The 45,481-nt window shown below is 33.0% G+C and carries 62 protein-coding genes; 50 read left to right on the top strand and 12 right to left on the bottom strand.

Annotation, left to right across the window (positions count from 1 at the left end):
* Nucleotides 1-59: 59 nt before the first annotated feature.
* The 6 genes from CQA57_RS05650 to CQA57_RS05625 all read right to left on the bottom strand — a co-directional run bounded on the left by CQA57_RS05650 (nt 60) and on the right by CQA57_RS05625 (nt 5,741).
* The gene (locus tag CQA57_RS05650; protein ID WP_115579259.1) at nt 60-1,337 is read right to left on the bottom strand and encodes an RNA polymerase factor sigma-54; all 1,278 of its coding nucleotides are present in this window, start codon (nt 1,335-1,337) and stop codon (nt 60-62) included.
* A gap of 1 nt (nt 1,338) precedes the next feature.
* On the bottom strand, nt 1,339-2,061 hold the full coding sequence (lptB, locus tag CQA57_RS05645; RefSeq protein WP_115579258.1) for an LPS export ABC transporter ATP-binding protein: 723 nt from the start codon (nt 2,059-2,061) through the stop codon (nt 1,339-1,341).
* Nucleotides 2,054-2,470 (bottom strand): tRNA (adenosine(37)-N6)-threonylcarbamoyltransferase complex ATPase subunit type 1 TsaE, encoded by a 417-nt coding sequence (tsaE, locus tag CQA57_RS05640; RefSeq protein WP_115579257.1) that lies wholly within the window; start codon nt 2,468-2,470, stop codon nt 2,054-2,056. Before tsaE ends, lptB begins: the two co-directional genes overlap by 8 nt.
* Nucleotides 2,463-4,022, bottom strand: coding sequence for a DNA polymerase III subunit gamma/tau (locus CQA57_RS05635; protein WP_115579256.1), 1,560 nt, complete (start codon nt 4,020-4,022; stop codon nt 2,463-2,465). The genes tsaE and CQA57_RS05635 overlap by 8 nt, the downstream gene beginning before the upstream one ends.
* A gap of 76 nt (nt 4,023-4,098) precedes the next feature.
* Complete coding sequence (locus tag CQA57_RS05630; RefSeq protein WP_115579255.1) at nt 4,099-4,695, bottom strand: ribonuclease HII; 597 nt, start codon at nt 4,693-4,695, stop codon at nt 4,099-4,101.
* A complete protein-coding gene (locus tag CQA57_RS05625) occupies nt 4,695-5,741 on the bottom strand; it encodes an ATP-binding protein (RefSeq protein ID WP_115579254.1) in 1,047 nt (348 codons plus the stop codon). The genes CQA57_RS05630 and CQA57_RS05625 overlap by 1 nt, the downstream gene beginning before the upstream one ends.
* Before the next feature lie 226 nt (nt 5,742-5,967).
* Between CQA57_RS05625 and rpsJ the strand changes: the two genes are divergently transcribed.
* The 29 genes from rpsJ (at nt 5,968) to rplQ (ending at nt 19,691) form a co-directional block, all read left to right on the top strand.
* Complete coding sequence (gene rpsJ / locus CQA57_RS05620) at nt 5,968-6,279, top strand: 30S ribosomal protein S10 (protein ID WP_104697919.1); 312 nt, start codon at nt 5,968-5,970, stop codon at nt 6,277-6,279.
* A 10-nt stretch (nt 6,280-6,289) separates the two neighbouring features.
* Complete coding sequence (gene rplC, locus CQA57_RS05615; protein ID WP_115579253.1) at nt 6,290-6,868, top strand: 50S ribosomal protein L3; 579 nt, start codon at nt 6,290-6,292, stop codon at nt 6,866-6,868.
* A gap of 11 nt (nt 6,869-6,879) precedes the next feature.
* Entirely contained in the window at nt 6,880-7,497 is a 618-nt protein-coding gene (rplD, locus tag CQA57_RS05610) for a 50S ribosomal protein L4 (protein WP_115579252.1), read from the top strand.
* A 12-nt stretch (nt 7,498-7,509) separates the two neighbouring features.
* Nucleotides 7,510-7,791 (top strand): 50S ribosomal protein L23, encoded by a 282-nt coding sequence (locus CQA57_RS05605; protein ID WP_115579251.1) that lies wholly within the window; start codon nt 7,510-7,512, stop codon nt 7,789-7,791.
* A 10-nt stretch (nt 7,792-7,801) separates the two neighbouring features.
* Nucleotides 7,802-8,629, top strand: a complete 828-nt coding sequence (rplB, locus tag CQA57_RS05600) for a 50S ribosomal protein L2 (protein ID WP_115579250.1) — start codon at nt 7,802-7,804, stop codon at nt 8,627-8,629.
* 10 nt (nt 8,630-8,639) lie between these two features.
* A complete protein-coding gene (gene rpsS, locus CQA57_RS05595) occupies nt 8,640-8,921 on the top strand; it encodes a 30S ribosomal protein S19 (RefSeq protein ID WP_115579249.1) in 282 nt (93 codons plus the stop codon).
* Between the two features lie 11 nt (nt 8,922-8,932).
* Nucleotides 8,933-9,343: a 50S ribosomal protein L22 gene (rplV, locus tag CQA57_RS05590; protein ID WP_115579248.1), complete on the top strand. Its 411-nt coding sequence runs from the start codon at nt 8,933-8,935 to the stop codon at nt 9,341-9,343.
* 2 nt (nt 9,344-9,345) lie between these two features.
* Nucleotides 9,346-10,044, top strand: coding sequence for a 30S ribosomal protein S3 (rpsC, locus tag CQA57_RS05585; RefSeq protein WP_115579247.1), 699 nt, complete (start codon nt 9,346-9,348; stop codon nt 10,042-10,044).
* Between the two features lie 2 nt (nt 10,045-10,046).
* Nucleotides 10,047-10,472, top strand: a complete 426-nt coding sequence (gene rplP / locus CQA57_RS05580; protein ID WP_115579246.1) for a 50S ribosomal protein L16 — start codon at nt 10,047-10,049, stop codon at nt 10,470-10,472.
* Nucleotides 10,459-10,650: a 50S ribosomal protein L29 gene (gene rpmC / locus CQA57_RS05575; RefSeq protein ID WP_211305557.1), complete on the top strand. Its 192-nt coding sequence runs from the start codon at nt 10,459-10,461 to the stop codon at nt 10,648-10,650. The genes rplP and rpmC overlap by 14 nt, the downstream gene beginning before the upstream one ends.
* Before the next feature lie 10 nt (nt 10,651-10,660).
* Nucleotides 10,661-10,921, top strand: a complete 261-nt coding sequence (gene rpsQ, locus CQA57_RS05570; protein ID WP_115579244.1) for a 30S ribosomal protein S17 — start codon at nt 10,661-10,663, stop codon at nt 10,919-10,921.
* A gap of 1 nt (nt 10,922) precedes the next feature.
* The gene (gene rplN, locus CQA57_RS05565) at nt 10,923-11,291 is read left to right on the top strand and encodes a 50S ribosomal protein L14 (RefSeq protein ID WP_115579243.1); all 369 of its coding nucleotides are present in this window, start codon (nt 10,923-10,925) and stop codon (nt 11,289-11,291) included.
* Nucleotides 11,291-11,521: a 50S ribosomal protein L24 gene (gene rplX / locus CQA57_RS05560; RefSeq protein WP_115579242.1), complete on the top strand. Its 231-nt coding sequence runs from the start codon at nt 11,291-11,293 to the stop codon at nt 11,519-11,521. The genes rplN and rplX overlap by 1 nt, the downstream gene beginning before the upstream one ends.
* Nucleotides 11,522-11,524: 3 nt before the next feature.
* Nucleotides 11,525-12,070 (top strand): 50S ribosomal protein L5, encoded by a 546-nt coding sequence (rplE, locus tag CQA57_RS05555; protein ID WP_115579241.1) that lies wholly within the window; start codon nt 11,525-11,527, stop codon nt 12,068-12,070.
* A 1-nt stretch (nt 12,071) separates the two neighbouring features.
* Nucleotides 12,072-12,257, top strand: coding sequence for a type Z 30S ribosomal protein S14 (locus CQA57_RS05550; protein WP_115579240.1), 186 nt, complete (start codon nt 12,072-12,074; stop codon nt 12,255-12,257).
* Nucleotides 12,258-12,268: 11 nt separating this feature from the next.
* Nucleotides 12,269-12,664 (top strand): 30S ribosomal protein S8, encoded by a 396-nt coding sequence (gene rpsH / locus CQA57_RS05545; RefSeq protein ID WP_115579239.1) that lies wholly within the window; start codon nt 12,269-12,271, stop codon nt 12,662-12,664.
* A 9-nt stretch (nt 12,665-12,673) separates the two neighbouring features.
* The gene (rplF, locus tag CQA57_RS05540; RefSeq protein WP_115579238.1) at nt 12,674-13,210 is read left to right on the top strand and encodes a 50S ribosomal protein L6; all 537 of its coding nucleotides are present in this window, start codon (nt 12,674-12,676) and stop codon (nt 13,208-13,210) included.
* Between the two features lie 15 nt (nt 13,211-13,225).
* Nucleotides 13,226-13,582: a 50S ribosomal protein L18 gene (gene rplR, locus CQA57_RS05535; RefSeq protein ID WP_115579237.1), complete on the top strand. Its 357-nt coding sequence runs from the start codon at nt 13,226-13,228 to the stop codon at nt 13,580-13,582.
* 11 nt (nt 13,583-13,593) lie between these two features.
* Nucleotides 13,594-14,034, top strand: a complete 441-nt coding sequence (rpsE, locus tag CQA57_RS05530) for a 30S ribosomal protein S5 (protein WP_115579236.1) — start codon at nt 13,594-13,596, stop codon at nt 14,032-14,034.
* A 15-nt stretch (nt 14,035-14,049) separates the two neighbouring features.
* Complete coding sequence (gene rplO / locus CQA57_RS05525) at nt 14,050-14,448, top strand: 50S ribosomal protein L15 (RefSeq protein WP_115579235.1); 399 nt, start codon at nt 14,050-14,052, stop codon at nt 14,446-14,448.
* On the top strand, nt 14,448-15,713 hold the full coding sequence (gene secY / locus CQA57_RS05520) for a preprotein translocase subunit SecY (RefSeq protein ID WP_115579234.1): 1,266 nt from the start codon (nt 14,448-14,450) through the stop codon (nt 15,711-15,713). Before rplO ends, secY begins: the two co-directional genes overlap by 1 nt.
* Nucleotides 15,713-16,471: a type I methionyl aminopeptidase gene (gene map, locus CQA57_RS05515; protein WP_115579233.1), complete on the top strand. Its 759-nt coding sequence runs from the start codon at nt 15,713-15,715 to the stop codon at nt 16,469-16,471. The genes secY and map overlap by 1 nt, the downstream gene beginning before the upstream one ends.
* Nucleotides 16,472-16,690 (top strand): translation initiation factor IF-1, encoded by a 219-nt coding sequence (gene infA, locus CQA57_RS05510; RefSeq protein ID WP_104697941.1) that lies wholly within the window; start codon nt 16,472-16,474, stop codon nt 16,688-16,690.
* A gap of 97 nt (nt 16,691-16,787) precedes the next feature.
* Nucleotides 16,788-16,901 carry a 50S ribosomal protein L36 gene (gene rpmJ, locus CQA57_RS05505; protein ID WP_002956266.1) on the top strand — a complete coding sequence of 38 codons (114 nt, stop codon included), beginning with the start codon at nt 16,788-16,790 and terminating at the stop codon, nt 16,899-16,901.
* A gap of 3 nt (nt 16,902-16,904) precedes the next feature.
* Complete coding sequence (gene rpsM, locus CQA57_RS05500) at nt 16,905-17,267, top strand: 30S ribosomal protein S13 (RefSeq protein ID WP_115579232.1); 363 nt, start codon at nt 16,905-16,907, stop codon at nt 17,265-17,267.
* Between the two features lie 11 nt (nt 17,268-17,278).
* Nucleotides 17,279-17,674 (top strand): 30S ribosomal protein S11, encoded by a 396-nt coding sequence (gene rpsK / locus CQA57_RS05495; protein WP_115579231.1) that lies wholly within the window; start codon nt 17,279-17,281, stop codon nt 17,672-17,674.
* Nucleotides 17,675-17,683: 9 nt separating this feature from the next.
* Nucleotides 17,684-18,310, top strand: coding sequence for a 30S ribosomal protein S4 (gene rpsD, locus CQA57_RS05490; protein ID WP_115579230.1), 627 nt, complete (start codon nt 17,684-17,686; stop codon nt 18,308-18,310).
* Nucleotides 18,311-18,322: 12 nt separating this feature from the next.
* Entirely contained in the window at nt 18,323-19,330 is a 1,008-nt protein-coding gene (locus CQA57_RS05485; RefSeq protein WP_115579229.1) for a DNA-directed RNA polymerase subunit alpha, read from the top strand.
* Nucleotides 19,331-19,340: 10 nt separating this feature from the next.
* Entirely contained in the window at nt 19,341-19,691 is a 351-nt protein-coding gene (gene rplQ / locus CQA57_RS05480) for a 50S ribosomal protein L17 (RefSeq protein ID WP_115579228.1), read from the top strand.
* 20 nt (nt 19,692-19,711) lie between these two features.
* Here rplQ and CQA57_RS05475 read toward each other — a convergent pair whose 3' ends face one another.
* Nucleotides 19,712-19,975, bottom strand: a complete 264-nt coding sequence (locus CQA57_RS05475) for an EscU/YscU/HrcU family type III secretion system export apparatus switch protein (RefSeq protein WP_115579227.1) — start codon at nt 19,973-19,975, stop codon at nt 19,712-19,714.
* Complete coding sequence (gene ribE / locus CQA57_RS05470; protein ID WP_115579226.1) at nt 19,975-20,586, bottom strand: riboflavin synthase; 612 nt, start codon at nt 20,584-20,586, stop codon at nt 19,975-19,977. Before ribE ends, CQA57_RS05475 begins: the two co-directional genes overlap by 1 nt.
* 63 nt (nt 20,587-20,649) lie before the next feature.
* Between ribE and CQA57_RS05465 the strand changes: the two genes are divergently transcribed.
* The 11 genes from CQA57_RS05465 to mrdA are packed head-to-tail and all read left to right on the top strand — an operon-like array spanning nt 20,650 to nt 28,871.
* Entirely contained in the window at nt 20,650-21,408 is a 759-nt protein-coding gene (locus CQA57_RS05465; protein ID WP_115579225.1) for a TatD family hydrolase, read from the top strand.
* Nucleotides 21,409-21,463: 55 nt separating this feature from the next.
* Complete coding sequence (locus CQA57_RS05460; RefSeq protein ID WP_115579224.1) at nt 21,464-22,573, top strand: lytic transglycosylase domain-containing protein; 1,110 nt, start codon at nt 21,464-21,466, stop codon at nt 22,571-22,573.
* Entirely contained in the window at nt 22,570-23,529 is a 960-nt protein-coding gene (locus CQA57_RS08305; RefSeq protein ID WP_281270395.1) for a septal ring lytic transglycosylase RlpA family protein, read from the top strand. The genes CQA57_RS05460 and CQA57_RS08305 overlap by 4 nt, the downstream gene beginning before the upstream one ends.
* A gap of 2 nt (nt 23,530-23,531) precedes the next feature.
* Nucleotides 23,532-24,128, top strand: a complete 597-nt coding sequence (gene hisB, locus CQA57_RS05450) for an imidazoleglycerol-phosphate dehydratase HisB (RefSeq protein WP_115579223.1) — start codon at nt 23,532-23,534, stop codon at nt 24,126-24,128.
* Nucleotides 24,125-24,622 carry a KdsC family phosphatase gene (locus CQA57_RS05445; protein ID WP_115579222.1) on the top strand — a complete coding sequence of 166 codons (498 nt, stop codon included), beginning with the start codon at nt 24,125-24,127 and terminating at the stop codon, nt 24,620-24,622. Before hisB ends, CQA57_RS05445 begins: the two co-directional genes overlap by 4 nt.
* Nucleotides 24,603-25,148, top strand: a complete 546-nt coding sequence (locus CQA57_RS05440) for a hypothetical protein (protein ID WP_115579221.1) — start codon at nt 24,603-24,605, stop codon at nt 25,146-25,148. Before CQA57_RS05445 ends, CQA57_RS05440 begins: the two co-directional genes overlap by 20 nt.
* Nucleotides 25,148-25,615, top strand: a complete 468-nt coding sequence (gene lptA / locus CQA57_RS05435; protein ID WP_115579220.1) for a lipopolysaccharide transport periplasmic protein LptA — start codon at nt 25,148-25,150, stop codon at nt 25,613-25,615. Before CQA57_RS05440 ends, lptA begins: the two co-directional genes overlap by 1 nt.
* Complete coding sequence (gene yihA, locus CQA57_RS05430) at nt 25,612-26,229, top strand: ribosome biogenesis GTP-binding protein YihA/YsxC (protein WP_115579219.1); 618 nt, start codon at nt 25,612-25,614, stop codon at nt 26,227-26,229. The genes lptA and yihA overlap by 4 nt, the downstream gene beginning before the upstream one ends.
* Nucleotides 26,216-26,674 carry an N-acetyltransferase gene (locus CQA57_RS05425; protein ID WP_115579218.1) on the top strand — a complete coding sequence of 153 codons (459 nt, stop codon included), beginning with the start codon at nt 26,216-26,218 and terminating at the stop codon, nt 26,672-26,674. The genes yihA and CQA57_RS05425 overlap by 14 nt, the downstream gene beginning before the upstream one ends.
* On the top strand, nt 26,623-27,096 hold the full coding sequence (locus tag CQA57_RS05420) for a hypothetical protein (RefSeq protein ID WP_170126834.1): 474 nt from the start codon (nt 26,623-26,625) through the stop codon (nt 27,094-27,096). The genes CQA57_RS05425 and CQA57_RS05420 overlap by 52 nt, the downstream gene beginning before the upstream one ends.
* Nucleotides 27,063-28,871, top strand: a complete 1,809-nt coding sequence (gene mrdA / locus CQA57_RS05415) for a penicillin-binding protein 2 (RefSeq protein WP_456237293.1) — start codon at nt 27,063-27,065, stop codon at nt 28,869-28,871. The genes CQA57_RS05420 and mrdA overlap by 34 nt, the downstream gene beginning before the upstream one ends.
* Before the next feature lies 1 nt (nt 28,872).
* On the opposite strand, the gene purH is transcribed toward mrdA, so the two are convergent.
* The gene (gene purH / locus CQA57_RS05410) at nt 28,873-30,405 is read right to left on the bottom strand and encodes a bifunctional phosphoribosylaminoimidazolecarboxamide formyltransferase/IMP cyclohydrolase (RefSeq protein WP_115579215.1); all 1,533 of its coding nucleotides are present in this window, start codon (nt 30,403-30,405) and stop codon (nt 28,873-28,875) included.
* 39 nt (nt 30,406-30,444) lie between these two features.
* Nucleotides 30,445-31,326, bottom strand: coding sequence for a tRNA (adenosine(37)-N6)-dimethylallyltransferase MiaA (gene miaA / locus CQA57_RS05405; protein ID WP_115579260.1), 882 nt, complete (start codon nt 31,324-31,326; stop codon nt 30,445-30,447).
* Between the two features lie 68 nt (nt 31,327-31,394).
* Between miaA and CQA57_RS05400 the strand changes: the two genes are divergently transcribed.
* From CQA57_RS05400 to CQA57_RS05390, 3 genes are all read left to right on the top strand, one after another.
* On the top strand, nt 31,395-35,258 hold the full coding sequence (locus tag CQA57_RS05400; protein WP_115579214.1) for an Eco57I restriction-modification methylase domain-containing protein: 3,864 nt from the start codon (nt 31,395-31,397) through the stop codon (nt 35,256-35,258).
* A 67-nt stretch (nt 35,259-35,325) separates the two neighbouring features.
* Nucleotides 35,326-36,624, top strand: coding sequence for an AAA family ATPase (locus CQA57_RS05395; protein ID WP_115579213.1), 1,299 nt, complete (start codon nt 35,326-35,328; stop codon nt 36,622-36,624).
* The gene (locus tag CQA57_RS05390; RefSeq protein ID WP_115579212.1) at nt 36,611-37,162 is read left to right on the top strand and encodes a hypothetical protein; all 552 of its coding nucleotides are present in this window, start codon (nt 36,611-36,613) and stop codon (nt 37,160-37,162) included. The genes CQA57_RS05395 and CQA57_RS05390 overlap by 14 nt, the downstream gene beginning before the upstream one ends.
* Here CQA57_RS05390 and CQA57_RS05385 read toward each other — a convergent pair.
* On the bottom strand, nt 37,151-38,473 hold the full coding sequence (locus CQA57_RS05385; protein ID WP_115579211.1) for an NCS2 family permease: 1,323 nt from the start codon (nt 38,471-38,473) through the stop codon (nt 37,151-37,153). The two genes, CQA57_RS05390 and CQA57_RS05385, sit on opposite strands and share 12 nt — an antisense overlap.
* A 183-nt stretch (nt 38,474-38,656) precedes the next feature.
* On the opposite strand from CQA57_RS05385, the gene CQA57_RS05380 reads away from it, so the two are divergent.
* Genes CQA57_RS05380 through lgt form a run of 7 tightly spaced genes read left to right on the top strand, consistent with a single transcriptional unit; the run spans nt 38,657 to nt 44,644 of the window.
* Nucleotides 38,657-40,120 carry a SulP family inorganic anion transporter gene (locus tag CQA57_RS05380; RefSeq protein ID WP_245941864.1) on the top strand — a complete coding sequence of 488 codons (1,464 nt, stop codon included), beginning with the start codon at nt 38,657-38,659 and terminating at the stop codon, nt 40,118-40,120.
* Between the two features lie 24 nt (nt 40,121-40,144).
* Nucleotides 40,145-40,879, top strand: a complete 735-nt coding sequence (locus CQA57_RS05375) for a Nif3-like dinuclear metal center hexameric protein (protein WP_115579209.1) — start codon at nt 40,145-40,147, stop codon at nt 40,877-40,879.
* 9 nt (nt 40,880-40,888) lie between these two features.
* On the top strand, nt 40,889-41,593 hold the full coding sequence (locus CQA57_RS05370) for a zinc ribbon domain-containing protein (RefSeq protein ID WP_115579208.1): 705 nt from the start codon (nt 40,889-40,891) through the stop codon (nt 41,591-41,593).
* A gap of 2 nt (nt 41,594-41,595) precedes the next feature.
* Nucleotides 41,596-42,780: a lipid IV(A) 3-deoxy-D-manno-octulosonic acid transferase gene (waaA, locus tag CQA57_RS05365; protein ID WP_170126833.1), complete on the top strand. Its 1,185-nt coding sequence runs from the start codon at nt 41,596-41,598 to the stop codon at nt 42,778-42,780.
* The gene (locus CQA57_RS05360; RefSeq protein ID WP_115579206.1) at nt 42,773-43,498 is read left to right on the top strand and encodes an RluA family pseudouridine synthase; all 726 of its coding nucleotides are present in this window, start codon (nt 42,773-42,775) and stop codon (nt 43,496-43,498) included. The genes waaA and CQA57_RS05360 overlap by 8 nt, the downstream gene beginning before the upstream one ends.
* Complete coding sequence (locus CQA57_RS05355) at nt 43,495-43,806, top strand: hypothetical protein (protein WP_115579205.1); 312 nt, start codon at nt 43,495-43,497, stop codon at nt 43,804-43,806. The genes CQA57_RS05360 and CQA57_RS05355 overlap by 4 nt, the downstream gene beginning before the upstream one ends.
* 1 nt (nt 43,807) lies before the next feature.
* A complete protein-coding gene (gene lgt / locus CQA57_RS05350; RefSeq protein WP_115579204.1) occupies nt 43,808-44,644 on the top strand; it encodes a prolipoprotein diacylglyceryl transferase in 837 nt (278 codons plus the stop codon).
* Between the two features lie 406 nt (nt 44,645-45,050).
* On the opposite strand, the gene CQA57_RS05345 is transcribed toward lgt, so the two are convergent.
* The coding region (locus CQA57_RS05345) for an SPOR domain-containing protein (protein ID WP_115579203.1) at nt 45,051-45,481 on the bottom strand (431 nt) is incomplete at its 5' end.

The raw sequence follows: 45,481 nt of genomic DNA, 5'->3' as shown, positions 1-45,481 counted from the left end.
TTATAGTGTTATTTTCATTATCTAAGTAATTAAGTTATTAGAGTGATGTTTGAGCTTATTTATTGCGCACTAATGGCATAGTTCTTTTTACGTTCGCTGGAGCTTGGGATATTGAGCTGTTTACGGTATTTTGTGATGGTTCTTCTTACTATTTTTAGAGAGAATTTTTCCTCAATTAGATCTAGAATTTTTAAATCACTAAGAGGTTTGAGTTTATTTTCATTTTTAATCAAATCGTTAATGAAATCTTTGATTGACGCATTGCTTGTATCTCCATCAATTGCAGTGGTAAAAAAGTTTTTAATAGGGAATATTCCTCTATTGCATTCTAAATATTTATTTGATATGGCTCTTGATATGGTGCTTGGTGCATGTCCAAACTCTTCTGCTAAATCTTTAAGTTTCATTGGTTTAATATCTTTTCCCATAAAAAAGTCATATTGATATTCCACAATCATAAGACCAATTTTTCTGAGTGTTTGTTTTCTCATATCAAGTGCATCTATTAAATCTTTTGCTTCTTTAAGCTTTGTTTTTAGGTATTGGTCATTTTGTTTGACTTTAAGTATATCAATAGTAATTTGAGGATAATAATCATCGTTTAGCATTACAGATATTTCTCCATCTTCTTCTATCACAAGAATGTCTGGAATAATGCAAGAATCTGCTTCCATATAAGATATTGCAGGAGGCGTTTGGAATGTTTTTATAAGATCTAATGCTTGATAATAAAGGGGGTGTTTTTTATATTGAGTATGATTGTCAAGATGGTTGATAATTTGTGAGGATAGATCATAGAGATCATCACTAATATTTTCAGCATCTTGTAGATGGAATAATAAACATTCTTTAATATCTTTAGAACCTATGCCTTTTGGTTCTAAAAAACAAAATCTTTGTCTAATGCGTTCGTATTGTTCAGCATCAATGTCAAGATGAGATGCTCGTTCTTTTGTGTCTGCATCAAAATAACCTTCTTGATTTATATTATCAATAATATCTAGTGCAATTTTTTGAGAAATTTCTGTTGGGAATAGAGGTGGAGTGATCTGTTCTTCTAAAATTTGATATAAGCCTTTTTCTTGAATACTCAGGGATTCTATTTTATCACTTATGGCATTTTTTACCGGGGAATTTGGATGGGGTTTTTTGAGTTTGGAACTAAAATCTTGAGTAATAGAGCTTTGAATAGAAATATAAGGATTTTCTATTGCAAAGTCATTGATGGTTTCTTCAATCTCTAAAATATTGCTTTGTAAAATAGGAAGCCAATTTTTTAGTGTATTGGATAATTTTCCCTTAACTTGTATATTTTGGCGTATTTTTGGTGCTGCCATTTTATACCTTAAAGTTTTCACCTAAATAATATTTACGCACCAATGGATTTTCATAGATTTCATCACTTAAACCACTAGCTAGTAAAGTTCCGCTTTTAATTACATAGGCTCGATGGCATACTGATAATGTTTCTCTAACATTATGATCAGTAATTAAAACACCTATATTTAAAGTTACTAATTTTTGAATAATTTTTTGAATATCAATAACAGCTATAGGATCGACACCAGCAAACGGCTCATCTAATAAAATAAATTTTGGATTTTTTACAAGAGCTCTAGCAATTTCTACTCTACGTCTCTCTCCCCCACTTAGGCTTACGCCTTTGCGATGTCTGATGGGCTCTATGTTAAATGCTTGAAGCATTTCTTCGATACGATCTTGAGCTTCTTTTTTGTTTTTAAAAGTTGTTTCTGCAGAGATATTGAGATTATCCTCAACGCTCAAATCTTTAAAAATGCTAGATTCTTGAGGTAGGTAACCAATACCCATATTAGATCTTTGATGTAATGGGGCATCTGATAAATCTTTGTCATTTAGGAGTACTTTGCCACCAGTAGGCTTGAGTAGCCCACATATCATATAAAATGTCGTTGTTTTTCCAGCACCATTTGGACCAAGTAGGCCTACAACTTCTCCACTTTTTACCTCTATGGAAACATCTCGCACAATAAGATTTTTTTTAATTTGTTTGCTGAGATTTTGTGCGACAAGTTTATCCATTTTGTATAACCTTATAGATTCTATAGTTTTGTGCTTTTGTAATCTTTATTGTGAGGTAATTATACCCACTATTTTTTAGAATATTGGCTAAACCATCTTCGCCCCACTCGATAAAGTGAATGTTTTGATCTTCTAGCTGTTCTAATAAACCAAGATTGATAAATTTTTCCAAGCTATGGTGATAAAGATCGTAGTGATAGAAATTGTCATATTGTTGCACGAGATTGAATGTTGGCGATGTTGCTTGGAGATTTATATTTTTGCTTTTTATATATTGTTGTACTAATGTTGTTTTGCCACTTGCTAAATCACCTTGTAATAAGATAATGCGCGTGTTATTTTCAATGGCTTTATCTAGAATCTTAAAGATTTCTCCTATTTCATTTTCCTTTAATTTTTTCTCAAACATTTTTAACTCTTTTTACTTCTTTGATTGGAAGATATTGTTGCATATTCTGGATGGTATTTTGGTTTCTTGTATAAAAATCTAGCGTTTTGTGATCGGTTTGTTGTTGGTTATTATGATTGTTTGATTCTAAATCTTGAGGCAAAGAGGTTTGTTGTATTTGTGGTGTGGTATTTGTAGCATTTTGGGATAGGATTTTAGTCTCTATTCCAAAAATTTCTTGCGCAAAATTTTTAATCGTGGCATAGTTTTCTTTAAGTAGATCCTTTGCCTCAGAAGATGCTTTGCTTTCCCAGGTTAAAGTTTGATTCTCAAAACTTATAAAAGTAATATTTTTTTCAAAAATTTCCCCTAAAGTAATATTGCGATCATAAATTTTCTTAATAAGTTGATTGAATAAAGACAGAGAAGTGTTTTGACTTTGTTGCGATGCTTGAATATTGCTTGTATTTAGGGGTGCTGTATTTATTGTTTTTTGTTGTAAATTGGTCTCTAGTTGTTTGATTTCTTGATTGATAAGAGTATATTTTTGAGCTTCTTGCATTTTAAGGCTTGTTAGAAGCAAAACAAAACCACCATCACAATTGAGATTTAAAAGATTCTTTGCTTGAGCTATGATTTGAAGGTATCTATCAAGAGTTAGCATAGGAATTGCAAGGAGTGTATTTTTTTCGTTGATCCCTTTGAATAATTCTTTTAGAAAAAGCATCATCTCATCTAGAATCATTTCTGCTTCATATTCCTCAAAAACTTCAAGAATGTGTTGCAATTCTTCTTGATTGTTTGAGGCAATTGCTTGAAAAAAATTATTTAAGACCGCAGGATCTATTGCTCCTAGCATTTCTGCTACTTTATTTCTTGTAAGGTTTTGATTGCAGTAACTGATGGCTTGATCTGTTAAAGTGAGTGTATCTCTTAAACTTCCATTACCACTTCTTGCAATGATTTCAATAGCTTCATTTTCGTATGTAATATTTTCTTTTTCTAATATTTGGCAAAGGTGCCGTATTACATGCTTTTGAGGTATTTTTCTAAATCTAAAATGCTGTGTTCTACTTAAAATTGTAGCTGGGAGTTTAAGGGGATCTGTTGTAGCAAGGATAAATTTTACATAACTTGGAGGCTCTTCTAATGTTTTTAATAAAGCATTAAAAGCTTCTTTTGTAAGCATATGTACTTCATCGATAATAAAGATTTTATATTTTCCATAACTTGGAGCATATCGTGTTTGTTCAATCAATCCTCTGATGTCGTCTATCTTTCTACTAGAAGCTGCATCCATTTCAATAATATCAAGGTGCCTGCCTTCAAGAGATTGAAGACAATTTTCGCAAGTATTACAAGGGTCTCCTATAGGGGCTTTTTCACATTGTAATGCACGAGCTAATATTCTAGCAGATGTTGTTTTACCGCTACCTCTAAGACCACTAAAAAGATAGGCATGTGCTATGCGATTATTTTGTAGAGCAAGAGAGAGGGTTTTGGTAACGCTCTCTTGAGCAACAAGGTCGTGAAAGGTAATAGGGCGATATTTTAAAGCTAAAGCTAGAGCCATTTTATTCCTTGATTTTATAATTGATATTTAAGGAGAATATTGTATTGATTTTTATTTTAAAAAAACATTACAAAGTCTAAAATAATTTTAAATTTTTTTGCTGAGATTTTATAACAAAGCTTTTTCTATGATGAGGAGTTTGTCCTAATATAGCAATTTTCTCTAAATGTTCCTTTGTCCCATATCCAGCATTGTTGATAAGATTGTATGCAGGGTATATTTGATTGAGTTTTTCCATTTCTTTATCTTTTGCATATTTTGCGAGAATAGAAGCTGCTGATATTTGTGGAATTTTACTATCTCCTTGAATAATACTTTTGAGATTTATTGATGCTTCTGGCTGAATATTAAAGATAGTGTTGCCATCAATATAAAAATCCTTAACAAGGTGTTGAAGTTTTTGAATAATTTCTAGTATAGATTCCTTGAGGCATATACTAAGACCTTTTGTGTCGATTTCTTGAGCATTTTTTTCTATTACAATAAAAAAAATATTGGGAGAATTTTGAATAATAGAACTCAACTGAGCTCTTGTGTTTTTTGAGAGCATTTTGCTATCTTTGACACCAGAATCTTTTAAAAAATCTGCCATATGATTATCACAGGCTACACCACAAACAAATAGACTTCCACACAGGCTTCCACGACCTGCTTCATCAATGCCGCAAATCATCAATCTACATACTCCTTTAGGGCAAAACTTACAAAATCAATCACTTGACATTGTGATTTTTGAATCTTGTTGATTGCTATGATTATAATCTTTTTATAGGGATTGTTTTTTAGAATAGTGTCAATATTTTGTTGATTTGGGAAGGGAATTGCAAAAAAAATAGTCTCATTGATGCAAAAATGTGCATTTTGACTATAAAATATTTGTTCTTGGTATTGGCTATAAAGTTCTAAAAAAACCATATTTTCAAAAATAGCCTGAAAGTTGGGATTTGGGGAATGTGCATAAGGAAGTGAAAAGTCATAAAAATATAATTTTTTTGTTTTATTTATGGAATCTGCGCAAGGTATTAGGAAAATAAAATGATTATTCTGTAATCTCGTTAATAGGGCATAGACTTTATCTTTTGAAACTTTCAAGAATCTTTTGGAGTATGTGTAAAATTGATTAACCGTAATTTTTTGAGATTGGAATTGTAAGAGTAGAGCAAATAAATCATAATCTTCTTGAAAGAATAATTTCATATTATTTTGTTTTTTGGAAATTTTTTGAAATTCTAGACTATGGAGCATTTCTGGAGAATTGCCATCTTTTATGAAACGATTAAAAAGTTGATTGATATCTTCAGAGGAGTTAGAAAACCCGATGTATTCCTCAAAAGTCAATGGCATGATACTCTTGAGAGAAAAATTTTGTAGTTGTAGGTCATCTGAGGGAATTTGCTTGCTATTAAGAATAATAAGAATATTTTCAATATTTGGCAAAATAAATATTGGTTTGTAGTTGTCTAGTATAAGTAAATCTATCTTTTTTTCTAAAAAAGACTTAAGAATTTGATTTTTTAAATTATCTATATCATTTCTTGGATCTATACAATCAATATATATGGTGTTTTTAAGGGTTTTTGATATAAAGAGAGATAAAGATGTTTTGCCACTTTTTGGAGGACCAAATAGGATATTTTTCCCTTTTTTGATTCCAAATCTTCTTGGTAGTAAATGTAGATGCTGTATTTTTTCTTCAAGAATATGCTTTATTTCTCTCATTTATATACCCTCTTTTTTGCTTAATATATGATGCTATATGCAAGTAATACTAAAAAGATTATTTTATAATTATTTCCTTATAAAAAGGAAATAATTTTTTAGATAAAGCTCCGAAATAGAGGAAAATAATTGATTTTGTACTCTTTTTTTAGTAGAATTTTACTTCCATTTTATTTGGTAATTACATCGTTTTGCGATGAGTTCTTTTTTGAATAAGGATATTTTCATGGAAAAAATTAGACTTAAGTTAAAGGCTTATGATCATAGAGTGTTAGACAGATCTGTTGCTTCTATTGTTGAGGCTGTAAAGCGAACAGGTTCAGATATTAAGGGACCTATTCCTTTGCCAACTAAAAATAGAAGATATACAGTTTTGCGTTCTCCACATATCAACAAGGATTCTAGAGAACAATTTGAAATCAGAGTGCATAGTAGAATTATTGATATTATGTCTGCTACACCAGATACGGTGGATAGTTTAATGAAATTAGATTTAGCTCCAGAAGTTGATGTTGAAGTTACACAGATGGGCAAGTAAGGATTAGGTGATGGAATTTTTGGTAGAAAAAATTGGAATGAGTAGAACAATTGAAACACAAAGTATAGCAGTAACTTTACTTAGAGTTTTAAATGCTAAAGTGTGTGAAGTATATGAGAATAAAAAAGCTTTGGTTGCTTATTCTAAGGGAAAAGTTATGAATAAAGCAATTGCTGGTCAGCAGAAAAAATTTAATCTCAGCAAAGAATTCAATCGTTTTGCAACTCTTCAAGTAAATAATACTGAAGCTGGCGATTTGGATATGAGCGCTTTAGAAACTGCAAAAAGATTAAAGGTTACCTTTAAAACAAAAGGTAGAGGTTTTAGTGGTGCGATGAAAAGATGGAATTTTCAAGGTGGTCCAGCTGCTCATGGTAGTAGATTTCATAGAAGATTGGGTTCTATTGGTAATAGAGAATGGCCAGGTAGAGTGCAACCAGGTAAAAAGATGGCAGGACATTATGGAAATGAGACAGTAACTGCTCAAAATGAGATTGTTTCATTTGATAAAGAAAGTAATATTTTGGTATTAAAAGGTTCTGTAGCTGGTTTTTCTGGAGCTTATGGCAAGATTCAAATTATAAAATAAGGTGAATGATAATGAGCAAAGCAATAGTATTGGATAAACAACTTAAAAAGAGTAGTGAAATAGATTTGCCACAAAGTTATAATGAGATTAAAGAACATAATCTTTATCTCTATATTAAATCTTATCTAGCTTCTTTGCGTAGTAATACTGCAAAAGCAAAAAATCGTGGTGAAGTCAGTGGAGGAGGAAAAAAGCCTTGGAGTCAAAAAGGTGGTGGTAGAGCTAGAGCTGGTAGTATAACATCTCCTGTATTTGTTGGAGGTGGTGTTTCTCATGGACCTAGTAACAATAGAAACTATAATTTAAAGGTTAATAAAAAACAAAAGAGATTGGCATTAGAGTTTGCATTGAAACAAAAAGCAGAAGCTGGCAAGCTTTATCTTGTAGATTCTGTAGAGGTTGCAAGCGGAAAAACAAAAGATGCCTTTAGTATGTTTAAGACTTTAAATGAAAGAAGTGTTTTGTTTGTTGCTCAAATGAGTAATGAGAATACATTTTTGGCTTTTAGAAATTTAAAAGATTGCTATCTTGTGGATGCAAATGAATTAAATGCTTATTTGGTTGCTGCTTTTAGATCTGTTGTTATGGAGAAAGCAGTTTTTGATGAAATTATTCAGGCAAATAAGTAACAAGGAGATAATATGGCAGATATAACAGATATAAAATCAATTCTTTATACTGAAAAATCTTTATCTCTTCAAGAGAGCGGAGTTTTAGTGGTGCAAACTTCTAGTAAGGTGACTAAGAATCAATTAAAACAAGTTTTTAAGGATTATTTTGGTTTTACTCCTTTGAGAATCAACTCATTGAAGCAAGAAGGTAAGGTAAAGAGATTTAGAGGTAGGATTGGGCAAAGAAGTTCTTTTAAGAAATTTTATGTAAAAGTCCCAGAGGGTGCGAAGATAGATTCGCTAGCAGTTTAAGGAGTGACAGATGGCAATTAAAACATATAAACCTTATACACCTAGTAGAAGATTTATGTCCGGTCTTAATTCTAGTGACATTACTGCAAAACCTAGTGTGAGAAAGTTGTTGGTTAAACTTCCTGTAACAGCGGGTAGAAACAATAATGGTCGTATAACAAGCAGACATAAAGAAGGTGGTGCTAAAAAGCTTTATCGTATTATTGATTTTAAGCGTAATAAATACAATATTGAAGGCAGAGTTGCAGCAATTGAATATGATCCGTATAGAAATTGTAGAATTGCTCTTGTAAGTTATCCTGATGGAGATAAGAGATATATCATTCAGCCAAGTGGCCTAAAGGTTGGAGATATTGTGATTGCTGCAGAATCTGGCTTGGATATTAAAACAGGATATGCAATGAAATTAAAAAATATTCCTGTTGGAACAATTGTGCATAATATAGAAATGCATCCTGGCGCAGGAGGTCAGCTTGCTAGAAGTGCTGGAGCTAGTGCTCAAATAATGGGTAGAGAAGGTAAATATACTATTATTAGAATGCCTAGCGGTGAAATGAGATATATTTTAGGTGAATGTATGGCTACAATTGGTGTAGTTGGCAATGAAGATTTTATTAATATCAACATTGGTAAAGCAGGAAGAAATAGGCATAGAGGTATACGTCCTCAAACAAGAGGTAGTGCTATGAACCCTGTAGATCACCCACATGGTGGTGGTGAAGGTAAAACTGGTTCTAGTGGACATCCTGTTTCTCCTTGGGGAACTCCTGCTAAAGGTTATAAGACAAGAAAGAAAAAAGCTAGTGATAAGCTCATTATTTCAAGAAAGAAAAAATAAGGAATAAAAAATGGCAAGATCAGTAAAAAAAGGTCCTTTCATTGATGATTATTTAGTAAAAAAAGTACTTAAGGCAAAGGAAACTAAGGATAATAAACCTATTAAAACTTGGTCAAGAAGAAGTACAATTTTGCCTGATATGATTGGATTGACATTCAATGTTCATAATGGTAGAGTTTTTGTTCCTGTGTATATCACAGAAAATCATGTAGGATACAAGTTGGGAGAGTTTGCACCAACAAGAACTTTTAAGGGACATAAAGGTAGTGTCCAGAAAAAGATAGGTAAATAAGGAGGTTGTTGATGAGTAAAGCATTATTAAGATATATTCGATTATCTCCTACAAAAGCAAGATTGATTGCTAGAGAAGTTCAAGGTATGAATGCTGAACTTGCGATTGCAAGCTTGGAATTCACTCCAAACAAAGCTGCTAAAGTAATTGCAAAGGTAATAGCTTCTGCTGTAGCTAATGGTGGTTTTGATGCACAGAATGTGATTATAAAATCTTGTCGAGTTGATGCTGGTCCTGTGCTTAGAAGATTTATGCCTAGAGCTAGAGGTAGGGCTACTCCGATAAGAAAACCAACTTCTCATGTATTTGTGGAAATTGCTCCAAAACCTTTAGAAAAAAAAGTGCAAAAAGCTGTTGAGGAGACAAAGGTGAAAGGTAATACTAAAGCAACAAAGAAAACTACAAAAGGTGAGGATAAGTAAGCATGGGACAAAAAGTTAATCCAATAGGTTTAAGATTAGGAATCAATAGAAATTGGACTTCTAGATGGTTTCCTGGAACACAAAATACTCCTGCAAATATTGCTGAAGATCACAAAATTAGAAAATTTCTTAAAAAAGAACTTTATTATGCTGGAATCAGTGAAATTGTGATTGAGCGTGCTGCAAAGAAAATACGTGTAACTGTTGTGGCTGCTAGGCCAGGATTGATTATTGGGAAGAAAGGCGCAGATATTGAGAAAGTTAAAGATTCTTTAAAATCTGTTATCAAGAAGGAAGTTGCTATAAACATTAAAGAAGTTAAGAGACCTCAGGCAAATGCACAGCTAGCTGCCGAGAATGTTGCAATTCAGCTTGAAAAAAGAGTTGCTTTTAGAAGAGCAATGAAAAAAGTTATGCAAGGTGCAATTAAGGCTGGAGCTAAGGGTATAAAAATTAAGGTTTCTGGAAGATTAGCAGGTGCTGAAATGGCAAGAACGGAATGGTATATGGAGGGAAGAGTTCCTTTGCATACCTTGCGTGCTAAAATTGATTATGGTTTTGCAGAAGCAATGACTACTTATGGAATTATTGGTGTGAAAGTTTGGATTTTTAAAGGTGAAGTACTTCAAAAAGGAATACAACCAGAAAAAAGAGAGGAAACAGCAGAGCCAAAAACAAAAACTAGAAGAGGGAGACAATAACTATGTTGATGCCTAAGAAAACAAAATATAGAAAGCAGATGAAAGGCAGAAATAGAGGCAAGTCTTTCAGAGGTGCCCAATTGGCTTTTGGTGATATTGGTATTAAGGCACTTGAGCATGGAAGAATTGATTCTAGGCAAATAGAATCTGCTAGGGTTGCAATGACTCGTCATATAAAAAGAGCTGGTAAGGTTTGGATCAGGGTTTTTCCAGATAAGCCATTGACAGCAAAACCTTTGGCTACAAGGATGGGTAAAGGTAAAGGATCTGTAGAAAAGTGGGTTATGAATATTAAACCTGGCAGAATTATATATGAAATGATTGGTATTGATGAAGCTACTGCAAGAGAAGCATTGGCTTTGGCACAAAGCAAGTTGCCTTTTAAAACAAAAATTGTAACAAGCGAGAGTGAAAATGAAATTTATTGAATTAAAAGATAAAGATATTAATGAATTGAAGTCAATGTTAAAAGAAAAAAAGGCAGAGCTCTTTAAATTGAGATTAGAGCTTAAGACAATGCAATTGACAAATCCAAGTCAGATAGCAGTTGTGAGAAAAGATATTGCAAGAATCAATACGGCGATATCTGCAAAAGAAAATAGTTAAAGGATAAGCTATGGGTGAAAAACAAGCACATAAAAGAATTATCCAGGGTGAGGTAGTAAGTAAGGCTGGAGAAAAGAGTGTAACAATTTTGGTTGAAAGAAAAGTTGTGCATCCAAAATATAGAAAAATTGTTAAGAGATTTAAAAAATATACAATTCATGATGAAAACAATTCTGCGAAAGTGGGAGATGTAATTACTGCAATTGAATGTAGACCTATTTCTCGAAACAAAGCCTTTAGGCTCAAAGACATAGTTTTAGTAGGGGTATAAAATGATACAGAGTTTTACAAGATTAAATGTTGCTGATAACAGCGGTGCCAAGGAAATTATGTGTATCAAGGTTCTTGGCGGTAGTCATAAGCGTTATGCGAGTGTAGGTGATGTCATTGTTGCTTCTGTTAAAAAAGCTATTCCAAATGGTAAGGTAAAAAAAGGTCAGGTAATTAAAGCTGTTATAGTTAGAACAAAAAAAGAAGTTCATCGTGAAAATGGTTCTTTAGTAAGATTTGATGATAACGCAGCTGTTATTTTAGATGCAAAGAGAGAGCCTATTGGGACAAGGATTTTTGGACCTGTGAGTAGAGAAGTGCGATATGCTAATTTTATGAAGATTGTATCGTTAGCTCCGGAGGTATTGTAATGAAATTAAAAATTAAAAAAGGCGATATGGTTAAGGTTATTGCTGGAGATGATAAGGGCAAGGTTGCTAAAGTTTTGAGTGTTTTACCTAAAACATCACAAGTGATTGTTGAGGGTTGCAAGATTGCAAAAAAAGCTATAAAACCAAGTGATAATAATCCTAAGGGTGGTTTTATTTCGAAAGAAATGCCTATGGATATTTCTAATGTAAAGAAAGCCGAGGAGAAGTAAGAGATGTTTGATTTAAAAAGAAAATATAACGAAGAAATTAAACAAAAGCTTGCAGCAGAGTTAGATATTAAAAATCCTATGTTATTGCCTAAACTTGAAAAGATTGTTATTAGTGTAGGTGCTGGTGATTATGCCAAAGATGCAAAAATTATACAAAATATGGCAGATACCATTTCTTTAATTGCTGGACAAAGGGCTGTAGTAACACTAGCAAAAAAATCTGTTGCTGGTTTTAAGATGCGTGAGGGTATGCCAATGGGTGTAAAAGTTACTTTGCGTGGAAATCAGATGTATAACTTTTTGGAAAAACTGATTGTTATTTCTTTACCAAGAGTTAAAGATTTTAGAGGTGTTCCAAGAAATGGGTTTGATGGTAGAGGTAACTATAGTTTTGGTCTTAATGAGCAGCTTATGTTTCCTGAAGTTGTTTATGATGATATTATGGTGAGTCACGGAATGAATATTACGATGGTTACATCAACAAATAATGATAAAGAGGCATTTAAGCTTTTAGAAATGCTTGGTATGCCTTTTGCAAAAGGAAGATAATATGGCAAAAAAATCAATGATTGCAAAAAGCAAAAGAAGAGCAAAGTTTAGTTCAAGAGCTTATACTAGATGTCAAGTTTGCGGAAGACCACATTCTGTATATAGAGATTTTGGTTTATGTAGAGTGTGTTTAAGAAAAATGGGTAATGAAGGCTTGATACCAGGACTTCGTAAGGCTAGTTGGTAAGGAGTGGAATTATGGTAAATGATATTATTGCAGATTCTCTAACAAGAATTAGAAATGCTTCTATGAGAAGATTGGATACAACAAATCTTTATTATGCAAAGATTGTAGTTTCTATTTTAGAAGTGTTTAAGTCAAAAGGTTTTATTAAAGATTTTAATGTAAATGATAAAGATGGAAAGCAATCAATTTCGGTTCAATTGGCTTATGATGAGAGAGGATATTCTGTAATCAATGAGATTAAAAGAATTAGTAAGCCTGGTAGAAGGGTTTATAAGAGTCATACCGAATTAAAGAGATTTAAAAATGGATATGGAACCATTGTGGTTAGCACTAATAAGGGTGTTATAGGAAATGAGGAAGCCTATAAGGCTAATGTTGGCGGTGAAGCGCTTTGTAGTATTTGGTAGGAGAAGATAATGTCAAGAGTTGGAAAAAGACCTATTAGCATTCCAAGCACTGTAGAAGTGAGTGTTCAAGGGAGCAAAATTGTGTTTAAGAGCAGTAAAATGCAAAAAGAGTTAGAAACATATGGAAGAGTTCAGATTGATTACAGTAATAATGAACTTAGTTTTAAATCCATAGATCAAGAACCACAATCTCGGGCATATTGGGGAACATATAGAGCCTTAGCTAATAATATTGTTATAGGCATGACAACAGGTTTTACAAAAGTTTTAGAAGTAAATGGTGTGGGATATAAAGTTGCTGTTTCTGGAAAAACTTTAGAACTTGCACTAGGTTTTTCTCATCCTGTAAAATATCCTATTCCTGATGGTATTGAGATGAGTGTTGAAAAAAATCTTATTACAATCAAGGGAAGCGATAAGCAACAAGTTGGTCAAATTGCTGCTGAAATTAGAGAGTTTCGTCCACCAGAGCCTTATAAGGGTAAAGGTATTAAATATAGTGATGAAGTTATTATTAGAAAAGCTGGTAAGACTGCTAAAAAATAATGGAAGGTAGATAGTATGACAAATAAAATCTTAGCAAGAAAGAAAAAGTTACGAAATAAAAGAAAGTTAAGAATCAGAAGCTCTATTTTTGGGACAGCTATTAAGCCTAGAGTAACTATTTTTAGATCCAATAGATATCTTTATGCTCAAGCAATTGATGATCAAAATCATAATACCTTAGCGTGTGTTGATGGAAAAAAGATGCAATTGGGTAACAATAAAGAAAATGCCAAAGTAATTGCCAAATCTTTTGCTGAAATATTAAAAGCTAAAAATATAAATACGATTGTATTTGATAGAAATGGTTATTTATATCATGGTGTTGTTGCTGCTTTTGCAGATTCGCTTAGAGAAAATGGAATTACGCTATAAAAAGGATTAAAATGGAAATCAATAGAGAAGAATTTAGCGAAGTTGTTGTAAATATTGGTAGGGTTACAAAAGTTGTTAAAGGGGGAAGAAGATTCCGCTTTAATGCTTTGGTAGTTGTTGGCAATAAGAATGGTCTTGTTGGTTTTGGGCTAGGTAAAGCAAAAGAAGTGCCTGATGCAATTAAAAAAGCTGTAGATGATGCTTTTAAAAATATTATTAAGATTAATATTAAGGGTACTACTATTGCACATGATATTGAGCATAAGTATAATGCTAGTAGAATCTTATTAAAACCTGCTAGTGAGGGAACTGGAATTATTGCAGGAGGATCTGCAAGACCTGTTATTGAATTGGCTGGTATTAAGGATATTTTGACCAAATCCCTTGGTTCAAATAATCCTTATAATGTAGTGAGAGCTACTATTGATGCTCTAGCAAGAATTAAGGCATAAAAAGGAGTTTGCACAATGGCATTAGAAAATATTAAACCTGCACATGGTAGTGTGAAGGATATAAAAAGAGTAGGTAGAGGTCAAGGTAGTGGTATGGGAAAAACTTCTACAAGAGGTGGAAAAGGACAGACTGCAAGAACTGGATATAAAGCAAAGAGAGGTTTTGAGGGCGGTCAACAACCATTGCAAAGAAGATTACCAAAAATAGGTTTTAGGGTTAAAAATGATAAACCTTATGTAATCAATACAGATAGAATATCTCTAGGAGAGCTTGCAGAGCTTACATTTGAGAGTATTCAAGGAATACATAAATTTCCAAAAACAATAAAAAAGATAAAACTAATAGGAACAAATACGAAAAATCTGGTATCTAAAATTAAAGATAATCGTATTACTTTTAGTGGTAGTAAGTGATGACTAGAGCCATTGTTAATAAAATTCTTATCACATTGCTTTTTTTATTTGCCTATAGAGTGTTGGCTTATATACCAATTCCTGGAGTGGATATTGAGGTGATAAAAGAGTTTTTTAGAAGTGCTAATAATTCTCAAAATGCTCTAGGATTGTTCAATATGTTCAGTGGGCATGCAGTAGAGCGTTTAAGCATTATTTCTCTAGGTATAATGCCATATATTACAGCTTCAATTGTTATGGAGCTTTTAGCAGCAACATTTCCAAATCTCGCAAAAATGAAAAAAGAACGTGATGGTATGCAGAAGTATATGCAAATTGTGCGTTACTTAACCATAGTAGTAACTGTTGTTCAAGCGATTAGTGTTTCCTTTTTATTGCGCAATATGGGCAACTCTGGTAGCGGTGCTATTATGATAGATATGCAGAGTTTTATTATTATTTCTATTTTTTCAATGTTGACTGGAACCATGCTTTTAATGTGGATTGGCGAACAAATTACACAAAGAGGAATTGGTAATGGTATAAGCTTGATAATTTTTTCAGGTATTGTATCAAGCATTCCTTCTGCAATAGAGGGAACTTTTGGACTGGTGAATACGGGAGAAATTAATTATCTTGTTTTAATAGGTATTGTTTTAATCATTATTTTTACTGTTTTTGCAATTATCTATGTGGAACTTGGCGAAAGAAGAATACCGGTTTCTTATGCGCGTAAAGTTGTAATGCAAAATCAAAATAAGAGGATTATGAACTATATTCCTATTAAGATTAATTTAAGCGGAGTAATTCCTCCAATTTTTGCATCTGCCTTATTGGTTTTTCCTTCTACTATTTTGCATGCTTCTTCAAATGAGTTTTTAAAATCAATTGCAGATTTTTTGGGACCAGATAAATATGTTTACAATATTTTAATGTTTTTATTGGTTATATTTTTTGCATATTTTTATGCTTCTATTGCTTTTAATTCAAAAGATATTGCAGAAAATTTAAAAAGGCAGGGTGGATATATACCAGGTATGAGACCAGGTGAAGGAACTGTGCAATTTTTAAATAGTGTTGCAGGACGTTTAACTCTTTTTGGTTCTTTATATCTTGCTTTGATTTCTACATTACCTTGGATTTTAGTTAAAAGTATGGGTGTTCCTTTTTATTTTGGAGGAACAGCGGTGCTTATTGTTGTTCAAGTTGCAATTGATACCATGAGAAAAATAGAGGCGCAAATTTATATGAGTAAGTATAAGACATTGAGTGCTGTTGGTTTTTGATGGCTATTCCTATTAGAAATGCTCAAGAAATAGAAAAATTGTATCTTGCCAGTCAAGTTGTTGGCAAGACACTTTCTTATATTAGTGGTTTTATTAAACCAGGTATTTCCCTCTTGGAGATCGATAAGCTTGCAGAAGAATATATTTATGCATTAGGAGCAAAACCTGCATTCAAAGGTTTGTATGGTTTTCCAAATACTGCCTGTATTTCTGTTAATCAAGTAATAATCCATGGTATTCCAACATCCTACTGCTTAAAAGATGGAGACATTGTAGGTATTGATATAGGCGCTAATCTTGATGGTTGGTATGGTGATGGTGCTATCACTTTTGGTGTCGGTGAAATTGCTAAGCAAGATAAGAAGCTTATTGATTGTGCTAGGGATTCTTTAATGGTTGCTATTTCTAGTATAAAAGAAGGAATGTATTTTAAAGAATTAAGCAAGATTATAGAAGAGGTTATTACTTCTAGAGGATTTGTTCCCTTGAGGGATTATTGTGGTCATGGTATTGGAAGAAAGCCGCATGATGAGCCAAGCATTTTGAATTATGTGGATTCTGTAAATTTAAAACAGGGTTCAAAAATTAGAAATGGAATGGTGTTTTGTATAGAACCTATGGTATGTGTGAGCAGTGGCATTCCAAAAATTTTAAGTGATAAGTGGAGTGTAGTCTCTGAAGATGGGTTAAATGGAGCTCATTATGAGCATACTGTAGCTATTGTGGATGGCTTTGCTAGGATATTAACGGAGGTTTAAATGGCAAAAGATGATGTAATAGAAATTGATGGTAAAGTTGTAGAGGCATTGCCTAATGCAACATTTAGAGTAGAGTTGGATAATGGACATATTGTTTTGTGCCATATATCTGGAAAAATGCGTATGCATTATATTAAGATTTTACCAGGAGACAAGGTCAAGATCGAATTGACACCCTATAGTTTAGATAAAGGAAGAATTACTTTTAGATATAAATAAGAGTTTTTTAAACTTTTTTATACTATAATTAAGGCTTTTATTCTGAACTTTTGTAGGGATAATAAAAAAATGCCGTTGTGCATTAAAGGAGTAAAAGATGAAAGTTAGACCATCGGTCAAAAAGATGTGTGACAAATGTAAGGTCATTAAGAGAAAAGGAGTTGTACGCGTGATTTGTTCCACTCCTAAGCATAAACAAAGACAAGGATAAAATATGGCTAGAATTGCTGGTGTAGATTTGCCAAAAAAGAAACGAGTAGAGTATGCTCTAACATATATTTATGGTATTGGATTAAAAACTTCAAGAGATATTCTTAATGCTGTAAATATTTCTTTTGATAAGCGAGTTAATGATCTCAGCGAAGATGAAGTTTCGGCGATCGCAAAAAAAATACAAGAAAGTTATATGGTTGAAGGTGACTTAAGAAAAAAAGTTCAGATGGATATAAAAGCTCTAATGGATTTGGGTAATTATCGTGGTTTGAGACATAGAAAAGGTTTGCCTGTTCGTGGACAAACGACAAAAAATAATGCTCGTACTAGAAAGGGCAAGAAAAAGACAGTTGGTAGCAAATAAGGAGGTAGAAAATGGCAAAAAGAAATTCAGCAACAAAAAAACGTGTTGTTAAAAAGAATATAGCAAAAGGTATTGTTTGCATTTCTGCTTCTTTTAATAATACAAATGTAACCGTAACGGATGAAATGGGGAATGTTATTTGTTGGGCTACGGCTGGTGGTCTTGGTTTTAAAGGTTCTAAAAAATCTACCCCATATGCTGCGCAGCAGGCTGTTGAGAGTGCTATGATGAAAGCCAAAGAACATGGTATTAAAGAGGTTGGTATCAAGGTTCAAGGGCCTGGTAGTGGTAGAGAAACTGCCATCAAGAGCGTGGGTGTAATTGAAGGTATTAAAGTATTGTGGATTAAGGATGTAACTCCATTACCTCATAATGGTTGCAGACCTCCAAAAAGAAGAAGAGTATAAGGGGTAGAAATGGCTAGATATAGAGGACCAGTTGAAAAGTTAGAAAGAAGATTTGGAGTTTCTCTTGCATTAAAAGGCGAGAGAAGATTAGCAGGTAAAAGTGCTTTAGATAAAAGACCTTATGGACCAGGACAACATGGTCAGAAGAGAGGAAAGATTTCAGAATATGGTTTGCAGCTTAGAGAAAAACAAAAAGCTAAAGTAATGTATGGAGTTTCTGAGAAACAGTTTAGAGCTATTTTTTCTGAAGCAAATCGTTTGGAAGGAAATACGGGAGAGAATCTCATTCGTTTGATTGAAAGACGATTGGATAATGTAGTTTATCGAATGGGTTTTGCTACTACAAGGAGATTTGCTCGTCAATTAGTGACACATGGACATATTCTTGTGGATGGTAAAAAGGTAAATATTCCTTCATTCTTTGTAAAGCAAGGGCAAAAAATTGAGATAGTTGAACGCACTAAGTCAAATCCTCAAATTACTCGTGCAATTGAATTGACTTCACAGACAGGGATTTCTCCTTGGGTTGATGTTGATAAGGATAAAAGATTTGGTATTTTTACAAGATATCCTGAGAGAGAAGAGGTTGTTATTCCAATTGAGGAAAGACTAATTGTAGAGCTATATTCTAAATAATCGGAGTGAATAATGAAGACTATTAAAACTACACCTTATATTCCAACGACTGTAGAGGTAGAGGAATTGGGGCAAAATAAGGTAAGAGTGGTGGCCTATCCTTTTGAATCTGGTTATGCTATAACATTGGCTCATCCTTTAAGAAGGTTATTGCTATCAAGTTCTGTTGGTTTTGCTCCAATTGCGCTTAAAGTTGATGGAGTTTCTCATGAGTTTGATTCCATTAGAGGGATTGTTGAAGATGTTTCCCCATTCATTGTTAATTTAAAAAATATTCGTTTTTTAAGTAAGGTGGATACAGATTCTCAAGATCGTGTTGTGTTGAATTATTCTTTCAAAGGACCTATGAATCTAACAGGTTCGCATTTGGCTAATGAACAAATTGATGTGGTAAATCAAGATGTTGTATTAGCTACTATTAATGAAGATGCGACTTTAAATTTTTCTGTTATTGTGCAAAAGGGTATAGGATATGTTCCTAGTGAAGATATTAGAAATTTAATTCCAGAAGATTATATTCCATTAGATGCGTATTTTACTCCTGTAAGAAAGGCAGTATATGAAATAGAGAATGTTTTGGTAGAGGATGATCCTACATATGAAAAAATTATTTTTGATGTAGAGACTGATGGGCAAGTAAATCCATATGAGGCTTTTAAGCAAGCTATTGCTATTATGCATTCTCAAATGAGTATTTTTGGTGCCGATATTAGTTCTGTACCAATGGCTCAGAAAGCAAATGTAGAGGATAATTTTGATTTTAAAGAGTTGATGATTAAATTAGATAGTTTGAATTTAAGTGCAAGATGCTTTAATTGTCTTGATAGAATAGGAATACGCTATATTGGTGAACTTGTTTTAATGAGTGAAAATGATTTAAAAAATGTAAAAAATATGGGTAAAAAATCTTATGATGAAATTGCTGATAAGCTTCAAGAACTTGGTTATCCTGTGGGTACTGAATTGGAAGAAGATAAAAAAGCAGCGCTTAGTAAAAAAATTTTAAAATTAAAGGCTTAAGGGATAGAAAATGAGACACGGTCATGATTATAGAAAATTAGGAAGAACTTCATCTCATAGAAAGGCTCTTCTTAAGAATTTAGCTATTGCTTTAATTGAGCATGGCAAGATAGAAACAGGTATTTTTAAAGCTAAGGAATTACAGTCTTATATTGAAAGATTGGTTACTGTAGCAAGGGTAGCAGATTTTAATACACATAGAGCAGTTTTTGCTTTATTGCAGAATAAAAAAGCTACAAAAAAGTTAATTACAGAGATTGCGCCGAAGTATAAAGATAGAAATGGTGGTTATACAAGAATTCAAAGAACAAGAATAAGAAGAGGAGATGCTTCTACATTGGCAGTTATTGAATTTGTTTAATTTTTAGTGAGCGGGTCAGGTTACCTGCTCATTTGTGCTTTTTCTTCTAGTTTATTGAGCCATATAAATACTTCTACTACACCATCGTATAGTATCTGTGGAATTTCTTCATTAATTTGTATTTCTAAAAGGGAATCAACAAGATTTTTATTGCAAAATAGAGGTATGTTAAAATCTTTTGCCTTTGTAATGATATTTTGTGCCAACAATCCCTTTCCTGATGCAATTACTCTTGGTGCATTATCTTGATTTTTTTTATAAGCAAGTGCTACTGCTTTTTGCATTAAAATCCTAATGCTTGAGAATCAAAATCCAGCCATGACATTGATTTTTGCTGTCGTGTTAATAGGTGATAGATGCTACGCACAAACATGTCTGTTTCTATATTAACTCTTTGACGAATCTTATAGGTATGGAAAAGTGTATTTTTATAGGTGTGGGGAATAATAACAAGTTTAAAGCTATCTTTATAAATAGCAGTTAGAGTGAGACTTATCCCATCGATGCTGATTGAACCTTTGGGAACACAGAGGAGTAGTATATTTTGGGGGGCTTGTATAATAAATTCAATTTGATTTGCATTATTTTTGATAGAAGCAATCTCTCCAATGCCATCAATATGTCCCTGAACAATATGCCCATCAAGTCTGTCTTGAAGTGTTAGCGCAGGTTCAATGTGAACATATTTTTTATAATTTTCAATTGCAATGTTTTTTTGTGTTTCTTGACTTAATTCAAGAGAAAAATAATTATTACTAGTTGAAATGACTGTAAGGCAAACTCCATTTACAGCGATACTATCACCAATTTTTGGTTGATATTGTGCTTGCAGAGTTAGGATATTGTTTTGCAAATCTCTCACAGTAGCAATTTCTCTTACTAAGCCACTAAACATCATTTATCCTTAATTTTTATACGTTAAAATAGCTTCTAGATTCTAGCACAAATAAGGAAAAGAATGTTTATTGATACGCATTGTCATTTGAATGATAAGGCTTTTTGTGGAGATGTGGATGCTGTGCTTGAAAGAGCTGAAGCAGAAGGTATGGATAAGGTTATTATCCCTGGTGCAGATCCTATGGAGCTTGATTTGGCCATAAGATTGTCAGAGCAAAGAGAAAATGTATTTTTTGCAGTAGGAATACACCCTTATGATTTGCATAAGGGTGAAATAAAATATTTTTTAGATTCCATAAAACATCCAAAATGTGTGGCAATAGGGGAGTGTGGATTGGATTACTTTAGATTGCCAGAAGAAGATATTCAGGGTTATAAAAATCAACAAAAAGAGAAGTTTGAAGAGCAGATTCAAATTGCCTTGGATTTTGATAAACCACTTATCTTGCATGTAAGAGAATCGAGTAATGATGTATTTGAGATATTGCAAAAATATCCAACAGCAAGGGGTGTGTTGCATTGTTTTAATGCTGATGAAATTTTATTAAAACTTTCGGATCGTTTTTACTATGGAATCGGTGGCGTTTGTACTTTTAATAATGCAAGAAAGATTGTAGAAATTTTACCAAAGATACCTAGAGATAGATTGTTACTTGAGACAGATGCACCATATCTTACACCTGTTCCCTTTAGGGGGCAAAGAAACGAGCCAAGCTATATCCCAATAATAGCACAAAAAATAGCAGATATTTTGAATCTTTTGCCTGAGGATATTGAGCAATTAACAACACAAAATGCTAAAAATTTATTTAAGTTTTAGATTTTAGTTAAGTAAAAAAAAGTAAAATATCAGCTTTAGTGCAAAAAGGAGCAGAGTGATTAAAAATAAGATTTTTTACCTAGTTTTCATAACACTAGTGCCTGTATTTGCTGATTTTAATCATTTAAGCCATGATCGTTATAGTGAGAGTATTTTAAATTCTTTTGGTGTTAGCGGTAGTTTTTTAACAAAATTACAGGAAAAAAATGTTGCAAGTCCCAATCGTTTGTATGCTAGATGGGATTTTTTTCTAGAGCAATTTGACAATGGTTATGAGTTTATTCCTGTCTTAAGGTCTATTATGACGGAGGCTGGAATACCTCAAGAATTTTTATTTTTAGCGATGGCAGAATCTGGATTTTCAGTTCGAGCATATAGTGTTAAAAAAGCTGCTGGTATTTGGCAAATTATGCCTAAAACTGCAAAGAGTTTGGGATTGCAAATCAATGAGTATATTGATGAGAGAAGAGATCCTATTAAAAGCACTCAAGCAGCGGCTAGATACTTGCGATATCTTTATAAGAATACTGGGGAGTGGTATTTGGCTGCTATGGCTTATAATTGTGGGATTGGTAGATTGAAAAATGCGATAAAAAAAGCAGGAAGTAGTGATATTGAAGTTTTGCTAGATGAGGAAAAAAAATATCTCCCAAGAGAAACGCGAGAATATATTCGCATGATTCTAGAAATGTCTTTAGCCTTTAATAATTATGAGAGATTACAAGGCAGTAATAAAAATTATCTCTTAAATCGTGGTGCTAGCGATAGTATCGTAGGCGTGCAAATCAAATCAGGAACAATGTTGGAATATATTGCTCAACAACTAGACATGTCTTTAGTGGATTTAAAAAAATACAATAAGCAATTTAGGTATGATTTTCTACCACCAGGTGAAGGGGATTATACTGTTTATATACCTTATGAAAAGCTTTCATATTTTAGACAGGCTTATGTTCCTGATGCAAATCCAAATAGAATGTTCATATTGCATGAGATTAAAAAAGGCGATACGCTCTATGCTTTATCAAAGAAGTATAAAGTGAGTATTGAGCAAATCAAAAATGCTAATCAAATGAGCAAAATATCTTTAAAAGTAAAGCAAAAAATTGTTATACCCGTAATAAAGGAAGAAATGAAAAAGTTTGCCAATAAGGGAAGCTATTGAGAAGATTGAGCATTATTGGTTTGAGTCTATTTTTTTTTGGCTGTGCTCCTCAAAGTTCTTATAAGGGAGGTGTTGGAGCTTTTAAGGAATATGAGAACTTCAAAGAATGGAAAAATAAAGGAGGTTATACCTCCAATTTTTCTAATCAAGATTATGGTGATTATAAACAAAGTTTTTCTGGAGGTAATATCCCTTCAGATATTTTCAATCAAGATTCTTCAATGATGAATGGTATGAGAGAATCTGCAGCTATTCAAAGAGCCACAATGCGTCCTTATAAGATTGCAGGAAAATGGTATTATCCAAGTCGTGTGGATATTGGAGATATTTTTGATGGAATTGCGAGTTGGTATGGACCAAATTTTCATGATAAAAAGACTTCAAATGGTGAAGTCTATAATATGTATGCACATACAGCAGCTAGTAAAACATTACCTATGAATACAATTGTAAAAGTGTATAATAAAGAGAATGGCAAAATTACTATTGTAAGAATCAATGACAGGGGACCATTTGTAGATGGTCGTATTATTGATTTATCCAATGTTGCAGCCCATGATATTGGTATGGTTGATAAGGGAACAACACAGGTTAGAATCGAAGTGATTGGTTTTGGCGGTCTAGTTGCAAAAAATTATGAAAAAAAGTTTAAAAAAGATTTGCAGAAGTCTTCTAGCGAGCTTGCCAATGAATTTAAGGTAGGAGATTCTAAAGAAACCATTGAGGGTGGAAAATTTTCTTTGCAGGTTGGGACTTTTAAGAGAGAAGAAGGAGCCAAGGAAACAAAAATGAGATATGATACTTTGGTTGAAAAGAATACCAATGGTTATAGCGTAGAAATCCAAAAAGATGGTGAATATTATCGTGTTTTTGTTAAAGGGTTTCGTAGTGAAGATGAGGCAAATGATTTTGGCATAAGTAATGATTTAGAAAATCCTGTGATTGTGAGGGAATAAAAATGAATTTTCAAGAAAGAAAAACACAAGAAACAAATATTAGAGCCGGAATAAGAATCTATGGAACTGGAAGTTATAGCATTGATACAAAAATTGCCTTTTTTGATCATATGCTTGAGGCTTTTAGCAAGCACTCTTTGATTGATTTGGAGCTAAAGTGCCTAGGAGATATTGATGTGGATTATCATCATAGTGTCGAGGATTGTGGTATTGTTATTGGGCAGCTCTTAAGAGAAAGCATCTATCCTTTAAATGGTGTTGAGCGTTTTGGAAATGCAAGTGTGGTGATGGATGAGGCTTGTGTGGAATGTGATATTGATTTAAGCAATCGAGCTTTTTTGTTTTATGATTTAGCTAGGAAAGATCTTGATGAAAAAATATTGCAAGGTGCTATTTTGGATTTTAATGTTGAGCTTGTAGAGGAGTGGTTTAGAGCAGTTTGTATGCAATCTAATATAAGTGTTCATATCACTTTAAAAAGAGGTAGAAATTTGCATCACATCATAGAAGCATCTTTTAAAGCTTTTGCTGTGGCATTGCGTAGAGCCTTAATGCGAAATTCACAAATTTCAATACCAAGCACAAAAGGCTGTTTATGATAGAACTCTTATTGTTAGATGTAGATGGCACGCTTACAGATGGGAAGTTGCATTATCTTCCAACAGGAGAGGAGTTTAAGACTTTTGATGTGCAAGATGGTATGGGTTTGTCTTATTGGCTAAAACTTGGCAAAAAGGTAGCCATTATTTCAGGAAGATTTTCTCAAAGCACTTTGTCTAGAGCTAGGGATTTGGGGATTATGGATTGTTTTTTAGGAATAGAAGATAAAAGACAAAAGGCTTTAGAGATAATGCAAAAATACAACTTGCAACCACAACAAGTGGCTTGTGTTGGTGATGATATTAATGACATTGCTATGTTTGAGGTATGCGGGTTGAGGTTTGCTCCTTTGAATGCACAAGAGGTTTTAAAGCAGTATGCAGATATTTTTTTAAAAAGAAGTGGTGGCAATGGAGCTGTGAGAGAGGCGATTGATTATATTATTCATAAAGATGGCTTGGAGGGGAAGATTCTTGAGCTTTTTAAAAAATAATTCCATGCTATGTTTTTTTTTAGTGCTTTTTTTTATTACTATTTTTTCGTTATTTTTTTTCAAAAATCACAATGATGTATTTGTTGATGCTGATAATGTGGATATAGCAAAAATTGATGTGCGTTATTTTGTGATGCATCAAATGAAAAAAGACATTATAGATACATTGATTGAAGGAAAAGATGCTACGCAATATAAGGATTATGAAATTTTTAAAAATGTAACTCTAAGTAGAATGTTAGAAAATAATCTCTCTGAGAGTATCCATAGTAATTATGTGCATCGCAATAAGGATATTTATAGCTTTTATGATGGGGTAGATTACAAAAGAAATGATGGTTTTTCTTTTTATTCTCAAGCTGGGGTGTTGAATTTATCAAGAGAGATTTTTAAGGGTAAGGGTAATTTTTCTTTATATGGGCAACAAGGTAAGGTTTTGGGGGAAAATATTGTTTATGATAGGAAGAATTCCATGATTTTTGCACAAAAAATTCACTCAAAAATCCTTTTAGAGGATGGAAAATAATGAAAAAGATTTTTTTATTAGCTTTATGTGTATGTGTAGTTTTTGGCTCTGAGTTACTTGAGGTGAGTGCTGATAGATTTTCAGGCAATGAGAAAACTGGTGAGAGCATTGTTGAGGGAAATGTAAAAATTACAAAAGGAGCTGATAAGCTTGAGGCAAAAAAGGTAGTGATATACACTAATTCTAATAGAAAGCTTGCAAAAATGATTGCAGAGGGAGGAGTTGTTTTTGTGGTTACTACACAAGATGGCAGAAGAATGCATGGTAAAGCAAATGTTTTGAGTTATGATGCTATTACCGGAGAATATCATCTTAAAAAACAAGCAGAAGTAAAGGAAGAAGGTCGGGAGAATACCATCAAAGGTGAGGAAATTTTTTTGAATAATAAAACGGGTTATGTCAATGTGGTTGGCGGAGCTAATAAACCTGCAAAACTTATCTTTAATCTTGAAGAAACAAAAAAATGATAGAGGTTAAAAAATCTTGCTTTATTACCTCGGCAAAAGATTTGTCTTCTTGTCCATCAATAGGGGTTACTGAAATTGCATTGCTTGGAAGAAGTAATGTAGGAAAAAGTACTTTTATCAATCTTATTTTAAATCACTCAAAACTGGCAAAAAGTTCTTCTACACCAGGAAAAACACAGCTTATCAATTTTTTTGAAACAATATGGCATAAGGAAGGGCAAAATTTTAATCTTTGTTTTGTGGATCTCCCTGGTTTTGGTTATGCTAAAGTGTCAAAAACACTAAAAGAGGAGTGGGAGGCAAATCTATGGGATTTTTTACAATTTCGCACTTCAATAAAGCTATTTATTCATTTAATTGATTCTAGACATCAAAATTTAGATATTGATAAAAAAGTATTTGAGATCTTACAGGCAAATTGTCGTGCAGATCAGGATATCTTAAAAATTTATACCAAATGTGATAAAATCACATCAAATCAAAGGGGATTGCTTGAGCAAAAAAAAGCTCTTATGCTTAGCGTTGATGATAAAATTTTTAAAAAAAACTATAATGCAAAGGAGAGGATTAGACAAATGATTTTAAATAGAGTGTTGGGTAATGATAACCTATGAAAAACCGCTCCTAAGGGATATTGATCTAATGCTTGAGCTTGTTGCTCCTGAAGTAGAAAAAGGATTGATATTGCCAAGAAGCAAAGAAGAGATGAGTAAAAATATCCGTTCATATTATTTGGCAAAATTTCAAGATAAAATCATTGGTTTTTGTGCCTTAAATATTTATACCACAACTCTTGCAGAGATTAGAAGCTTGATAGTAACACAAGAGTATCGCAATAGGGGGATTGCTCAAGAGTTAGTGATGAAAAATATTCAAGAGGGGCTAGAGTTAGGAATTAGTAATTTTTTGGTTTTAACATATAGGCCAAATTTATTCAAGCATCTGGGTTTTGAAGAAATCCAAAAAGAAAAAATTCCTTATCAAAAAATATGGGCAGATTGTATTGCATGCAAACATTTTCCGACATGTCAAGAAATAGCACTACTAAAAACATACTAGTTAATATTGCTATTTTAGTGACTTTTGTTTGTTATTTGGCATTAAGCAATATCTATGTTTTTCTACCACCTTTGCTTGGATTATTATTTACTAAGTATATAAAAGATTTTAAGGATGCTAATTTTTTTGGTTCTTTTGTGGTTTTAATTTTGTGTATCTTTTTTGAATTGGAAAAATCTAACAATATAGGGTTTTTATTTTTACTTTTTATTTTTTTGTCTTTTGTGGTTTCAAAAATAGGGTTGATTTTGCAAGAAGAAAGCAGGTTTTTTGGGGTAATTTATGTTTTTTTGCCTTATATGTTTTATTTTTTTGTTTTGCAGAGTTTGACTATTTTTAATCATCAAATGCCTATTGTTTTTACCCCCATTATTCTATGGTATGTATTGTGCGAGAGTGTGTTGGTGATATGGAAAAGATAAGTTTTAGAATCCGTTTAATTGTAATTATCTTTGTCCTTGTGTGGATTGTATTATTATTGCGTATCTTTGCTATTAGTATACAGTCCAATCAGTATTATGTTCAATTAGCACAAAAGAATATCACAAGAAAAGATATTGATGTTCCTTTTAGGGGATTGATAAAAGATAGAAATGGAACCTTGATTGCGATTAATCAGTTAGGATTTTCTATTTCTTTTGATCCTCATTTAAAAAATCAGCAGTTAAAAGAACAAATTGAATTTGTTTTAAAATATTTTCCTGATTTAAATCCTGAAGATATTGTAAAAAATTATATGAGAGAGAGATCATCATATAATCATACTCCTATCAAAGTGGTCAAGTTTATTGAGTATGAAAAAATGCAAAAAGAATATGCCTACTTAATTCAAAATCCCCTCATTTTTGTAGAGCCAACATCAAGGCGTTATTATCCCTTTAACTCTAGTGCATCTCATGTGATAGGCTATGTTGGCGCTAGTGATGAGAGTGATATAGCAAAAAATATGGTGAGTAAATATACAGGCATTGTGGGAAAGACAGGTATTGAGAGAAAGTATAATGGCTTTTTACAAGGAGAGATTGGAGAAAAAGTTGTTACAGTAGATTCTCATAATCGTGTAGTTTCAGTAAGATATGAGAAGGATAGCATAAGCCAAAATGAATTAGTCATTACCCTTGATATGCGATTGCAAAAAGTTGCTGATGAGGCTTTTTTGGGCAAAAATGGTGCTGTAATTGTGATGGACATTGAGAGTGGAGAGATCTTAGCTGCAGGGAGTTATCCAGAATATAATTTAAATGATTTTGTTGGGGGTATTAGCCATGCAAAGTGGAGTGCCTTGCAGGAGGATTTATCCAACCCTTTGTTGAATAAACTTGTAAATGGGCTTTATGCACCAGGTTCTGTTATTAAAATGGGTATGGCTTTGGCTCTATTGGAATATGCTGGAATTAATGAGCGCACCTTAATTGACACTCCAGGGTATATTGAGCTTGGTGGAAGAAAATTTAGGGATTGGAAAGCTGGTGGTCATGGGAAAAGTGATGTGATTAAGGCTATTAGAGAATCTGTAGATGTGTATTTTTATAAGCTTTCTCAACAAGCGGGGATGACAAATATTGCAGGTGTGTTGAATGAGATGGGCTTTGGGCAAAAAACAGGAGTGGATTTGCCAAATGAATTTGTGGGTATTTTGCCGAGTCCAGAGTGGAAAATGTCAAAAGGTCAGCCGTGGTATTTAGGAGATACGGTTGTAACTTCAATAGGTCAGGGTTCATTTTTGGTAACGCCAATGCAAATTGTTAGATATACAGGATTGATGGCATCAGGTTTATTGCCTACTCCTCATTTTGCAAAATCTTTTGAAAATATCCCGAGTGATTTTGAAATCAAAGATGTACTTAATGAGTTTCAAAAATCAAAAATTAAATTTATTCAAGAAGGGATGTATCAGGCTTGTAATGCACAAGGTGGAACTGCTAGAAAATCCACCTTAGATTCTTTAGTGCCTATTGCATGTAAAACAGGAACTGCTCAGGTAGTGAGTATTCCTCAAAATATTAAGGTGCGTATTAAGGAAAGTGAATTGCCATATTACCATCGCTCTCACGCTTGGATGACAGGATATGCTCCTTATAAAAACCCAAAATACGCAATCACGGTTTTTATTGAGCATGGAGAAAGCGGGGGCAATGCAGGACCAATTCTTGCAAAGATGGTCAATGCTCTAAAGCAATATGGCTATATCAAGTAGTTTAATGTAAAAAATGTCGTATTCCACTGAAGTATAAGGCGATATTATTTTCATTTGCACAAGCAATCACCTCATCATCTCTGATACTTCCACCAGGCTCGATGATAGCTTTTACACCTATGCTTGCAGCCATCTCTATGCTATCTTTAAAAGGGAAGAATGCCTCTGAGGCCAAAACACAATCCTTAAGATCAATCCCCATTTCTTTTGCTTTTTTGATAGCTGCATAGGAGGCATCTACACGGCTAGTCATTCCCATACCAATAGCTACTAATGCTTGGTTTTTGACATATGCTACGCAATTGGATTTTGTAAGAGCACTAATGACATAGGCAATTTCCAAATCTTGAAGTGTTTTTTGGCAAGCAGGCATTTTGCTCATAAGTTGCGCATTTCTTACCTCTTCTAATAGCACCTTATCACTTTGTTGATAGACAAGACCACCCTCTATACGCTTAAAATCATAAGCATCTCTGCATTGATGCAAGATACCATCACCAAAGGTAAAAATTTTCATTCTTTTTTTATTTTCAAAAACTTTCAATGCTCCTTCTGTGATTCCAGCACTTACCAAGACTTCAATAAAAGTTTTAGAAATTTCTAAGGCAAGATTCTCATCAACAACCCCATTGATAGCTACCACACCACCATAAGCACTAACACTATCACATCTAAGAGCCTCTTTATAACTCTCTAATAAGTTATCTTTGATTGCAAACCCGCAAGGATTACCATGTTTGATGATGCTTATTGCCTTAGCACTTCCAAAACTAGAAGCAAGTTTTATTGCCGCATTGATATCAGTGAGATTGTTAAAACTTGCTTCCCCTTTGAGAATCTTTAGATGTTTCTTATAGGTTTCATTAAATTCATAAAATGCACCTTGTTGGTGTGGATTTTCCCCATATCTTGTTTGAAAAACCTTATTGGCACTTATAAAGATTTTTTGACCAAAACCATTATGGAATCTTTGATTCATATAATTGGCAATCATAGCGTCATATTCTGCTGTATGATTGAAAGCTTTTATCATCATTTCTCTTCTAAAATCCAAAGTATTTTCTTTATTTTTTATTTTTTCTAAAACAAGGGTATAGTCATTTTTATCTGTGATAACCAAAACGCTTTGGAAATTTTTTGCACCAGCTCTTATCATAGAAGGTCCGCCAATATCAATATTTTCAATAATAGTGTCAAAATCATCAGTTTTTTCTATGGTTTCTTTAAAAGGATAGAGATTTACACATACAATATCAATGGCTTGAATGCCTTTTTGTTTAGCTGTGGCGACATCAGCTTCTTTGGCTCTTTGGTATAAAATACCCCCATGTATTTTTGGGTGCAATGTTTTTACTCTACCATCAAACATTTCTTCACTTTGTGTATAGCTACTAACATCTATTGCATCAATTTGATTTTTATTTAATAAATCTAAAGTTCCCCCAGTGCTTAAGATTTCAAATCCAAGTGCTCTTAGTCCTCTAGCAAAATCTACAATTCCTTCTTTATCACTTACGCTCAATAGTGCATACATTTTTTTCTATCCTTTATTTTTTTAATTTTTTGATTATGCCTAATAAAGTCTTAGAATCTCATCAAATAAATCATCTTTTTGAAAAAAAGCAATATTTTTAAATTGTGTCTTATTGAAAGTTTTTTGACGCTTTGCAAGTTGCATTGTATGCGTGATGATTTGTGTTTCCAATGTCTCAAAACTTATTTTTTGCTCCAAGAATTCTATGCATTCTTTTGGGCCTATTGCCTTAAAGGGTTGAGAATCTTTTGGATAAATAGTTAAAAGATTTTGTATTTCTTCTATTCCACCATTTTTTAACATCATTTGTGTGCGTTTGATAATTCTCTCTCTTAAGATTTCTCTTTGTATCTCAATGCAAAATGTATCAATAGGATATTCAAAACCTACGGGAGGATTTTTTTTAAAATAGAGTGATGGGGGAGTGTGGGTGCTATAAAATATCTCCAATCCTTTTTGGATTCTATAAGTATCTTGAGGTTTGATATTTTTAGCAAAATCCAAATCCTTTTGCGATAAAACCTCATAGGGATTTTTGATAAGGGCAACTTTTTCTTTTATCTCTTTTGATATTTTTGGCATAGGACTTAATCCCTCTATGATGGCTTTGAGATAAAAACTGCTACCCCCAACAATAAGTAAGATTTTTTTATTTGTCTGCTTGATGGCCTCTAAAAGTAAGTTTTTAAAAATCAATGCATTATTTTCTTGATCTATCTCCAAAACATCAATGCCATAATGCTTGACAATAGCCATTTCTTCTTTACTAGGCTTTGCAGATAAGATATCTATTTTTTTATAAATACTCAGAGAATCTAATGAAAAAATTTCCGCATCAAGAGAGGTGGCAAGCTTTAATGCAAGCTCGCTTTTTCCACTTCCACTAGATCCTAAAATTGCTATAAGTTTGATTGGTTTCATAGTGTGTATTGTATAAAAATATCTAGGATTTGGGTTATAATTTGCCAATTCTATGAGCAAGGCTTTTTATGCAAGATTTTTACTTTCTTTCAAACAATCTTTTTACTACCTACACCCTAGAAGAGGAATTCCCAAAGCTTTATGATTTTTCTTTGGATTTATCTCCAATATTCTCTAAAATTAAAATTCTTTATGATATATCAAAGTTTACATCTCAAAATGAACATCAATTTGAAGATGATTTTATTAGTGAGGTTTTAAAAATCTTAAGTTGGCATACAATTCGCCAAGAAGAAAAAATGATTCAAGGCAAACTAGAAAAGCCTGATTTTTTACTTTTTGTTTCCAAAGAGGCTAAAGAATCTTATGAGAAAATTACCAAAACTTCCCGTCTTGCAAGTAATGAGCATATTAGTGTGATTTTAGAATCCAAAGCCTACAATGTCGCAATTGACAACAAAAAAGTCAAAGACAATCCACATTTTCAAATCCTGCGTTATCTTAGCAATCTTAAGCTTGATTTTGGATTTCTTACAAATGGGAGATTTTGGCGACTTTATGACAATTCTAAGCTCTCCAGCCAAAAGATTTTTTATGAAGTCAATCTAGAAATAATTCTCCAAAATGATGATTTAGAGGCTTTTAAATATTTTTATTTCATCTTCAATGCCAAAAATTTTATCCCCATCAAAACCAGCCCTCAACCTATCCAAACTCTCTTCACTCAAAACACCAATGCCAAAACAAAAATTGAAGATGATCTTAAATCTTTGATTTATGGCATTGATGGAAAGGATTCTATTTTTGAAATCATTGGCAAAACCATCTATGCAAAGCACCAAGATAAACCCTTAGAGGATATTTATCAAAACACGCTGTATTTTGTTTTTAGATTACTTTTCATTGCATATTTTGAAGACAAATTCGAATCTATTCTCAAAAAACACTCTTGCTATAACAACGAGTTTTCAATCTCAAATCTGCTTGAAAACCTTATCTCAGATTCTCAGAGTTATAGTGGCTTTGGAAGATTGAGTAATCTTTTTAGGGTTTTTGATAAAGGGGATCCAAATTTTGATATGCCAATCTTTAATGGAGGACTTTTTGATTCCAATAATGCCCCATTATTACAAACCCCCAAACTTTTTGATAATGCAACCTTGCATCATATTCTAAAGGCTTTTTTTGTTGTAAGGATTCAAAATAAAGATTTTAAAAGAGATTATAAAACTCTATCCATTACTCACTTAGGGACAATTTATGAAGGATTGCTCTCATATTTTTTTGAAGTTACTAAAGAGGATACCTACTATCTTATTTATTCTGATGGAAAAAGTAAGAGTATTGAGGGCTATTTTGATGCCTATGATTTTGAGCTCATTGCCAAAAAACACAAAATTACCAAAAATACTTTCTATCCTAAAGGAGAGCTTTATCTCAAAAATACAAGCAACTCTAGAAAAACCACAGCAAGCTTCTATACTCCTACATCGCTCACTTCCTATCTTGCTACCCACGCCTTACAAATCACAGATGATAATATTCTAGATTATAAAATCCTAGACAACGCCTGTGGAAGCGGACATTTCTTAGTGCAAGCACTCAACACTATCACAGAGCATATCATCACACATTTTGATGAGTTTGAAAGCTTTAAGGCATTTTATGAAAGAGAAAAAGCAAGCATTCAGGCCAACACTGCTCTTTATATCACAGATTATGAAGTAGATGAAAGTGATGTAATAAAGCGTCTTTTGCTTAAGCGTATGATTTATGGAGTAGATCTCAATCCTTTTAGCATTGAGCTTACCAAACTCTCTCTTTGGATTGATAGCTTTATCTTTGGCACACCTCTAAGCTTTATTGAGCACCACATCAAATGTGGAAATGCCCTTGTAGGATCAAACATAAAAGCATTTGAAACCTTTTACAAAGAAAAAACTGATGAAAATCTCTTTTATCAAGATTTTCTAGATCAATTCCAAGCCCTCACGCAAACTCTCCCCAAACTCAATGCCCTCAAAGATACCACAGAAGAAGAGATCAAAGAGAGCAAGACTATTTACACTCAAGAGATAGCCCCCAAGCTTCATATACTCTCTTTAGCTCTAGACTTTCTTACAGCACAAAGTTTTTTAGATGCAAATCAAAATTTTCAAATCAAAGGCAACCAGATGGATTATCTTGAGGGTATCATCTCTCCAAATCCCATTTTTGAATCTTTGCACCCCACTATCTCTGAGCTAAGTCAAAAATACAGATTTTTTCACTATGAAATCGCATTTCCTGAAGTCTTTAGCTCTCATAGAAAAGGCTTTGATTGTATCATCGGAAATCCGCCGTGGGATAAGACAAAGTTTAGTGATGATGACTTTTTCCCTCAGTTTGTCAGCGATTATCGCACAAAAAAAGCAAGTGAGAAAAAGACACTTAAACTTGACATTCTCTCCAAACCCTATATCAAATCCCTCTATGATAGCCAAAAGTCTTATATTGAGGCTCTAAACTCCTACTACAAAGCCCACTATCCCCTCAATCGTGGCAGTGGAGATGGCAATCTTTTTAGATTCTTTGTCGAGCGTAATCTCTCTTTGCTCTCCCCCAACGCCTCTCTCAACTATGTCTTGCCAAGTGCATTGATGTATGAGGAGGGAAGTCTAGCACTGAGGGCCTATATCCTCAAAGAAAAAACGCTCAAGTATTTTTATAGCTTTGAAAATCGTGAGGGAATCTTCCCTGATATTCATAGAAGCTACAAATTTGCTCTAATGCAAATACTCTCTTGTCCTTCTCCCAAAAACCATATAATCCAAACAATGTCCTATCTTACAGAGGCAGATTCTCTCTATACCCAAAAGCCTCTTTCTTTCACTCTTCAAGAGATTGTTAGTCTTTCTCCTACCCAACTCTCTTTGCCTGAAGTCAGAAGTGAGGACACTCTAAAAATCCTTCTCCGCCTCTACTCCTCTTTCTCTCCCCTCTCTTTGGAGTGGCTAGATTTTCGTAGAGAGCTAGATTCTTCTATTGATAAAGATTTGTTTATAGAATCAAGCCAAGAGGGGCTAATCCCGCTTTATGAGGGTAAGATGATTCATCAAAATGATTGTGAGTTTGCCCCTCCAAAGTATTTTCTTGATCCCTTAAGCTTTGATGAACGACTATCGAGCAAAGAGCTTTATCGCCTCAAGCAAGATATAGAGATGAGTGAGAAAGAGTTTGCAGATTTTTGCTCCAAATACTCTCTTACTCCCCTAGAGCTTATCGCTTATGATAGGGAGTTTATCCGCTTAGGATTTAGAAAAATTTCGTGTGATACTAACGAACGCACAGCGATTTTTACCCTTATTCCTCAAGGGTGTGGCTTCCAAGATAGTATGTATGCAAATATCCCAAAATATTATAAAAAGATAGAAGAGAAGATAGAGATTGAGAGTGTGGAGATAGAGAAGATTGCTTTTGCTCTAGGGGTGTTTAACTCTATGGTGGTGGATTTTGTGGTGCGAAGTATGGTGCAAATCAACTTTAATAAGATTTATTTAGAGCGTATCCCATTCCCTCAACCCACAGCAGAGGAGATCCGCAACTCTCCCCTCTACACCACTATCACACGCAATGCCCTAGCCCTTCAACTCTACAATGACAAAAAAGGACATTTTCAAGTCCTCTCTTCTCTCTTTGGCTCGGAGGATTGGGTGAAGATAGGAGAGTATCAAGGGTGCTATGGGCTAGGGGGAGAGAGCCTCTCAATCCCTCAAAGTGAGAAATCCTACCTCACCCTCAAAGCCACCAACGACATTCTCATCGCCAAACTCTATGGGATAGACAAAGAGGAGTTTTGCACTATCCTCTCTACATTCAAAGTCCTCTCCACCAAACAACCCCATTATATTGAGTTGCTTAAGGGGTTGTGGGAGAGTGTGGAGATAGGATAAAGGAGTAAATAAAGAATAAAAATTGCTATAATCACAAGGAAACAAATAAAATAGGTAATATTTAAAAATGGAAATCAGATTAAAAAATATTGGAAGATTTAGGGATGCTGAAGTAGAAATCAAAACAATTACTGTCATTGCAGGGGAAAATGGGTCAGGCAAAAGCACAGTTGGCAAGGCTTTGTTTGGAGTATTTAATGCATTAAGTAATATTAATAGACGGATTGAAGCAGAAAGAGTAAACAATTTAAAAAATGATATACGTGAACTAATTTTTACTTGGAGAAGTCAATTATGGGAGATTGGAGATAGTATATTAAACATGTTTGTTCACCATTCAATTGTAGGTAGAATTGCAACGGAAATTTTGAAAATCTATAGCCGTGAAGAGCAAATTACAGAAGAACAGATCAAGGCAATTTGTTTATCTGCACTCTCAAATAATTTTAGGGGTGGTAAGATTGATGTGCTAGAAAAAATCATTCAAGATTCTCAATTTGGAAGAATTGTAGAGAAACTTAAGATTTCTGATAATCAAGTTATTCTGAAATTGTTAACTAAGGGTTTAAAAACAGAATTTAATGATCAAATTTCTAATATTTATTTTGAAAATACCAGTGATGCAAGTATTGCCTTGACAATAAAAAATAAAATAACATCTATACATTTTCAGCAAAATACTGCTAAGTCAATTGAAAATTTTCAATTATTGCAACAAGTTTTTTATATTGATGATCCTTTTGTGATTGATGAGCTTGATATTTTTTTAGATGATGATTTGGAGTTAAATCATAGGAAACTGCTAAAACAAAGTCTAGTTGAAAAAAAAGGCTTATTAGATGAGATTATGGGCGAGGAAAAATTACAAGAGGTTGTAAAACTTCTTAATAAGGTTTGTGAAGGGGAAATGGAGGAGAATAATAATGATTTTTATTATTCTTCAAAAAAACATCCAGCAAAGCTTAATATTCGTAGTATTTCAACAGGAATGAAAACTTTTATGATTCTTAAGACACTTATTCAAAATGGGTTTATCCAAGAAAATGGGACGATTATTTTAGATGAACCAGAGATACATCTTCATCCAGAATGGCAGGTAAAGTTAGCAGAAATTATTGTAGTTTTGCAAAAAGCTTTAAAACTTCATATTTTGATCAATACCCATAGCCCATATTTTTTAAATGCGATTGAGGTTTTTTCAAGAGAGCATAAAGTTGAGAAGTGTAAATACTATCTTGCTCAAGAAATAGATGAGTTTACCTCAGTGGTAGAAGACGTTACGCATGATACAAGTGTTGTATATGCAAAATTAGCACGTCCTTTTAGACTTTTGGAAGAAAAAAGAGTAGAGCTTGAAGAACGATAAAGTGTTTTCTAAGTTTATTTATACCCTAAAGAAAACTTCGCAGTATGAAAAAGAGATTAATGGAAAAAAATATAAAAAGTATATGACAGATTCTCAATTAGAGGTTGTGAATTTCGATCGTTTTAAGGGATGGTATTTGAGCAATCTTCATAAAACTGGGTATCCAACAGGATATGACTTAAAATCAGTTGATGCACTCTATATACCAAATGCAGATGTCCTGATTTTTATAGAGTTCAAAAGTGGCAATGTTAATGAGAGTGATATTAGAAAAAAAGTTTCCGATTCTGTAATAATTTATTTAGATTATAAAGATGAAAAGCTTTCTAATTTTAGAAAAAATTCCAAGTTTATTTTAGTTGTAAGTGAAGATAGTAGAGAGCATCTTGCTAGTATATTTGATAATAAGGGAGGTGCTAATAAAAAACAGAATACAAAGTCAGATTATAGGAATTTTAAGGGTTTTTATTTTTCTGATGTAAAAATTATTTCTCCTAGTACTCTTGAAAAAGAGTTAAATATAAATTTACCCCTTTAAGAAAATTCCATGAACGATAATGGGTAAGATACTCAAAACCCCAAGGATAATAACTCCAAGATTGATGCGATGATATTGCTTTAGTGCTAAAGATGTAAGGATATATACCACAAATCCACCTGCTAGACCATTAGCAATAGAATAAGTAAGTGGCATAAGCACGATGGCAAAAAATGCTCCAAGCCCTATGGGTAAATCTGAAAAATCTATATTTTTGATTTCTAAAAACATCATTGCACCGACAACTACAAGGGCAGGGTAGATGGCAAAATCAGGAATTGCAGCAAATAGGGGAAATAAGAATAAGCTTAAAGTAAAAAATAATGCACAAAATACAGAAGTAAGTCCAGTTCTTCCTCCTTCGCTCACACCACTTGTACTCTCTAAAAAGCTTGTGGTAGTAGAGACACCAAGACTAGCACCAACCACAGTTGCGGCTGCATCTACTTGCAAGGTTTTCTCAAGCACTTTGTCTCCTTTGTTATCCTTATTTTGAAAAAGCCCTATTTTTGCGCCCACTCCAGCAAGAGTGCCTAAGGAATCAAATAAATCTAAGATTAAAAGAGAGATGATTGTAGGAATCAAAGCAAGGGTAAAAACCCCTATAAAATCCATTTTAAAAGCAATAGGTGCAATAGATGCAGGAGTAGATATGATTTGATGTGGCAAGGAAGCAAGTCCAAAGACACCGCCCAATAAAGAACAAATAATAATACCTATGAGAAATGAAGCATGAATTTTTCTGGCACTCAAAAACAAAATAATACCTACACCAAAAAGTCCTATCCAAATCTTTGTAGAGTTGAGGTTGCCAAGCTCAGGAAGTCCGTCGTTGGAGATTTGTATGATGTCTAAAGAGCGTAGTCCTATCGCACAGATAAAAGCCCCAAGCCCTGCTGCTAGAGCAAATCTTAAACCAGATGGGATACTTTTGATAAGCCAAGTGCGAAGCTTTGTTAATGAAACAATCAAAAAAATAACTCCAGAGAGGAAGACTACACCAAGTGCTTGTTCCCAAGAAAGCCCCATACCCTTTACCATACCATAGGAAAAATAAGCATTTAATCCCATTCCAACACTCATTGCTACAGGAACTTTAGCCCAAATACCACTTAATAGCGTTGCAATGATGGTTGCAAGAGTTACTGCTGTGATGAGCGCATCTTTTGGCATACCAGAATCAGAGAGGATAGAAGAAGCCACAGGGACAATATAAAGCATGGATAAAAATGTAGTAAAACCCGCGATAGCTTCTGTTTTTATACTACTTTTAGATTCTGTGATTTTAAAATACTTATCGATAAAATGCATTTTTACCTTCTTTTTTGGTTTTTGAGATGAAAGATGTATTATATTGCATTATTGAGTTAAAATATCGCATTTTAATAATCAAAACTTACAAAAATAATAAGCCTTGCTTGTAGTGGTAGCTAGAGGATAGATAAGAGATTTATCAAAGATTGCATTTCTTGAAAAATGCTTTTTGGAGATTTTATGCAAATTAAATATTATAAAAATGAAATTTTAGCAGGGTTGATAAGCTCTATAGCAATCATACCAGAGGTTACAGGCTTTGCTTTGGTAGCAAAGTTTGATCCTATCGCAGGGCTTTATACAGCTTTTATTTTAGGTTTGATTGCAGCTTTGCTTGGAGGTAGAGCAGGGTTAATTAGTGCGGCGGCTGGTTCGATGGCTGTGGTGGTGGTAAGTCTATCTTTATCACATGGCACAGAATATGTATTGCTTGCAGGAATATTTGCGGGTTTATTGCAAATATTATTTGGTGTTTTGAAATTTGGAAAATATATTCGTATGATACCTCAAACCGCGATTTTTGGGTTTGTAAATGGGCTTGCGATTGTGATTTTTAGCTCCCAATTACAATTTTTTTCAAATGAGGGGATGGGATTTTATATTTTGGTAGGATTGACAATGCTTATTATGTTTGTTTTTCCAAAACTCTCAAGAGCAATTCCAGCGGGACTTGTGGCAATTGTATTTTTGGGGATAGGGGCATATTATTTTGGTATTGAAACAAAGACTATCGCGGATTTAGGAGATATTAAAGGAGGGTTGCCTCATTTTTCACTACCTTCTGTTCCTTTGAGTTTAGAGACATTAAAAATTGTTTTGCCATATAGTTTAATCCTTGCGCTTGTAGGGCTTATAGAATCTCTTCTAACGCTTTCAGTAATGGATGAGATGCAAAAAACAAGGGGCAATAGCAATAAAGAATGCGTTGCTCAAGGAATAGGAAATGGTGTCTGTGGATTCTTTGGTGCTATGAGTGGTTGTGTGATGATAGGGCAGACAATCATCAATGCAACCTCCGGAGGTAGGGGAAGATTATCTAGTGTAATGAGTGCTGTTTTTGTTTTATTGTTTGTGGTGAGTATTCCTGAGATTATTGGAAAAATTCCTATGGGGGTATTGGTGGGAATTATGTTTGTTGTAGCATTGAGGACTTTTGAGTGGGCGAGTATTTCAAGACTTAAAAGTATGAAAAAGTCAGATATTGTGGTGCTAGTTTTGGTGACTTTGGTTACAGTGTTTTTTGATTTGGCGGTTGCTGTGATTATGGGGGTGATTATTTCTGCTTTAGTGTTTGCCTACCAACAAGCCAAGATTCAAGCTAGCTCTTTTATACAAGAAGATGGTATTAAGGTTTATAGGCTTCAAGGTCCTTTGTTTTTTGGATCTAGTGCGAGTTTTATTTATGATCTTTTTGATGTAGCCAAAGATCCACAAGAAGTTGTAATTGATTTTAGTAATGCTAGGGTTATGGATAGTAGTGGTGTGGATGCGATTGATAAGCTTACAAAAAGATATCTTGATGTAGGTAAGAAATTAAAATTAAGACACTTGAGTGATGATTGTAAAAATGCACTACAATTAGCCAAGCAATATTGTGTCTATGAACTAGATGACCCAGATTATAAGGTTGCAAGAAATTTATAAGATTGAATAAGGGATTTTTAGAGTATGAAAGTAAGAGAGATTTATGAGATTTTGCAGAGTATATCCCCATTTGAGAATCAAGAAGAATGGGATAATGGCGGCTTGCAAATAGGGAGCTTAGAGGATGAGGTAGATGAGATTGCTATAGCTTTGGAGGTAGATTCTGAAGTATTGCAAAATCTAAAACCAAAAAGCTTATTGATCGTGCATCATCCTTTAATTTTCAAGGGGATTAAAACCCTTGATTTTTCTACTTATCCAAGTATGTTTATTCAAAAGCTTATTGAAAAAAAATGTGCATTGATTGCTATGCATACAAGTTTTGATATCTCCCATCTAAATCTTTATGTAGCTCAAGAGATTTTAGGTTTTAAGCAAGCATATCAAGAAGGTGGCATTGCATATGCAGAAGTCAAGGATATAGAAATCAAAACATTGGCAATGCAAGTTAAAAATGCCCTAAAACTACCATATATTAAGTTTTGTGAGATGGAGTCAAAGATTCAAAGAGTGGGTGTGGTTTGTGGCTCTGGTTTTTCTCTTTTTTCCAAGATTAAAAACAAACAAAATTTTTGCTTTTTAACAGGGGATATTAAATATCATGATGCGATGTTGGCAAAAGCTTTAAATGTGGGTTTGATAGATATAATGCATTATGAAAGCGAGAGGTTTTTTGGAGAAATTCTTCAAAGAGTTTTGCAAAAACACGGATATAAAGCTATAATTACAAATTCTAAAAATCCATTTACTTTTTTATAAGGAAAAATGATGAACAAACACTTACAACAACTAATTGAAGTAGCAAACCTTGATAAAGAAATCGATGCTTTGGAGCCAAAAATATTAGAAAAAAGATCCAAGCTTGATAGAATGCTCAAAGAAAAGACGCTAAAAGAACAAGAGATTGAAAATATCCAAGAGCAAAAAGAAGAGATTAACCTTAAAATTAGAAGCACAAATACCCTTATTGAAGATACTGGTATTCGTTTGGAGCATATTGCAAAAAAACATCATGAAGTAAAATCAGAAAGAGAGCTTAAGGCTTTAAATATCGAAGAAGAGCTTGCAAGAGAGCAACTTACAAAAGCAAATCAAGACATTGAGGTGTTAGAAAAGGAGCTTGAGGCTAAAGATGCTTGTATTCTTGCTTTGCAAGATGAATGCAAAAACCTTGATTCTGAAGTGATGGAAGAAGAAAAGCGTATTGCTACTGAGATTGAAGAAATAAAAAAAGAACAAGAGAGTTTGTTTGTTCAAAAACAAAAAATGTATGAAAATCTTGATCAAAAACTTGCAACTTTTTATGAAAAAATTAGAAAATGGGCAAAAAATACAAGCGTAGTATCTGTAAAAAAACAGGCTTGTGGAGGATGCTTCATCAGAATTAATGATCGTGTGTTTGCAGAAATAAAACAAAGTAATGATATTGTCACTTGCCCACATTGCGGAAGAATTCTTTATATAGAAAGTTAATTTTGAAATCTTTTAGATTTTTTTATCTCCTATTCTTAGGAGTTTTTTATCTCCTATTTTTTCCTTTTATTTTTATATTAAGCTTGAAGACAAAATATAGACATTCTCTTTTTGCTAGATTTTTTTATCTTCAAGCAACACCATCAAAAGATACAGAGATTTGGTTTCATGCTTGTTCATTTGGCGAAGTCAAATCTTTAGAGCCAATACTTACAAAATTATTAGAACAAGAAAAACATATTTTATTAACTACGACCACGCAAACAGGTTTTGATTTGGCTCTTAAGATTTTTGCTAGTAAGAAAAATTTTCAAGTTCTTTATTTGCCTTTTGAATTGCTTCTTCCTCTATGGAAATCTCATCTTACTTCACTTAAAACGCTTGTAGTTACAGAATCTGAACTTTGGTTTATGCTTTTTTTTACAGCCAAAACCTTAAACGCTAAGACTTTTTTGGTAAATGCAAGAATTTCGGATCGTTCTTATGATAGGTATTTAAAATTTAGATTTTATTATGCAAGGGTATTTGCACTTATTGATAAGGTTTTTGCACAAAGCAAGAATGATGCATTGAGATTGGAGCATTTGGGTGCAAAAAATATTGAGGTTTTTGGAAATTTAAAAATCTTTACAAAGATAGAGCCTACAAGATTATACAATAAGCCAAATAAGCTAGTCATTGTCGCTGGTAGCACACATTTAGATGAAGAAAAGCTAGTTTTAAAATCTTTTTTGGAGTTTAAAAAATCCTATCCACATTCTTTGTTAATTCTTGCTCCAAGACATCCTGAGAGATTTGATGATGTATATGAAATGCTAGAGGGATTAAAAGTATCAAGGGTGTCTCAAGATGGAATTGACGAAGAAAGCGATGTATTATTGCTTGATATATTGGGTGATTTAAATAATATTTATCGCATTGCAGATATTGTGATTTTATGTGGTAGTTTTGTTAAAGTGGGCGGTCACAATCCATTAGAGCCAGCATTTTTTGAGACAAAGCTTCTAAGTGGTCCGTATATTTTTAACCAATATGCACTTTTTGATTGTATTGAAGGGTATATTATTGTGCAAGATGATTTGGAGCTAACTCAAAGGCTTCTTGAGTATGAAACACTACCACATTCAAAGATTAAAAATCAAAGTCAAAAATTAGATATTTTATTGGAGAATTTTGTTGATGAATAAGGCTTATAAGATTTTAAGTATTCAAGAAAATATTTCTCATAAAAAAGCCAAAGAAATGATTGATAAGGGAATGGTGAGTTTTAATGGAAAAAAAATTACTCTTGCGAGGGCGGAATTTCCAGAACATACCATTTTTGAGATTCAAAAGATAAAAAAACCAGAAGTTATTTTTGAAGATAAGGATATTTTGGTCATCAACAAGCCTCCTTTTATAGAGAGTTATGAGTTAGCAAGTTTTTTTAAAGAGTGGGTGTTATTGCATCGTCTTGATAGAGAAACAAGTGGCGTGATTTTACTTGTAAAAGAAAATACTCCATTTCACATAAGTGCAAAGAAAGCCTTTAGAGAGCAAAAGGTTTATAAAGAATATCACGCTTTAGTAAGTGGTTTTATAAGTGAAAAAATAACAATCAATCAGCCAATATTGACTATTAAAAAGGGTTTTGCAAAGAGTAAAATCAGTAAAGAGGGGTTAAGTGCGATTACAGATATTGAGCCTGTTGGAGTTGTGGGAAAAAAAACATTAGTTAAGGCAGTGATTAAAACAGGCAGAACACATCAAATAAGAGTGCATTTAAAGAGTATTGGACATAGCATTGTTGGAGATAAACTCTATGGAGGAATAGAATCTAAGCGTATAATGTTGCATGCAAGCAGGATTAAGATTTTTGATTATGATTTTAAAGTTCCATTGTCAAGAGAGTTTGAAATATTATGAAAATAGAAAAGTTACAAGATGTGAGCGATTGCTTAATCTTAAGTGGAAAATTTAAGGATAGAAATGATTTTTTAGATTTCAAGCCCGATTTGATGGAATTTTTAAGAGATTTTGATAAAAATGAACCTATCTGTTTTTTTCTTATGCATATGCATCCAGTAGAATTGTATTTTGTCGGGTATTTATTGAAGCTAAAAGAGTTTGATTCTTGGAATATAAAAATTCATACCAATGATATAAAAATTTCACGTTTTTTTGAGGAAGTTGGGCTGAGTGAAAAATTTGAAGTTGTATTAAGGGATCTTTAATATGAACTATTGGAATCAAATTTATATGCATTTTGATCCAATAGCCTTTGAGATATTTGGCTTTGGGATTCATTGGTATGGCATTGCATATGCGACAGCTTTATTGCTTGCATTATATATGGCAAGATATTGGATTAAAAAAGATAAGCAGTATTTTAATATGGATATTACTGCTTTGGATTATTATTTTATATGGGCTGAAGTAGGAGTGATTTTAGGAGCCAGACTAGGATATATTCTTATTTATGATCCAAATACGATGTATTATCTTACACAACCTTGGCAGATTTTCAATCCTTTTGATGAGAGGGGTGATTTTGTAGGAATTAGGGGAATGAGCTATCATGGCGGTGTGATAGGATTTTTCATTGCTACTTATTTATTTTCTATTTTAAAACATAAGAGTTTTTTGGCATTGATGGATTTGATTGCTTTGAGTATGCCATTAGGATATGTTTTTGGTCGTATTGGAAATTTTTTAAATCAAGAGCTTTTTGGTAGGGTAGTGCAAGATGATAAGATAAGTCAGGCGATTGGAATCTTGATTCAGGGTGAATTGAGATATCCTAGTCAGCTTATCGAGGCATTTTTGGAGGGAATTGTTGTTTTTTTATGTGTGCTTTTTGTAAGAAGCAAGACAAAAATTAAGGGGGCATTGATTGCAACTTATGGTTCTGCTTATTCTCTTGCTAGATTCCTTGCAGAATATTTCAGAGAGCCAGATGAGCAAATGGGAACTTATATCTTTGGATTAAGCATGGGGCAAATACTTAGTATTTGTATGCTTTTTGCAAGTTGTCTTATAGCTATTTATATCTATAAAAAGAATAAAAACTAATCCCCCCCCCCCTTTTTTTTTTCTTTCTTTTCCCTCTCCAACCACCACTTAAACTAAGGAGTTTTGTCATAAAACTTTAAGATTGAGATTTAATTGAGATGAAGTTTTAGATTCATTATCTTAATCTCTTTAATCTTAAGAACTTAAAGCATTATTTTATTGTTGTTTATTTCTTTTTTTGTTTTATTGTTGTTTGTATTAAAAAGAAATAAAGTAATTGAAAAGTGAAAATAACATAAATAAAAAAAACATAAAAATGTTTAAGTGGTGGCAGGAGAAGGAAAAATCTCTCTGTCTTTACTTCTTTACTTCTTGTTATTACTTAGTGTTTTATTTTTCTTAGTTTTATTTAGTTTGTTTTTTACTAAAAGCTAAGAGAAGATTCTTAGCTTTTAGTATTAAGACTTTATTCTATAACAACTACTTTTGTTTGAGAATCTAAAAGCTTTCTTGCTTTCTCTAAACTCTCTTTAGCATTATTAGCTTCTTCTTGATTATTAAATGGACCTACTAGATAAGTTTTTATTGTTTTATTATCTTGTGTAGTGCTTTGAGTTTTAAGTTTGTCTTCTAATTGTTTTAAGATTTTCTCTTGTTTTTTAGAAGGTTTCTCTACTTTAAGCAATTCTACATAATAACCTTTAGTTGGTGCTATTTCTTTAATTGAAGTTTTTGTATCTATTGTTTGTGTTTCTACTTCATTATATGGAGTATATTTAGATGCTCCAAAGCTATATCTATATCCTAGATTGACTTGATAATTTGTAGTAATTAATCCACCAAAGCTTCTTTCAAAATCAAAGTAGATTCTATGATTTTCTTTAATAGAGAAATTAG

It is taken from the genome of Helicobacter anseris, from assembly GCF_003364335.1.
In the GTDB taxonomy this organism is placed as follows: Bacteria; Campylobacterota; Campylobacteria; order Campylobacterales; family Helicobacteraceae; genus Helicobacter_H; species Helicobacter_H anseris.
This window is presented reverse-complemented; position numbering and strand designations above follow the sequence as displayed.

Excerpts from the sequence above, each read along its gene's own strand:
- rpsS (WP_115579249.1), top strand. The coding sequence starts at position 8,640 with ATGGCAAGATCAGTAAAAAAAGGTCCTTTCATTGATGATTATTTAGTA.
- purH (WP_115579215.1), bottom strand. The coding sequence starts at position 30,405 with ATGTATGCACTATTGAGCGTAAGTGATAAAGAAGGAATTGTAGATTTT.
- CQA57_RS05635 (WP_115579256.1), bottom strand. The coding sequence starts at position 4,022 with ATGGCTCTAGCTTTAGCTTTAAAATATCGCCCTATTACCTTTCACGAC.
- rplB (WP_115579250.1), top strand. The coding sequence starts at position 7,802 with ATGGCAATTAAAACATATAAACCTTATACACCTAGTAGAAGATTTATG.
- CQA57_RS05625 (WP_115579254.1), bottom strand. The coding sequence starts at position 5,741 with ATGAGAGAAATAAAGCATATTCTTGAAGAAAAAATACAGCATCTACAT.
- rpsD (WP_115579230.1), top strand. The coding sequence starts at position 17,684 with ATGGCTAGATATAGAGGACCAGTTGAAAAGTTAGAAAGAAGATTTGGA.
- rplR (WP_115579237.1), top strand. The coding sequence starts at position 13,226 with ATGACAAATAAAATCTTAGCAAGAAAGAAAAAGTTACGAAATAAAAGA.
- CQA57_RS05375 (WP_115579209.1), top strand. The coding sequence starts at position 40,145 with ATGAAAGTAAGAGAGATTTATGAGATTTTGCAGAGTATATCCCCATTT.
- hisB (WP_115579223.1), top strand. The coding sequence starts at position 23,532 with ATGAATTTTCAAGAAAGAAAAACACAAGAAACAAATATTAGAGCCGGA.
- rplV (WP_115579248.1), top strand. The coding sequence starts at position 8,933 with ATGAGTAAAGCATTATTAAGATATATTCGATTATCTCCTACAAAAGCA.
- CQA57_RS05475 (WP_115579227.1), bottom strand. The coding sequence starts at position 19,975 with ATGCAAAAAGCAGTAGCACTTGCTTATAAAAAAAATCAAGATAATGCA.
- ribE (WP_115579226.1), bottom strand. The coding sequence starts at position 20,586 with ATGTTTAGTGGCTTAGTAAGAGAAATTGCTACTGTGAGAGATTTGCAA.
- rplX (WP_115579242.1), top strand. The coding sequence starts at position 11,291 with ATGAAATTAAAAATTAAAAAAGGCGATATGGTTAAGGTTATTGCTGGA.
- rplO (WP_115579235.1), top strand. The coding sequence starts at position 14,050 with ATGGCATTAGAAAATATTAAACCTGCACATGGTAGTGTGAAGGATATA.
- CQA57_RS05650 (WP_115579259.1), bottom strand. The coding sequence starts at position 1,337 with ATGGCAGCACCAAAAATACGCCAAAATATACAAGTTAAGGGAAAATTA.
- CQA57_RS05370 (WP_115579208.1), top strand. The coding sequence starts at position 40,889 with ATGAACAAACACTTACAACAACTAATTGAAGTAGCAAACCTTGATAAA.
- infA (WP_104697941.1), top strand. The coding sequence starts at position 16,472 with ATGGCAAAAGATGATGTAATAGAAATTGATGGTAAAGTTGTAGAGGCA.
- lgt (WP_115579204.1), top strand. The coding sequence starts at position 43,808 with ATGAACTATTGGAATCAAATTTATATGCATTTTGATCCAATAGCCTTT.
- CQA57_RS05630 (WP_115579255.1), bottom strand. The coding sequence starts at position 4,695 with ATGATTTGCGGCATTGATGAAGCAGGTCGTGGAAGCCTGTGTGGAAGT.
- rpsJ (WP_104697919.1), top strand. The coding sequence starts at position 5,968 with ATGGAAAAAATTAGACTTAAGTTAAAGGCTTATGATCATAGAGTGTTA.
- CQA57_RS05395 (WP_115579213.1), top strand. The coding sequence starts at position 35,326 with ATGGAAATCAGATTAAAAAATATTGGAAGATTTAGGGATGCTGAAGTA.
- rplE (WP_115579241.1), top strand. The coding sequence starts at position 11,525 with ATGTTTGATTTAAAAAGAAAATATAACGAAGAAATTAAACAAAAGCTT.
- rpsC (WP_115579247.1), top strand. The coding sequence starts at position 9,346 with ATGGGACAAAAAGTTAATCCAATAGGTTTAAGATTAGGAATCAATAGA.
- CQA57_RS05355 (WP_115579205.1), top strand. The coding sequence starts at position 43,495 with ATGAAAATAGAAAAGTTACAAGATGTGAGCGATTGCTTAATCTTAAGT.
- rpmC (WP_211305557.1), top strand. The coding sequence starts at position 10,459 with ATGAAATTTATTGAATTAAAAGATAAAGATATTAATGAATTGAAGTCA.
- CQA57_RS05425 (WP_115579218.1), top strand. The coding sequence starts at position 26,216 with ATGATAACCTATGAAAAACCGCTCCTAAGGGATATTGATCTAATGCTT.
- rplD (WP_115579252.1), top strand. The coding sequence starts at position 6,880 with ATGAGCAAAGCAATAGTATTGGATAAACAACTTAAAAAGAGTAGTGAA.
- rpsK (WP_115579231.1), top strand. The coding sequence starts at position 17,279 with ATGGCAAAAAGAAATTCAGCAACAAAAAAACGTGTTGTTAAAAAGAAT.
- rplP (WP_115579246.1), top strand. The coding sequence starts at position 10,047 with ATGTTGATGCCTAAGAAAACAAAATATAGAAAGCAGATGAAAGGCAGA.
- rplQ (WP_115579228.1), top strand. The coding sequence starts at position 19,341 with ATGAGACACGGTCATGATTATAGAAAATTAGGAAGAACTTCATCTCAT.
- CQA57_RS05445 (WP_115579222.1), top strand. The coding sequence starts at position 24,125 with ATGATAGAACTCTTATTGTTAGATGTAGATGGCACGCTTACAGATGGG.
- CQA57_RS05420 (WP_170126834.1), top strand. The coding sequence starts at position 26,623 with ATGCAAACATTTTCCGACATGTCAAGAAATAGCACTACTAAAAACATA.
- rpsH (WP_115579239.1), top strand. The coding sequence starts at position 12,269 with ATGGTAAATGATATTATTGCAGATTCTCTAACAAGAATTAGAAATGCT.
- CQA57_RS05465 (WP_115579225.1), top strand. The coding sequence starts at position 20,650 with ATGTTTATTGATACGCATTGTCATTTGAATGATAAGGCTTTTTGTGGA.
- CQA57_RS05485 (WP_115579229.1), top strand. The coding sequence starts at position 18,323 with ATGAAGACTATTAAAACTACACCTTATATTCCAACGACTGTAGAGGTA.
- rplC (WP_115579253.1), top strand. The coding sequence starts at position 6,290 with ATGGAATTTTTGGTAGAAAAAATTGGAATGAGTAGAACAATTGAAACA.
- rpsE (WP_115579236.1), top strand. The coding sequence starts at position 13,594 with ATGGAAATCAATAGAGAAGAATTTAGCGAAGTTGTTGTAAATATTGGT.
- rplF (WP_115579238.1), top strand. The coding sequence starts at position 12,674 with ATGTCAAGAGTTGGAAAAAGACCTATTAGCATTCCAAGCACTGTAGAA.
- CQA57_RS05360 (WP_115579206.1), top strand. The coding sequence starts at position 42,773 with ATGAATAAGGCTTATAAGATTTTAAGTATTCAAGAAAATATTTCTCAT.
- rpsM (WP_115579232.1), top strand. The coding sequence starts at position 16,905 with ATGGCTAGAATTGCTGGTGTAGATTTGCCAAAAAAGAAACGAGTAGAG.
- rpsQ (WP_115579244.1), top strand. The coding sequence starts at position 10,661 with ATGGGTGAAAAACAAGCACATAAAAGAATTATCCAGGGTGAGGTAGTA.
- yihA (WP_115579219.1), top strand. The coding sequence starts at position 25,612 with ATGATAGAGGTTAAAAAATCTTGCTTTATTACCTCGGCAAAAGATTTG.
- CQA57_RS05400 (WP_115579214.1), top strand. The coding sequence starts at position 31,395 with ATGCAAGATTTTTACTTTCTTTCAAACAATCTTTTTACTACCTACACC.
- CQA57_RS05550 (WP_115579240.1), top strand. The coding sequence starts at position 12,072 with ATGGCAAAAAAATCAATGATTGCAAAAAGCAAAAGAAGAGCAAAGTTT.
- lptA (WP_115579220.1), top strand. The coding sequence starts at position 25,148 with ATGAAAAAGATTTTTTTATTAGCTTTATGTGTATGTGTAGTTTTTGGC.
- rpmJ (WP_002956266.1), top strand. The coding sequence starts at position 16,788 with ATGAAAGTTAGACCATCGGTCAAAAAGATGTGTGACAAATGTAAGGTC.
- CQA57_RS05380 (WP_245941864.1), top strand. The coding sequence starts at position 38,657 with ATGCAAATTAAATATTATAAAAATGAAATTTTAGCAGGGTTGATAAGC.
- CQA57_RS05385 (WP_115579211.1), bottom strand. The coding sequence starts at position 38,473 with ATGCATTTTATCGATAAGTATTTTAAAATCACAGAATCTAAAAGTAGT.
- lptB (WP_115579258.1), bottom strand. The coding sequence starts at position 2,061 with ATGGATAAACTTGTCGCACAAAATCTCAGCAAACAAATTAAAAAAAAT.
- secY (WP_115579234.1), top strand. The coding sequence starts at position 14,448 with ATGACTAGAGCCATTGTTAATAAAATTCTTATCACATTGCTTTTTTTA.
- CQA57_RS05605 (WP_115579251.1), top strand. The coding sequence starts at position 7,510 with ATGGCAGATATAACAGATATAAAATCAATTCTTTATACTGAAAAATCT.
- rplN (WP_115579243.1), top strand. The coding sequence starts at position 10,923 with ATGATACAGAGTTTTACAAGATTAAATGTTGCTGATAACAGCGGTGCC.
- tsaE (WP_115579257.1), bottom strand. The coding sequence starts at position 2,470 with ATGTTTGAGAAAAAATTAAAGGAAAATGAAATAGGAGAAATCTTTAAG.
- map (WP_115579233.1), top strand. The coding sequence starts at position 15,713 with ATGGCTATTCCTATTAGAAATGCTCAAGAAATAGAAAAATTGTATCTT.
- miaA (WP_115579260.1), bottom strand. The coding sequence starts at position 31,326 with ATGAAACCAATCAAACTTATAGCAATTTTAGGATCTAGTGGAAGTGGA.